The 55989-nt window shown below is 62.4% G+C and carries 58 protein-coding genes and 1 tRNA gene (1 of these 59 only partly in view); 35 read left to right on the top strand and 24 right to left on the bottom strand.

Features of this window, described 5'->3' with window-relative positions; translation table 11 throughout:
* Window positions 1-751, bottom strand: the 5' portion of a protein-coding gene (gene ccsA, locus ABT23_RS00295; RefSeq protein ID WP_296629596.1) for a cytochrome c biogenesis protein CcsA. Its footprint begins 5 nt before the window's first position; the window shows 751 of its 756 coding nt (coding positions 1-751); the start codon lies at window positions 749-751; its stop codon lies off the left edge, out of view.
* A gap of 99 nt (window positions 752-850) precedes the next feature.
* On the opposite strand from ccsA, the gene ffh reads away from it, so the two are divergent.
* The 8 genes from ffh to xerD all read left to right on the top strand — a co-directional run bounded on the left by ffh (window position 851) and on the right by xerD (window position 6659).
* Window positions 851-2194, top strand: coding sequence for a signal recognition particle protein (gene ffh, locus ABT23_RS00290; RefSeq protein ID WP_296629593.1), 1344 nt, complete (start codon window positions 851-853; stop codon window positions 2192-2194).
* A 70-nt stretch (window positions 2195-2264) separates the two neighbouring features.
* Window positions 2265-2516: a 30S ribosomal protein S16 gene (gene rpsP, locus ABT23_RS00285; RefSeq protein WP_296629591.1), complete on the top strand. Its 252-nt coding sequence runs from the start codon at window positions 2265-2267 to the stop codon at window positions 2514-2516.
* Between the two features lies 1 nt (window position 2517).
* A complete protein-coding gene (gene rimM, locus ABT23_RS00280; protein ID WP_296629589.1) occupies window positions 2518-3024 on the top strand; it encodes a ribosome maturation factor RimM in 507 nt (168 codons plus the stop codon).
* Entirely contained in the window at window positions 3024-3794 is a 771-nt protein-coding gene (gene trmD, locus ABT23_RS00275; RefSeq protein ID WP_296629587.1) for a tRNA (guanosine(37)-N1)-methyltransferase TrmD, read from the top strand. Before rimM ends, trmD begins: the two co-directional genes overlap by 1 nt.
* Window positions 3795-3883: 89 nt before the next feature.
* Window positions 3884-4267, top strand: a complete 384-nt coding sequence (rplS, locus tag ABT23_RS00270) for a 50S ribosomal protein L19 (protein ID WP_296629585.1) — start codon at window positions 3884-3886, stop codon at window positions 4265-4267.
* A 150-nt stretch (window positions 4268-4417) separates the two neighbouring features.
* The gene (locus tag ABT23_RS00265) at window positions 4418-5014 is read left to right on the top strand and encodes a TetR/AcrR family transcriptional regulator (RefSeq protein WP_296629582.1); all 597 of its coding nucleotides are present in this window, start codon (window positions 4418-4420) and stop codon (window positions 5012-5014) included.
* 303 nt (window positions 5015-5317) lie between these two features.
* Entirely contained in the window at window positions 5318-5788 is a 471-nt protein-coding gene (locus ABT23_RS00260; RefSeq protein WP_296629580.1) for a methylated-DNA--[protein]-cysteine S-methyltransferase, read from the top strand.
* Window positions 5769-6659, top strand: a complete 891-nt coding sequence (gene xerD / locus ABT23_RS00255) for a site-specific tyrosine recombinase XerD (RefSeq protein ID WP_296629577.1) — start codon at window positions 5769-5771, stop codon at window positions 6657-6659. The genes ABT23_RS00260 and xerD overlap by 20 nt, the downstream gene beginning before the upstream one ends.
* Before the next feature lie 3 nt (window positions 6660-6662).
* Here the strand turns inward: xerD and ABT23_RS00250 are convergent, their stop codons facing one another.
* The 3 genes from ABT23_RS00250 to ABT23_RS00240 are packed head-to-tail and all read right to left on the bottom strand — an operon-like array spanning window position 6663 to window position 8712.
* Complete coding sequence (locus ABT23_RS00250; RefSeq protein ID WP_296629714.1) at window positions 6663-7613, bottom strand: succinylglutamate desuccinylase/aspartoacylase family protein; 951 nt, start codon at window positions 7611-7613, stop codon at window positions 6663-6665.
* Between the two features lie 2 nt (window positions 7614-7615).
* On the bottom strand, window positions 7616-8353 hold the full coding sequence (locus ABT23_RS00245) for a sulfite exporter TauE/SafE family protein (protein WP_296629575.1): 738 nt from the start codon (window positions 8351-8353) through the stop codon (window positions 7616-7618).
* Complete coding sequence (locus ABT23_RS00240; RefSeq protein ID WP_018507077.1) at window positions 8350-8712, bottom strand: dihydroneopterin aldolase; 363 nt, start codon at window positions 8710-8712, stop codon at window positions 8350-8352. Before ABT23_RS00240 ends, ABT23_RS00245 begins: the two co-directional genes overlap by 4 nt.
* A 69-nt stretch (window positions 8713-8781) precedes the next feature.
* On the opposite strand from ABT23_RS00240, the gene plsY reads away from it, so the two are divergent.
* On the top strand, window positions 8782-9384 hold the full coding sequence (gene plsY, locus ABT23_RS00235; RefSeq protein ID WP_296629574.1) for a glycerol-3-phosphate 1-O-acyltransferase PlsY: 603 nt from the start codon (window positions 8782-8784) through the stop codon (window positions 9382-9384).
* A 16-nt stretch (window positions 9385-9400) separates the two neighbouring features.
* Window positions 9401-10201: a hypothetical protein gene (locus tag ABT23_RS00230; RefSeq protein WP_296629572.1), complete on the top strand. Its 801-nt coding sequence runs from the start codon at window positions 9401-9403 to the stop codon at window positions 10199-10201.
* A 3-nt stretch (window positions 10202-10204) separates the two neighbouring features.
* Here ABT23_RS00230 and tsaD read toward each other — a convergent pair whose 3' ends face one another.
* A complete protein-coding gene (gene tsaD, locus ABT23_RS00225; RefSeq protein WP_296629570.1) occupies window positions 10205-11215 on the bottom strand; it encodes a tRNA (adenosine(37)-N6)-threonylcarbamoyltransferase complex transferase subunit TsaD in 1011 nt (336 codons plus the stop codon).
* A gap of 81 nt (window positions 11216-11296) precedes the next feature.
* Here tsaD and rpsU point away from each other — a divergent pair, with 81 nt between their 5' ends.
* The 6 genes from rpsU (at window position 11297) to slmA (ending at window position 16507) form a co-directional block, all read left to right on the top strand.
* Window positions 11297-11509: a 30S ribosomal protein S21 gene (rpsU, locus tag ABT23_RS00220; protein WP_011312897.1), complete on the top strand. Its 213-nt coding sequence runs from the start codon at window positions 11297-11299 to the stop codon at window positions 11507-11509.
* Between the two features lie 28 nt (window positions 11510-11537).
* A complete protein-coding gene (locus ABT23_RS00215) occupies window positions 11538-11984 on the top strand; it encodes a GatB/YqeY domain-containing protein (protein ID WP_296629569.1) in 447 nt (148 codons plus the stop codon).
* 42 nt (window positions 11985-12026) lie between these two features.
* A complete protein-coding gene (gene dnaG, locus ABT23_RS00210; protein ID WP_296629567.1) occupies window positions 12027-13721 on the top strand; it encodes a DNA primase in 1695 nt (564 codons plus the stop codon).
* Between the two features lie 192 nt (window positions 13722-13913).
* Window positions 13914-15755, top strand: a complete 1842-nt coding sequence (gene rpoD / locus ABT23_RS00205; protein WP_296629712.1) for an RNA polymerase sigma factor RpoD — start codon at window positions 13914-13916, stop codon at window positions 15753-15755.
* Window positions 15756-15793: 38 nt separating this feature from the next.
* Window positions 15794-15870 (top strand) — tRNA-Ile (locus tag ABT23_RS00200).
* A gap of 52 nt (window positions 15871-15922) precedes the next feature.
* Complete coding sequence (gene slmA / locus ABT23_RS00195; RefSeq protein ID WP_026240603.1) at window positions 15923-16507, top strand: nucleoid occlusion factor SlmA; 585 nt, start codon at window positions 15923-15925, stop codon at window positions 16505-16507.
* Here the strand turns inward: slmA and moeB are convergent.
* The 5 genes from moeB to gpmI all read right to left on the bottom strand — a co-directional run bounded on the left by moeB (window position 16495) and on the right by gpmI (window position 21980).
* On the bottom strand, window positions 16495-17265 hold the full coding sequence (moeB, locus tag ABT23_RS00190) for a molybdopterin-synthase adenylyltransferase MoeB (protein ID WP_296629566.1): 771 nt from the start codon (window positions 17263-17265) through the stop codon (window positions 16495-16497). The two genes, slmA and moeB, sit on opposite strands and share 13 nt — an antisense overlap.
* Before the next feature lie 3 nt (window positions 17266-17268).
* Complete coding sequence (locus ABT23_RS00185; RefSeq protein ID WP_296629564.1) at window positions 17269-17664, bottom strand: hypothetical protein; 396 nt, start codon at window positions 17662-17664, stop codon at window positions 17269-17271.
* Between the two features lie 83 nt (window positions 17665-17747).
* Window positions 17748-19160 (bottom strand): S41 family peptidase, encoded by a 1413-nt coding sequence (locus ABT23_RS00180; protein WP_296629562.1) that lies wholly within the window; start codon window positions 19158-19160, stop codon window positions 17748-17750.
* Between the two features lies 1 nt (window position 19161).
* Window positions 19162-20409 (bottom strand): peptidoglycan DD-metalloendopeptidase family protein, encoded by a 1248-nt coding sequence (locus tag ABT23_RS00175; RefSeq protein WP_296629561.1) that lies wholly within the window; start codon window positions 20407-20409, stop codon window positions 19162-19164.
* Window positions 20410-20438: 29 nt separating this feature from the next.
* Window positions 20439-21980: a 2,3-bisphosphoglycerate-independent phosphoglycerate mutase gene (gpmI, locus tag ABT23_RS00170; RefSeq protein WP_296629559.1), complete on the bottom strand. Its 1542-nt coding sequence runs from the start codon at window positions 21978-21980 to the stop codon at window positions 20439-20441.
* A gap of 163 nt (window positions 21981-22143) precedes the next feature.
* Here gpmI and ABT23_RS00165 point away from each other — a divergent pair, with 163 nt between their 5' ends.
* A complete protein-coding gene (locus ABT23_RS00165) occupies window positions 22144-22467 on the top strand; it encodes a metalloregulator ArsR/SmtB family transcription factor (RefSeq protein WP_296629558.1) in 324 nt (107 codons plus the stop codon).
* A 67-nt stretch (window positions 22468-22534) separates the two neighbouring features.
* Here the strand turns inward: ABT23_RS00165 and ABT23_RS00160 are convergent, their stop codons facing one another.
* The 7 genes from ABT23_RS00160 to ABT23_RS00130 form a co-directional block, all read right to left on the bottom strand.
* Complete coding sequence (locus tag ABT23_RS00160; protein ID WP_296629555.1) at window positions 22535-25660, bottom strand: CusA/CzcA family heavy metal efflux RND transporter; 3126 nt, start codon at window positions 25658-25660, stop codon at window positions 22535-22537.
* A 2-nt stretch (window positions 25661-25662) separates the two neighbouring features.
* Window positions 25663-26979 carry an efflux RND transporter periplasmic adaptor subunit gene (locus ABT23_RS00155; RefSeq protein ID WP_296629554.1) on the bottom strand — a complete coding sequence of 439 codons (1317 nt, stop codon included), beginning with the start codon at window positions 26977-26979 and terminating at the stop codon, window positions 25663-25665.
* 57 nt (window positions 26980-27036) lie between these two features.
* The gene (locus ABT23_RS00150; protein ID WP_296629552.1) at window positions 27037-27330 is read right to left on the bottom strand and encodes a heavy metal-binding domain-containing protein; all 294 of its coding nucleotides are present in this window, start codon (window positions 27328-27330) and stop codon (window positions 27037-27039) included.
* 77 nt (window positions 27331-27407) lie between these two features.
* Window positions 27408-28343: a multicopper oxidase domain-containing protein gene (locus tag ABT23_RS00145; RefSeq protein ID WP_296629550.1), complete on the bottom strand. Its 936-nt coding sequence runs from the start codon at window positions 28341-28343 to the stop codon at window positions 27408-27410.
* 14 nt (window positions 28344-28357) lie between these two features.
* The gene (locus tag ABT23_RS00140; protein ID WP_296629547.1) at window positions 28358-28756 is read right to left on the bottom strand and encodes a cytochrome c; all 399 of its coding nucleotides are present in this window, start codon (window positions 28754-28756) and stop codon (window positions 28358-28360) included.
* Window positions 28753-29445, bottom strand: a complete 693-nt coding sequence (locus tag ABT23_RS00135) for a c-type cytochrome (protein WP_296629546.1) — start codon at window positions 29443-29445, stop codon at window positions 28753-28755. The genes ABT23_RS00140 and ABT23_RS00135 overlap by 4 nt, the downstream gene beginning before the upstream one ends.
* A 15-nt stretch (window positions 29446-29460) precedes the next feature.
* On the bottom strand, window positions 29461-30516 hold the full coding sequence (locus ABT23_RS00130; protein WP_296629545.1) for a multicopper oxidase domain-containing protein: 1056 nt from the start codon (window positions 30514-30516) through the stop codon (window positions 29461-29463).
* Window positions 30517-30714: 198 nt separating this feature from the next.
* Here ABT23_RS00130 and ABT23_RS00125 point away from each other — a divergent pair, with 198 nt between their 5' ends.
* The 11 genes from ABT23_RS00125 to ABT23_RS00075 all read left to right on the top strand — a co-directional run bounded on the left by ABT23_RS00125 (window position 30715) and on the right by ABT23_RS00075 (window position 42990).
* On the top strand, window positions 30715-31200 hold the full coding sequence (locus ABT23_RS00125) for an Rrf2 family transcriptional regulator (RefSeq protein ID WP_296629543.1): 486 nt from the start codon (window positions 30715-30717) through the stop codon (window positions 31198-31200).
* A gap of 203 nt (window positions 31201-31403) precedes the next feature.
* On the top strand, window positions 31404-32444 hold the full coding sequence (locus tag ABT23_RS00120; protein ID WP_296629542.1) for an efflux RND transporter periplasmic adaptor subunit: 1041 nt from the start codon (window positions 31404-31406) through the stop codon (window positions 32442-32444).
* Between the two features lie 12 nt (window positions 32445-32456).
* On the top strand, window positions 32457-35675 hold the full coding sequence (locus tag ABT23_RS00115; RefSeq protein WP_296629540.1) for an efflux RND transporter permease subunit: 3219 nt from the start codon (window positions 32457-32459) through the stop codon (window positions 35673-35675).
* A complete protein-coding gene (locus ABT23_RS00110) occupies window positions 35672-35890 on the top strand; it encodes a DUF2892 domain-containing protein (protein WP_018507106.1) in 219 nt (72 codons plus the stop codon). Before ABT23_RS00115 ends, ABT23_RS00110 begins: the two co-directional genes overlap by 4 nt.
* A gap of 9 nt (window positions 35891-35899) precedes the next feature.
* On the top strand, window positions 35900-36313 hold the full coding sequence (locus tag ABT23_RS00105; protein WP_296629539.1) for a rhodanese-like domain-containing protein: 414 nt from the start codon (window positions 35900-35902) through the stop codon (window positions 36311-36313).
* A 20-nt stretch (window positions 36314-36333) separates the two neighbouring features.
* On the top strand, window positions 36334-36597 hold the full coding sequence (gene grxC / locus ABT23_RS00100; protein ID WP_296629537.1) for a glutaredoxin 3: 264 nt from the start codon (window positions 36334-36336) through the stop codon (window positions 36595-36597).
* Between the two features lie 83 nt (window positions 36598-36680).
* Window positions 36681-37109 (top strand): thioredoxin TrxC, encoded by a 429-nt coding sequence (gene trxC / locus ABT23_RS00095; protein WP_296629536.1) that lies wholly within the window; start codon window positions 36681-36683, stop codon window positions 37107-37109.
* 116 nt (window positions 37110-37225) lie between these two features.
* The gene (gene secB, locus ABT23_RS00090) at window positions 37226-37681 is read left to right on the top strand and encodes a protein-export chaperone SecB (protein ID WP_296629534.1); all 456 of its coding nucleotides are present in this window, start codon (window positions 37226-37228) and stop codon (window positions 37679-37681) included.
* Window positions 37682-37688: 7 nt separating this feature from the next.
* Window positions 37689-38150: an SH3 domain-containing protein gene (locus ABT23_RS00085; protein WP_296629532.1), complete on the top strand. Its 462-nt coding sequence runs from the start codon at window positions 37689-37691 to the stop codon at window positions 38148-38150.
* Window positions 38147-39133: an NAD(P)H-dependent glycerol-3-phosphate dehydrogenase gene (locus ABT23_RS00080; protein WP_296629531.1), complete on the top strand. Its 987-nt coding sequence runs from the start codon at window positions 38147-38149 to the stop codon at window positions 39131-39133. The genes ABT23_RS00085 and ABT23_RS00080 overlap by 4 nt, the downstream gene beginning before the upstream one ends.
* Before the next feature lie 194 nt (window positions 39134-39327).
* The gene (locus tag ABT23_RS00075) at window positions 39328-42990 is read left to right on the top strand and encodes an EAL domain-containing protein (RefSeq protein ID WP_296629528.1); all 3663 of its coding nucleotides are present in this window, start codon (window positions 39328-39330) and stop codon (window positions 42988-42990) included.
* Window positions 42991-43009: 19 nt separating this feature from the next.
* Here ABT23_RS00075 and ABT23_RS00070 read toward each other — a convergent pair whose 3' ends face one another.
* On the bottom strand, window positions 43010-44722 hold the full coding sequence (locus ABT23_RS00070) for a methyl-accepting chemotaxis protein (protein WP_296629527.1): 1713 nt from the start codon (window positions 44720-44722) through the stop codon (window positions 43010-43012).
* A 239-nt stretch (window positions 44723-44961) separates the two neighbouring features.
* Entirely contained in the window at window positions 44962-45426 is a 465-nt protein-coding gene (locus tag ABT23_RS00065) for a tRNA (cytidine(34)-2'-O)-methyltransferase (RefSeq protein ID WP_296629525.1), read from the bottom strand.
* 43 nt (window positions 45427-45469) lie between these two features.
* Here ABT23_RS00065 and gshA point away from each other — a divergent pair, with 43 nt between their 5' ends.
* Genes gshA through ptsP form a run of 7 tightly spaced genes read left to right on the top strand, consistent with a single transcriptional unit; the run spans window position 45470 to window position 51657 of the window.
* Entirely contained in the window at window positions 45470-46777 is a 1308-nt protein-coding gene (gene gshA / locus ABT23_RS00060; RefSeq protein ID WP_296629522.1) for a glutamate--cysteine ligase, read from the top strand.
* Window positions 46774-47730: a glutathione synthase gene (gene gshB / locus ABT23_RS00055; protein ID WP_296629520.1), complete on the top strand. Its 957-nt coding sequence runs from the start codon at window positions 46774-46776 to the stop codon at window positions 47728-47730. The genes gshA and gshB overlap by 4 nt, the downstream gene beginning before the upstream one ends.
* On the top strand, window positions 47727-48206 hold the full coding sequence (locus tag ABT23_RS00050) for a GNAT family N-acetyltransferase (protein ID WP_296629519.1): 480 nt from the start codon (window positions 47727-47729) through the stop codon (window positions 48204-48206). The genes gshB and ABT23_RS00050 overlap by 4 nt, the downstream gene beginning before the upstream one ends.
* Window positions 48203-49240 (top strand): FAD:protein FMN transferase, encoded by a 1038-nt coding sequence (locus tag ABT23_RS00045; protein WP_296629517.1) that lies wholly within the window; start codon window positions 48203-48205, stop codon window positions 49238-49240. The genes ABT23_RS00050 and ABT23_RS00045 overlap by 4 nt, the downstream gene beginning before the upstream one ends.
* A 29-nt stretch (window positions 49241-49269) precedes the next feature.
* Entirely contained in the window at window positions 49270-49686 is a 417-nt protein-coding gene (locus tag ABT23_RS00040) for a PTS sugar transporter subunit IIA (protein ID WP_296629515.1), read from the top strand.
* Window positions 49667-49936 carry an HPr family phosphocarrier protein gene (locus ABT23_RS00035; protein ID WP_018507122.1) on the top strand — a complete coding sequence of 90 codons (270 nt, stop codon included), beginning with the start codon at window positions 49667-49669 and terminating at the stop codon, window positions 49934-49936. The genes ABT23_RS00040 and ABT23_RS00035 overlap by 20 nt, the downstream gene beginning before the upstream one ends.
* A complete protein-coding gene (gene ptsP / locus ABT23_RS00030; RefSeq protein ID WP_296629513.1) occupies window positions 49933-51657 on the top strand; it encodes a phosphoenolpyruvate--protein phosphotransferase in 1725 nt (574 codons plus the stop codon). Before ABT23_RS00035 ends, ptsP begins: the two co-directional genes overlap by 4 nt.
* Window positions 51658-51674: 17 nt before the next feature.
* Here the strand turns inward: ptsP and ABT23_RS00025 are convergent, their stop codons facing one another.
* From ABT23_RS00025 to ABT23_RS00005, 5 genes are read right to left on the bottom strand one after another with little or no spacing between them, the layout of a single operon-like run.
* On the bottom strand, window positions 51675-53579 hold the full coding sequence (locus tag ABT23_RS00025) for a dynamin family protein (protein ID WP_296629511.1): 1905 nt from the start codon (window positions 53577-53579) through the stop codon (window positions 51675-51677).
* Window positions 53576-53896 carry a DUF167 domain-containing protein gene (locus tag ABT23_RS00020; protein ID WP_296629509.1) on the bottom strand — a complete coding sequence of 107 codons (321 nt, stop codon included), beginning with the start codon at window positions 53894-53896 and terminating at the stop codon, window positions 53576-53578. Before ABT23_RS00020 ends, ABT23_RS00025 begins: the two co-directional genes overlap by 4 nt.
* Window positions 53883-54458 carry a YggT family protein gene (locus ABT23_RS00015; RefSeq protein ID WP_296629506.1) on the bottom strand — a complete coding sequence of 192 codons (576 nt, stop codon included), beginning with the start codon at window positions 54456-54458 and terminating at the stop codon, window positions 53883-53885. Before ABT23_RS00015 ends, ABT23_RS00020 begins: the two co-directional genes overlap by 14 nt.
* A complete protein-coding gene (proC, locus tag ABT23_RS00010; protein ID WP_296629503.1) occupies window positions 54455-55270 on the bottom strand; it encodes a pyrroline-5-carboxylate reductase in 816 nt (271 codons plus the stop codon). The genes ABT23_RS00015 and proC overlap by 4 nt, the downstream gene beginning before the upstream one ends.
* Window positions 55263-55934, bottom strand: a complete 672-nt coding sequence (locus ABT23_RS00005; RefSeq protein ID WP_296629710.1) for a YggS family pyridoxal phosphate-dependent enzyme — start codon at window positions 55932-55934, stop codon at window positions 55263-55265. The genes proC and ABT23_RS00005 overlap by 8 nt, the downstream gene beginning before the upstream one ends.
* Between the last annotated feature and the right edge of the window lie 55 nt (window positions 55935-55989).

The raw sequence follows: 55989 nt of genomic DNA, 5'->3' as shown, positions 1-55989 counted from the left end.
GCCTGAGTATCACTTCCAGCACAAACTGAGTGCCCAGGTAGGCCAGCAGCAGCAGGGTGAACCCGGTAATCGTCCAGATCAGCGCTGTACGCCCGCGCCAACCACGAAAATGCCTTCCCAGCAGCAGGCCACCGAACACCAGCCAGGACAGGATGGCGAACACGGTCTTGTGCGAAAACTGCAACGGCTTGCCGAAAAGTTCCTCAGAAAAGAACACCCCGCTGAACACCGCTAGGGTCAACAGCGCAAATCCCACGCCAATGGTCTTGAACAGCATGGCCTCCAATGTCAGCAAGGGCGGCGCGCCGCCTTGCAGCAATGCCCCGCGATGCAGCTGCTTTTCCAGCATGGTCATCATCACCGCATGCAGGGCCGCCACCGCCAGCAGACCATAGGCGAGAAAAGACACCACCAGGTGCGCACGCAGCGCCAGCGCCTGCGAATCCGGTATGGCATGGGTTTCGGTAAAAACTGCCATGACCAGGACCGATATCGCTGCCAGGCCACTGACCCATGACTGCAGGCGCGCCAGCGGCGCGCCCTGGCTGGCCAGCCAGTATGTGAGCGCAGTCAGCCAGAAAATCGTCGACAGGGAGTTGCCGAATCCCAGTCGGATATCGCCCTGGCCCAGCACTGAATTGAAGATCAATGCGCCATGCGCCAGCAGGGCCAACGGCGTCAATACGCGCACAGAGGACGCGGAGGGCGTGCGCTGCAGGCGCCAGGCGATCCAGCCATACAGCGCGCTCACACACAAAGTAACCAGCAATAGCGGGGACATTCGTTAAAATGGAATTTGGATTCAGCCAGCCCCATTATCCATGCCGCCCATAGCGGCAACAAGGAAGCCATGTTAGAAAATCTCAGCGGACGCCTTGCCGGCGTCGTCAAATCCCTGCGCGGACAGGCCCGCATCACCGAAGCCAACGTGCAGGACACCCTGCGCCAGGTGCGCCTCGCCCTGCTCGAAGCAGACGTCGCGCTGCCGGTGGTCAAGGACTTCATCGAAGCGGTCAAAATCCGCGCGCTGGGTCAGGAAGTGCTCGCCAGCCTGTCGCCAGGCCAAGCGCTGATCGGCATCGTCCACGAAGAACTCACCCGTCTGATGGGCGGAGAAAATGCCGAACTGAACCTGGCCGCCACGCCACCTGCGGTAATTTTGATGGCCGGCCTGCAGGGCTCGGGCAAGACGACGACCAGCGGCAAGCTGGCGCTGCTATTGAAGAACCGCAAGAAAAAGGTCCTGCTCGCCTCGGCCGACGTCTACCGCCCGGCGGCCATCGACCAGTTGCGCCAGCTCGGCAAGCAGCTTGATGTCGCTTTCTTCGAGGCAGGCAACGAACACGACCCGCTAAAAATCGCAAAGGCCGCCCAGGATCACGCGCGCAAGCAATTCTACGACGTGCTCATCGTCGACACCGCCGGCCGCCTAGCGATCGACGAAGCGATGATGGCCGAAATCAAGGCGTTGCACGCCGCGGTCAAGCCGGTCGAGACGCTGTTCGTCGTGGATGCCATGCAGGGCCAGGACGCCGTCAACGTCGCCAAGGCTTTCAATGAAGCGCTGCCCCTTACCGGCGTAGTGCTGACCAAGCTCGATGGCGATGCGCGCGGTGGGGCGGCGCTATCGGTGCGCCATATCACGGGCAAACCGCTCAAATTCATCGGTGTCGGCGAAAAACCCACCGGACTGGAAGCCTTCCACCCCGAACGCATGGCGCAGCGCATCCTCGGCATGGGCGACGTGCTTTCGCTGATCGAACAGGCGCAAGGCTCGGTCGATCTGGCCGAAGCCAAGAAACTCGCCGACAAGGTCAAGAAGGGCAAGGACTTCGACCTCGAGGACTTCAAGGCGCAAATCCAGCAGATGCGCAAAATGGGGGGCCTCTCCGCGCTCATGGACAAACTCCCCGGCGCCGGACAGATGGCCATGCCGGCAGGCGCCGACGACAAGGCGATCAACCGGGTCGAAGGCATCATCAACAGCATGACCCCGCTGGAGCGCCGCAAACCCGACATCATCAAGGCATCGCGCAAGCGCCGCATTGCTGCCGGTGCGGGCGTACAAGTGCAGGAAGTCAACAAACTGCTGAACCAGTTCGAACAAGCCCAGAAGATGATGAAGATGATGGGCAAGGGCGGACTGGGCAAGATGATGCGCGGCATGAAGGGCATGCTGCCCGGGATGCGGTAACGTCCCACTGGCAAGCCGGTGAATTTTGGGTATAATTCGCGGTTTTCTCCGTTTACCGGTGGGTTGAATCATGGTCGTTATTCGTCTTTCGCGCGGCGGCGCCAAAAACCGTCCTTTCTACAACGTGGTGGTCGCTGACTCGCGCTGCCGCCGCGACGGTCGCTTCATTGAGCGCGTCGGCTTCTACAACCCGGTCGCTGCTGAAGGCGCCGAAGCCGTGCGCCTGGATCAGGAGCGCATTGGCTATTGGGTAAGCAATGGTGCACAGATGTCCGACACCGTCGCCCGTCTGGTCAAACAGAACAAGCCCGCCGCCGCCTGAGTTGAATCAGGGCAGCGACTGGGTCGTGATGGGGCGCATCGCCGCCCCGTTCGGCATCAAGGGCTGGGTCAAGGTCCAGCCTTTTAGCGAAGACCCCGGGGCGCTGATGGATTTCGAATCCTGGCGTGTCGGGCGCGGCGAACAGCAGACGCATTACACCGTCGAGACTATCCAGGACCACGGCAAAGCCCTGGTCGCCAAGCTGGCCGGCATCGACGACCGCGACGCGGCCTATGCCCTGCGCGGACAGGAAATCTCGGTGGCGAAAAGCGCACTGCCGCCACCGGAGGAAAACGAGTTTTACTGGTCGGATCTGATCGGCCTCAAAGTCGTCAACCACGAAGGCATCGAACTGGGCGCCGTCGATAGCCTGATGGAAAGTGGCGCGAATGATCTGTTGGTCGTCAAAGGCGCTCGGGAATACCTGATTCCGTTCGTTGCGGCCTTCGTCGGCAAGGTGGATCTACCCGGCGGAACGATCGAGGTGGAGTGGGGCGAAGATTACTGATGCGTTTCGATGCCATCACGCTCTTCCCCGAGATGTTCGATGCCGTACTGGATTACGGCATCACGCGGCGGGCGTTGGACCGCGGGCTGTACCGATTTCGCGCATGGAATCCGCGCGATTTCACCGACGATCCGCATCGCACGGTGGACGACCGCCCTTACGGTGGCGGGCCTGGCATGTTGATGCTGGCCGAACCGCTGGATCGCGCATTGAATGCCGTGCAGCAGGATTTGGCCGACGAGAACTTGACGCCCTGGGTGGTGCATTTTTCCCCCCGCGGCCGCCCGTTGACACACCAGCGGGTGATGGAACTGAAGGAAAAGCCCGCGCTGGTATTGCTGTGCGGGCGTTACGAAGGCATCGACGAGCGGCTGCTGCAGCGCCGCGTAGACGAGGAATGTTCCCTCGGCGACTTTGTGCTCTCGGGCGGTGAGTTGCCCGCACTGGCGTTGATGGATGCCCTCATCCGGCAACTGCCGGGCGCGCTGAACGATGCGGATTCGGCGGTGGAGGATTCCTTCGCCAATGGCCTGCTCGACTGCCCGCATTACACCCGGCCCGAGGTGTGGCAGGGCATGGCGGTGCCGGAGGTACTGAAAAACGGCAACCACGCTGCGATCGCCCAGTGGCGACTGCAACAAAGCCTGACGATCACGGCAGTCCATCGCCCAGACCTGCTGGCCAGGCGTGGATTATCAAAGCAGGAACAGGAATTTCTTGCGAGGCACCCATCCGGTGCATTGCAGAACGAAGCGGCACGAGGCGAATAGCCTCTGGCCATGTGAAACGGCGTGATGTCCGCCCAATGGTCGGAAGACCGAGGACGCACCTCTCCCGCCAGATGTAAGGAAGCAACATCATGAATATCATCGAACAACTCGAACAGGAAGAAATCGCCCGTCTGGGTAAAACCCTCCCCGCCTTCGCCCCCGGCGACACCGTCGTCGTCCAAGTGAAAGTGAAGGAAGGCAACCGCGAGCGTCTGCAGGCCTACGAAGGCGTCGTCATCGCCAAACGTAACCGCGGCCTCAACTCCGCTTTTACCGTTCGCAAGATTTCGGCTGGCGAAGGTGTCGAGCGCACCTTCCAGACCTACTCGCCGCTGGTCGCCAGCGTCGAAGTCAAGCGCCGCGGCGACGTCCGCCGCGCCAAGCTGTACTACCTGCGCGAGCGCTCCGGCAAGTCCGCGCGTATCAAGGAAAAGTTGCCCGCCCGCAAGGCTGCGGCCACAGCTGCGGAATAAGCCCTTTCCGTTGCCCACACAACGCCCGCTTCATGCGGGCGTTGTTGTTTGGCCCCTTGCTGGATGGCCTGTTTCGCCCGACCGCAAACCGCGCTTGACTACCATCGTATATCGCACTAGATTAGAACGAACGTTCGTTCTAATTACACCATGCCCGCAGCCGACTTTCAGCAGGAAGACACCCGCACACTCGTGCTGGGTGCCGCGTTGCGCCTGTTCACCGAACAAGGGTATTTCAACACGTCAGTACACGACATCGGCCGCACGGCCGGCGTGAGCATCGGATCGATTTATCATCATTTCGGCGACAAGGAAGGGCTGGCACGCACGTTATACGCGGCACTCACTACCCGGATGCAACACCTCATCGAGGAAGTCGTACACATCGAAGGCAGTAGCCACGACCAAGCCCGAGAACTGGTGGCGCGTCTATTTGCCTGGGCCGAAGCCGAACCATGGGAAATGGCTTTCCTGCTATATGCCCGGCATCGTGAGTTTTTGCCGGACGAAGCTCCGATCTGCTCCTCCCGGCCGTTTGTCATGATGCGCGAGATGATCAGCCGCGGCATCGCACGCGGCGAAATCCGCCAGATGGATGTCATGGTCGCCTCCGCCAGTCTGTTCGGCGGCCCCATCCGCATGATTACCACACGCCTGGACGGGATATTGCCCCATCCCCTGCCAGGCTATCTGGATGAAGTGTGGGACTGCGCCTGGCGAGCAGTCGCAGCCCCCAGAACCACTTAAAAGGCCCCCTATGCCCCCCCTCTCAGACTGTACAACCGAAGAGTTTTGCGTCGGCTGCGTGTTCTACCCACCCAACCTGCCGGCGCAGGCTTATTCCGAAGCGGACTGGACCATGTTGCAGGCGCGTTCATGCGCATTTGAATATGTCCCGGGTACGCCGGATTGCCAGGTCACTCGCAAGACCAGCTGCAGCCTGGTCGACTTGGCTGCCCCCCGTCCATCCCCCTGAAGGTTGGGCACGAAAATCGTGCCGCACCGTGACGCTGTCCTGACAGGCTGCCTCACCCCGCTTAGAATGCGGACATGCCCACGCATGACGCCATCCTCCCCGCCCCGATGTGCCGCCTCGGTGCCTGCTTTATCGGCGAGGTGCTGACACGGCTGGATTTTCTGCCCATCGAGGCGCCCCTCTCCGGCCAACGGGATACCCGCGCCCGCCAACTAAGCCGCGAACTCGATGCCTACTGGCGCAATCCCGCTCATGCCTTCACTCTACCCTACACACTGTCGGGCACGCCATTTCAGTTGCGTGTTTGGCATGCGCTGACGGCGATTCCTCTCGGGCGACCGACAACCTACGGCGCCCTGGCCAAGCAACTCGGCACAGCCGCGCGTGCGGTGGGGCAGGCCTGCGGATCCAATCCCTTGCCCATCCTCATTCCCTGTCATCGCGTCGTGGCGGCCAGCGGACTTGGAGGGTTCATGCACGCGTCGAGCGGCACACCGCTCGACGTGAAAACCTGGTTGCTGGCCCATGAGCGACGCCCTGATTGACCGGTTTTGCGATCATCTGTGGCTGGAAGACGGGCTGGCCGACCTCACGCTGGCGGCTTATCGGCGCGACCTGAAAACGTTTGCCGCTTGGTTGGAAAAGGAACGGACACGCAACCTGGATACGGTCGCCCCGGGTGATCTTGAAGCTTACCTGGCGTGGCGCTTCGCCCATCGCAGCCAGCCCAGCAGTGCAGCACGCTACAGTTCGGCGCTGAAACGCTTTTACCGTTATCTGCTGCGTGAAAACCTGATCGCCTGCGATCCCACGCTCAATCTGGACCGCCCCAAACTGCCGCGCGCGCTGCCCAAGACATTGACCGAAATAGATGTCGAACGCCTGCTCAACAGCGCCGATTCCGACACGACCTTCGGCCTGCGCGACCGCGCGATGCTGGAAACGCTCTATGCCACCGGCTTGCGGGTCTCGGAACTCGTGGGACTGAAATTGACCGCGCTCAATCTCAACGACGGCGTGCTGCGTGTCACCGGAAAAGGCAACAAGGACCGGCTGGTGCCGCTGGGCGAAGAAGCGGTGCAGTGGCTACGCCGCTATATGGTGGAAGCGCGCCCGCAACTGCTGGAAAAGCGTCTTTCCGACGCCGTATTCGTCACTGCGCGCGGCGAAGGCATGACGCGCCAGGCGTTCTGGCATCTCATCAAACGCCGTGCACTGGCCGCCGGAATCACCCGCCCGCTGTCACCGCACACGCTGCGTCACGCCTTTGCCACCCACTTGCTGAACCATGGCGCCGACCTGCGGGTCGTGCAGATGCTGCTCGGGCACAGCGACATTTCCACTACGCAGATCTACACCCATGTCGCCCGCGAGCGGTTGAAGCAGTTGCACGCACAACACCACCCGCGCGGCTGAACGTCACACACGCGCACTCGGTTTGGCCAGATAGAACCATTCCTGCCCGGGCCGCGCATCGGGGTTGGGAAACACGATGTAGCCATCACGGTCGGCCACCACCGGCGCCCCGTCGCAACGCGTGCCGATGACTTCTCCGGCATGTACGCGATCGAAGCTGGCCCAGTCGCGAACGAATTGATCGTCTGCATGGCCGCGATCGACGACCTGATACAGGCGTAGCGCCTCGGTATCGGTCACGGCTGCCGGCCTGGCTGCAGCCGTCAGTCCCAGATGCGCCAGCGTATTGTGAATGGCGCGATAAGCCACCAGAGGCGCGGCAGGATCGTCGTGCTGCCCACATTCAAGGGTGAGCGCGATGCCGCCCTGCGCCCGCATGTATTCGGTGGTGCCCACGCCGTAATGCACGTCGGCCTCACGTGCCGACACGCCGGCCGCCAATCGGCGCGCGACACCTGCGGCATAGGTATCGAGCCAACCGTCGACGAAGCGGCGCACACCCAGCCGCAACGCCAGCGCGGTTTCCTCCTGCGAACGTGCAAACGGCTCCAGCAAGCCCTGGTTGTCTTCCGGGCCCAACATGGCGAAAGGCTCGCCCGCAGTGTGAAACGAATGCAGATCGAGCAGCGCGTCATGCTGTGCCAGCAACGGACACAGCCAGTTGGCAATGCGATCCTCAAACTCGACCGGGGTTTCAGTGGGCACGAGATTGCGGTTGAGATTGCGGTCTCCCATGCGTTGATGGCGTACATAGGCCAACGGGTTGGTGACCGGCACGAAGGTCACGCTTCCGGCCACGATGTCCAGTTTCCCGGACTCGATCTCGGCAATTACGCGGCGGATCGCCTGTGTCCCGCAGGTTTCGTTGCCGTGCACCGCACCCAGCACGATGAGGCGCGTTCCCGCCTCCAGACCGCTGAACGACACGGATTGGAAATGCAACGATTCAAGCATATTCATGCATGCAAGGCCTTGAATAAAAGCGACACGCTCGATATCAGCAGCAGTACGCCGACCAGGCGTGTCATCAGCGATGGGCTCAACCCGACATGCGCGCGCCCACCTAGATAGAGTCCGCCCAGCATGAGCGGCAGCGCGGCAAAATAAACGGTCCACACCTTGGCACTCATCAGCAGCCCGGCTATGAGGAAACTGACGATGCGGGACATGCCATCCACGAAGAATAGTGCGGAAAACGTCGCTCGCAGATCGCTTTTGTCGCGAATGCGATGGGTCAGGTAAATGACATAAGGAGGCCCGCCAGTGCCGAACAACGCGCCGACCGTCCCTCCCGTCAGCGCGGCCGGCACGGCCCAGCCGCGCGCGATCAGCTTGTCGCCACGGATATTGAATACACTGCGTACCGCAAAAACGAACACGAACCCGGCCAGCGCAATCATCACGGGGCCGGATGGCAAATTGACCAGGAGGCTGGTGCCCAGTGCCACGCCGAGGACGCTAAACGGAATCAGTACACCGATCTCACTCCATTTCACACGCCCGAAATTGAAACTACCCATTACCATCGATGCGGTGAAATCCAGCAGCAGGGCCAGTGGCACCACGAATCTCAGCGGAAAAATCAACGCCAGCAAAGGCACTGAGATCAGCGCCGACCCAAAACCGGTGATGCCACGGATGACATACGCCACCAGCAGGATGACCGCCATGAGGGCGATCTGCTCAACACTCACAGACGCGTGCCGCGCTCGATGGTGATGCCGAGCTCCTTGATGCCCGGCACGATGGCGAACTTGGTTACCGACACCTTTACCCACGGCGCGCCGAATTCGCCGCGGATAATCGCCGCCACATGCTCGGCGACCGACTCGACCAGCGTGATCGGCTGCGGCGCGTTGTGCAGGTAGTCTTTCACCCGCACGGCCACTGCACCATAGTCGATGGTGTCGGCCACATTGTCGGTCCCGCTGGCCTTGCTGTCGGGCAAGCCGATTTCCAGATCGAGTCGAACCGGTTGCGGCACTTTGCGTTCCCACTCGTATATGCCGATAATCAGTTCGAGACGGAAGTCCCGCAAAAATAGAATATCCATTGTCTTAATCATCCATGGCGGCGCTCACCCACAAGCCCGCCCAAAGCCCGCCATTTTACTGACTTGTTTATGACCACGCTGTTGTTTATTGCCGTCGCCTATTTGCTTGGTTCGCTGTCGTTCGCCGTGATCGTCAGCCGCGCCATGCGCCTGCCCGACCCGCGCAGCTTCGGATCGGGCAATCCCGGCGCCACCAACGTACTGCGCACCGGGCGCAAGGCCGCGGCCGCGCTGACGCTCCTTGGCGACGCGCTCAAGGGCTGGGTGGCCGTGGTGCTCGCGCGCATGCTGGCTCCGCAGTTCGATTTGTCAGAAGACATTGCGCTGCTGTGCGCGCTGGCCGTGTTCATCGGCCACCTGTTCCCGGTGTTTTTTCGTTTCAAGGGCGGGAAGGGCGTGGCCACGGCGCTCGGGCTGCTGCTCGGCCTCAACCCCTGGCTCGGCCTGGCATGCCTGGCAACCTGGCTGCTCATGGCCGGTCTATTCCGCATTTCCTCACTGGCCGCCTTGACCACCGCCGTGCTGGCCCCGGTCTATTCAGGTCTGCTGATGGGCTGGGGCAATACGGCCATGACCGTGTTGGTGGTCGCCCTGCTGCTGGTCTATCGTCACAAGAGCAATCTCATCAAACTGATATCCGGCCAGGAAGGACGCATCGGCGCCCGCTCCTGACCCCGTCTCACTGAACATGGCCTTCTTCGACAAAAGCATCGAGCACGCAAAGGAAAGTCTCGCCGAGGTGTCGCGCGAAGCGATCGACCACGCGGGTGAACGTCTGTCGGATGTCGTCAAGGAGGGCGTGTCGCAGGCTGGCACCGAACTGAAGGACGTCATCTGGCGCGCCAGCCAGGAGATCGACGCCAAGCTCGACAAGATTTCCGACGAACTGCATGAACAGCGTCAGTTCACCAAGGACGACGTACGCGAGCTGGTCGACTATGCCGGCGAACGGCTGGGTTCCCTGATGGATGCCCGCATCGTGCACGCCAAGGCGGAGTTTTCATCGCTGGTGCAGGAAAAAGTCGAATACTTCAAGCGCGAAGTCGACAGTTTCTTCATCGAACGACAGCGTGACCTCGCCCGTGAACGGCGGCGGCTGTTCATCAACGTGGCCATCGCCATCCTGGCGTCGCTGTCGCTGGGTTTTGTCTCCTGGCTGTATCACGAATACCTGGGCGGCGGGCTGGATGTGTTCTCCATCTTCCGTATCGTGTTCGCTTCGCTGGCCGGCGGCTACGCAGCCTACCTCGCGGTCAAATTGCTGCGCCGCTGGCTGTCGATGTCGGAACACAAGAAGGACACGCTGTTCCTGGTCAGCCGCTACTGGGGCGTGCTACGTCCGGAAAGCATTTTCAGCACGGTCATCCTGGTGTGCCTGATGGCCGTGCTGGTGGGGTTCTTGCTGTTCCCGGATCAGATTGCCCATTTCACAGGCGGTGAAAAATGGCTCAAGGCCTTGCGCGAGGCCTACCCGATGTTCCGCAGATAAGGCTTACACGGCATCGAGCGTCGCCAACTCCCAACGCGGTTTGACCGCAAACGTCAGGTCCGATGTCTTCCTTTGCGCCGCCAACCGCTGCGCGCCCGCGTAGGCGATCATCGCGCCGTTGTCTGTGCAGAACTCCAGCCTCGGATAGAACACGCTGATACCGCGTGCCGCCGCCTCGCGCGTCAGCCGTTCGCGCAGATGCGTGTTGGCGCCCACGCCGCCGGCAACCACCAGCCGCGTTACGCCACTGTGGACACAGGCTGCCAGACTCTTGCTTACCAGCACGTCCACCGCCGCCACCTGAAACGCCGCCGCGATGTCGGCTGCCTGATCCAGCCCTTGCTTGCGCACCAGCGTCAGCACCGCGGTTTTCAAGCCGCTGAAACTGAAATCGAAGTCGCCCGAATTGAGCATCGGGCGCGGTAGGGTAAAGCGGCTGGCATCACCCGCGGCCGCCAGCTTCGACAGTGCCGGCCCGCCCGGATAACCCAGGCCCAATAGCTGTGCGGTCTTGTCGAAGGCCTCACCGGCCGCATCGTCGAGGGTTTCGCCCAGCAGCGTGTAGCGGCCAACGCCTGACACCCGCATCAACTGCGTGTGCCCACCCGACACCAGCAAGGCGACGAAGGGGAATTCCGGTGGCGTATCGGAAATCAACGGCGACAGCATATGGCCTTCCAGATGATGCACGCCGACTGCCGGGATATTCAGCGAAAACGCCAGCGCGCGCGCCATCCCCGCTCCCACCAGCAGCGCGCCGGCAAGCCCTGGTCCTTGCGTATAGGCGATGCCGTCGAGCGCTTCCAGTGCGCACCCACTTTCAGCCAAAACCTGGCGTGTCAAGGGAAGAACCCGCCGGATATGGTCTCGCGACGCCAGTTCGGGCACCACGCCACCATAGTCGTTATGCATGGCGATCTGTGAATAGAGCGCGTGCGCCAGCAGGCCGCGCACGCTGTCATATAGCGCAACACCGGTTTCATCGCAGGACGACTCGATGCCAAGTACCAACATAGGGGAAACAGGGGGACTGGAAAAATCCGTTAGGGCTTGCTATTATTCTCGTTTTTCCCGTTTCCCGGAAGCCACTGTCACATGCCTCACGTCAAAGTCAAAGAAAATGAGCCGTTCGACGTCGCCTTGCGTCGTTTCAAGCGTTCCATCGAAAAAGTCGGCTTGTTGACCGAACTGCGCGCCCGCGAGTTCTACGAGAAGCCCACCGCCGAGCGCAAGCGCAAGCTCGCCGCCGCAGTCAAGCGCCAGAGCAAGCGCCTGCGCAGCCAGCAACTCCCCCCCAAGATGTATTGATTCCGCGCTGACGCGGAATCTCCCACGCATGTCGCTCAAGGCACGCATCACTGACGACATGAAAACCGCCATGCGCGCCAAAGAGATGGCGCGCCTCGGCACGATCCGTCTCCTGTTGGCTGCCATCAAGCAGAGAGAAGTCGACGAGCGTATCGAACTGGACGACGCTGCAGTCAGCAGCATCGTCGAAAAACTCATCAAGCAACGCAAGGACTCGATCAGCCAATTCCAGGTTGCCGGTCGTGACGACCTGGTGGCGGCCGAACAGGCCGAGCTCGTCGTGCTGCAGGCCTACCTGCCCGAACAACTCTCCGCTGCCGAAGTCGAAGCCGCCGTTGCCACGGCCATTGCCGAATCCGGCGCGTCCAGCGCCAAGGACATGGGCAAAGTCATGGGACTGCTGAAACCCCGCCTTGCCGGCCGTGCCGACATGGGGCAGGTCTCCGCGCTGATCAAGGCCCGTCTCACAAGCTAACCCCATCCGGCGCGACGCGCTCGGGTTTATCATGCGGTCATCATGATTCCGCGCGATTTCATCGACACCCTGCTCGCCCGCGTCGACGTCGTCGATGTCATCGACCGCCGCGTGCCGCTAAAGAAAGCCGGGCAGAATTACCAGGCCTGCTGTCCTTTCCACAGCGAAAAAACCCCCTCCTTCACCGTCAGCCCGACCAAGCAGTTCTACCATTGCTTCGGCTGCGGCGCACATGGCACTGCGCTCGGTTTCCTCATGGAATACGAGCACATGAGCTTCCCCGACGCCGTGGCGGCCCTGGCCCAGGACGTCGGCCTGCCCGTGCCCGAGTCCGGCGAGCCCGAGCGCCCCAAACCGCCGCCCGCGCTGTGGGATGCGCTCGAACAGGCGGCGCAGTTCTACAAGAAACAGCTCAAGCAGACCCCGCGCGCGATCGACTATCTGAAGCGCCGCGGCCTGACTGGCGCCATCGCTGCCCGCTACGGCATCGGCTACGCGCCGGAGGGCTCCCCCCTGAAGCAGGTCTACGCCGACTACGCGGCCGAGGCCCTCGCCGCCTCGGGCCTCGTCATCGACGGCGACCACGGGCGCTACGACCGCTTCCGCGATCGCATCATGTTTCCTATCAGGAACATCAAGGGCCAGATCGTCGGTTTCGGCGGGCGCGTGCTGGACCAGGGCGAACCGAAATACCTCAATTCGCCGGAAACCCCGCTGTTCCACAAGGGTTCGGAAATCTACGGCCTGTTCGAGGCGCGCGCCGCGATCAAGACGGCCGGGCGCGTCATTGTGGTCGAAGGCTACATGGACGTGGTCGCGCTGGCTCAACTCGGCGTGGCGTTCGCCGTCGCCACCCTCGGCACCGCCACCACGCCAATCCATGCGCGTACCCTGCTGCGCCACACCGACCGCCTGGTCTTTGCCTTCGACGGCGACAATGCCGGGCGCAAGGCCGCCTGGCGCGCGCTGGAAAACTCGCTGGAGGCGCTGCAGGACGGCAAGGAGGTCAGCTTCCTGTTCCTGCCGGAAGGCGAGGACCCTGACAGCTATATCCGAACCCACGGCCACGACGCATTCCTGCACCTGCTGGACACCGACACCCTGCCGCTGTCCGCCTTTCTGGTGCGCGAACTGGCGCGCAACCGCAAACTCGACAGCCAGGAAGGCCGGGCAGCCTTGATCAAGGACGCCAAACCCTTGCTGGAGAAAATTGCCGCGCCCCTGCTGGCCAGCTTGATCCAACGGCAGATTGCGGAACTTGCGCACCTCCAGGCTGACGAACTCAGCCGTCTCGGGCTCAAACCCATCGCAGCGCGCCGGCCTCTCCCGCGTCCGCAGCGCCGCCCGGCGCCATCGCGGGTGCGCAGCCTGGCCCGTACCCTGCTGATGAATCCACAGCGGGTGGCCGAGGTCGAGCCCTGCTGGCTCGATGTAAACGACCCGCTAAGCGGTCCTACCGGCGAACTGATGGCCTGGCTGCGCGAGGTTGGCCCGCTCAAGCCGCAGACCCTCAGCGAAACGGCCAAAGGCAGCGTGCTGGAGCCCTTGATCGATGAGCTAATGACCGATTTGCTCGACAAAGACGACACCTGGGACTGGAACGCGGAGTTCGATGGCGCCGTCAAACAGTTACGCGACGATTGGCGCAGGCGAAGGCAACAGGAACTGGCCATGCGCCCGCTCGGCAGTTTGAGCGCCAGCGAGCGCCAGGAATTGACTGAACTGGCACGTTCCTAGCTTTCCAGAAACGGCAAGACAAAGTGCCGGCTTGCGGTATAATTGCCGGTTTTTGAACGATTTTTTTCTGTCCGCGTGCGATGCGCGGGGCGGAACCTGAGCGGAGAATAACCTGTGGCTGTACGTGGAAGAAAACCAGGTGGTAGCGCCAAAAAACCCGAAGCGCTACTCCCTCTGAAGGAGCTGACGCCGGTGGAGGCGGAAGCGCGCCGCACCCAGCTGAAGAACCTCATCATCCTCGGCAAGGAACGGGGGTTCCTGACTTACGCCGAGATCAACGACCACCTGCCCGACGAGGTGCTGGACGCCGACCAGATCGAAGGCGTGATCAGCATGATCAACGACATGGGCATCCAGGTCTACGATGAAGCGCCGGACGCCGAAACCCTGCTGATGCAGGAAGCCGCCCCTGCCGTCGCCGACGAGGATGTCGTCGCGGAAGCCGAGCAGGCGCTGACCACGGTCGATTCCGAATTCGGCCGCACGACTGATCCGGTCCGTATGTACATGCGTGAAATGGGCTCGGTCGATCTGTTGACGCGCGAAGGCGAAATCGAGATCGCCAAGCGCATCGAGGAAGGCCTGCGCCACATGGTGCAGGCGATTTCGTCGTGCCCGCTCACCATCCAGCAAATCCTGGACATGGCGGCGCAGGTCGAAAAAGACGAGATGCGCATCGACGAGCTGATCGACGGCTTCGTCGAAATGGAAACCGAAGCCGCGGCTGAAGAGGAAGACACGTCCGCCGACGAAGAAGAGACGGACGAGGACGACGACGAAGAAGCCAGCGCCAAGCTCGCAGCCGCCAATCTGGCGCAGCTCAAAGCCGAAGCGCTTGTGCAGTTCGACTTCATCCGCAAGGCCTACAAAAAAGCACAGACAGCCCATGCCAAGTATGGCCTCGGCAGTCCGCAGCACATGAAAGCCCAGTCCGAAGTCACCGAGCTGCTGATGGCGATCCGCTTCTCGGTGCGCCAGGTGGACAACCTGTGCGAGCAGATCCGCAGTGCGGTGGAAGAGGTGCGCTCGCACGAACGCAAGATCATGGAGTTCTGTGTCACCCGTTCGGGCATGCCGCGTCCGCACTTCATCAAGGCTTTCCCCGGCAATGAAACCAACCTGACGTGGCTGGACCGGGAGATCGCTGCGAAGAAAGCCTACTGCTCGACGCTTTCCAAGGTGCAATACGAGGTCAAGGCACACCAGGAAGCCCTGATCGCGATGCAGGATCGTGTCGGTCTGCCGATCAAGAACCTGAAGGACATCAACAAGCAGATGTCGACCGGCGAGGCCAAAGCGCGCCGCGCCAAGCGCGAGATGATCGAGGCCAACCTGCGCCTGGTCATCTCGATCGCCAAGAAATACACCAACCGCGGCCTGCAGTTCCTCGACCTGATCCAGGAAGGCAACATCGGTCTGATGAAGGCGGTCGACAAGTTCGAATACCGTCGCGGCTACAAGTTCTCGACCTATGCGACCTGGTGGATCCGTCAGGCGATCACGCGTTCGATCGCCGACCAGGCGCGCACCATCCGCATCCCGGTGCACATGATCGAAACCATCAACAAGATGAACCGGATCAGCCGCCAGATCCTGCAGGAAACCGGCATCGAGCCCGATCCGGCGACGCTGGCGATCAAGATGGAAATGCCGGAAGACAAGATCCGCAAGATCATGAAAATCGCCAAGGAGCCGATTTCGATGGAGACACCGATCGGCGACGACGAGGATTCCCACCTCGGCGACTTCATCGAGGACTCCAGCACGCTGTCGCCCGACGACTCCGCGATCTACGCCAACCTGCGCGACGCCACCCGCGAAGTGCTGGACAGCCTGACCTCGCGCGAAGCCAAGGTATTGCGCATGCGCTTCGGCATCGAAATGAACACCGACCACACGCTGGAAGAAGTCGGCAAGCAATTCGACGTCACGCGTGAGCGGATCCGCCAGATCGAAGCCAAGGCCCTGCGTAAGCTGCGCCACCCGACCCGTTCCGAGAAGCTGAAAAGCTTTACCGGCAGCGGCGAAGTGTAAGCCTCCTGCCCCGCCCATCGCGGGGCAGCTACGTTTTCGGGTCTGTAGCTCAGTTGGTTAGAGCAGGGGACTCATAATCCCTTGGTCCACGGTTCAAGTCCGTGCAGACCCACCAATTACCCAACATCAGCGATAATCACCCCCTAATAAAAACTGGGGGGTGTCAGATGCAAGGGGAAGCCAGAAAACCCGGCGAGCGCCGGTTGCAGATTCTGCAAACACTCGCCGCGATGCTGCAGGAACCGCAGCCTGAGAAAATCACCACGGCGGCGTTGGCAGCCCGCATCGGGGTATCCGAAGCCGCGCTATACCGGCACTTTTCCAGCAAGGCGCAAATGTTCGAGGGGCTGATCGAGTTCATCGAACAGACCCTGTTTGGCCTGATTGCGCGCATCACCGCCGACACGCCCTCGCCGTCCGCTCAGATCGAAGCCATCCTCAGCATGCTGTTGAATTTTGCGGCGAAGAATCCAGGGATGACGCGCGTGCTGATCGGCGATGCACTGGTGCATGAAAACGAGCGCCTGCAAAAACGCATCAATCAACTTCACGACCGAATCGAAGCCCAGTTGCGGCAATGCCTGCGCTTTTGCGGCGACAAGCAGTCCGAACTGAGCGGACCGCTGGCCAATCTGCTGCAATGCATGGTGGTAGGACGCTGGCATCAGTTCGCCAAGAGCGGATTCAGCCGCCCGCCCGGCGGCGATATCGAGCTGCTGATGGCGCGTTTGCTCGACGTTCACCCCGCCTGACGCGCGGCCTGCGAGCAAACCGGGCAGGCCGGATCGTACGGCACGTTCATCACGCGAACCTCGGCCCGCAGTCCATCCCATAGCAGCAGCCGGCCGATCAGCAACTCTCCCACCTGAGCCAGATATTTCAGGGCTTCCATCGCCTGCATTGCGCCGATGACGCCGACCAGAGGAGAAAACACCCCCGCCTCGGCGCAGCGCATCTCCGGTTCGCCGGCCTGATCCGGAAACAGGCAGTGATAGCAGGGTGTGCGGGCACGGCGGGTATCGAACACCGCCAGTTGCCCCGAAAAACCGATCGCAGCCCCCGACACCAGCGGTTTGCCCAACTGAACGCAGGCCCGGTTGACCGCATGCCGGGTAGCGAAGTTGTCCGACGCATCGACGACCAGATCGACCGCCGCCACCGCTTCATGCAGCGCTTCGCCGCTCAGCGCTTCCCGAATGGATTGCACCTCGATCTCAGGATTGATGGCGCGTACGCTGCGCGCGAGCGAATCAGCCTTGTTCTCGCCGATGGCTGCCGTGGCATGGCCAATCTGCCGCTGCAGATTGGTCAGGTCGACCGTATCGCCGTCCGCCAGCCACAAGCGTCCGACGCCCGACGCTCCCAGATAAAGTGCGACCGGGCAGCCCAGTCCGCCGGCACCGATGATCAACACCGACGCGCCTGAGATACGTGCCTGCCCGTCCACACCGACATCGGGCAGCAGGATGTGTCTGCTGTAGCGCAGCAGCAGTGTGTCGTTCAACTCCATGGGCTATTTATAGCTCCGCCACTCTTCCGGCGTTTCGTCGCAATCGCCATGCAGGTGGCGCTCGTAGACTTTCATGAATGCCTGCTGGGATTTGATGTCCGGCTCGTTGGCTGCGACGTTGCGTCGCTGCACGCTCTCGCAGTAATACGCCAGTGCACGCCTGAGCTTGCAGAGGAGGCTGTTGTCGAGATGGAACCCCTGGCTCGCCAGCGCAGTCTCCAGCCCTTCCAGCGTGTACTCGCAGATGTGATACCGCACCTGCAGACGATAGACGTCTGCGCCGATGGCCACGTCCAGCCCCTCCAGACCAGCCAAAAGCGCCAAGGCGCGCTCGGCCTGGCCGGCAGGCAAGGCATGAAAGACGATTTCGCGGTTTTTCTCGAGGTCGCACGGACGCATGACGCCTCCCGGCAGGCTAGATCAACTCAGTATACCGCGCCGCTTGTGCTGTGGAACCCCTGCGGGCCACACAGCACAGCCGCTCAACGCCCCTGCAGGATCTGCAGCCCTTTAAGCAGGTTCAGCGCCTGGTTCACCTGGAAATCGTTCTTCGACACGATCTCGCCCGGTTCCAGCGTCGTCGGCTTTTTCTCGACGCCGCCCGGGGCGGCGCGGTCAGCCGGCGCGGCCTTGATGGCTTCGCTCGGTTTGCTGGGCGTCGAATCCCCGCCATTGGGGTTGCTCAGATGATGCTCGAGATCAGCCTCGCGAATGCCCAGACCTTGATCATCGGACGGCATGGTCGGATCTTCCACCACGATATCCGGCTCGATGCCCTTGGCCTGGATGGAGCGTCCGCTCGGCGTAAAGTAGCGCGCCGTGGTGAGTTTGATCGCCGTGCCGTTGCCGATCGGCAGGATGGTCTGCACCGATCCCTTGCCGAAGGTTTGGGTTCCCATGATGACGGCACGCTTGTCATCCTGCAGTGCCCCCGCCACGATTTCGGAAGCCGAGGCCGAGCCGCCGTTCACGAGCACCACCATCGGCACCTGCTTGACGCCCTCCGGCAAACCTTTCAGATAATCAAGCTGCATCGGGCGCAGGTAATTTTCCGGGCTGGCGGTCAACCGCATCTTCGCATCCTCCGTACGCCCGTCCGTGTACACCACCAGGCTGTCCGGCTTGACGAAAGCCGCCGCCACCGCCACCGCGCCATTCAGCAGGCCACCCGGGTCGTTGCGCAGATCCAGGATCAGGCCCTTGAGCGGCGTCTTGTTGTCCTTGTAGAGCTTGTCCAGGGCCTCGGCCAGCAGTTCGCCAGTATGTTCCTGGAATTGCGTCACGCGCACGTAACCGTACCCGTTTTCCAGCAATTTGGATTTGACGCTGCGGATCTTGATGACCGCGCGGGTCAGGGTCAGCACGATGGGTTTGTCGACGCCCTTGCGAACGATGGTGAGCTTGATCGGCGATCCGGGCTTCCCGCGCATGCGTTTCACCGCGTCGTTCAACGTCATGCCTTTCACCGGCGTATCGTCGAGCTTGATGATCAGGTCGCCTGGCTTGACCCCGGCCTTGAAGGCGGGCGTATCCTCGATCGGCGACACGACCTTGACGAAGCCGTCTTCCATCCCGACTTCGATGCCCAGGCCGCCGAATTCGCCTTGGGTACCCACCTGCAGATCCTTGAAGCCTTCAGCATCGAGGTAGGCCGAATGCGGGTCCAGCCCGCTCAACATGCCGTTGATCGCCGAAGAGATCAGCTTCTTGTCGTCGACTGGTTCGACATAATCGCTCTTGATTCGGGCAAATACATCGGTGAAGGCACGCAACTCCTCGATCGGCAGCGCAGTCTCCGCATCCTTGTCGGCGATCGCCGGCAGATTGAGTGTCAATGCGGCGCCAGCCAGTATGCCAGCCAGACCGACCAGTACGAGTTTTGCCTTTTGTGTCATCTCACTTCACCCAGTCCAGGGGGTTTACAGGACGGCTCTGATGCCGCATTTCAAAATACAGGCCCGTGTCGGGTTGGCCACCGCTGTTGCCAACCGCAGCGATCGCATCGCCGGGCTGAACCCGGTCGCCCACCTGCTTATACAGACTTTCATTATTGCTGTACAGGCTCATATAGCCGTCACCATGGTCAACAATAATGAGGTTTCCGAAGCCGCGCAGCCACTCGGCGAACACCACCTGTCCGGCTGCGATCGCCTTCACCGCCGTACCTTGGGCGGCCCGGATGAACAAGCCTTTCCAGCTCAACCCGCCGCCTTCTCTCGGAGCACCAAAGCGGTTCATCAGTTCCCCGGCAACCGGTAAATGCAACAAACCTTTCAGCCGAGAGAACGGCTGGCTCGACCGAAAAGCCACCGGCGTATCAGTATTGACCGCCACGGGACGGCGTTGCTGGCCGGTTGAGCCGCGCTCTGCCTCCCGCTGCTTCGTCTGCCGGGCGGCGCGCGCTCGTTCAGCCTCACGCGCAGCCTGCTCCGCCATCACCCGGTTGAGGCGCTCGACCAGCTGGGTCAGGCTGCGTTCATTGCGCTTCAAGGTGGAAATCTCGCGCCGCTGTTGCTGGATTTGCACGGAGAGTTTCTGCAGCACCTGCTCGCGGGCGTGCTTGTCGGCCAGCAGCTTTTGCTGCTCGGCTTCGTGCGCGGCCTGCAATTGCGCCAGGTCGTTTGTCTTCTGCGAGGCTTGCTGCTGCAAGGCGGACAGTTGCGCCAAGTCGGCACGCAGCGTGTCGATCATGGCTTGCTGCGCACGCGAGAGGTGGGCCAGATAGCGCAAATCGCGTGCGGTCTGGTTGGGGTCCGCACCATTCAGGATGAGCTTGAGCGCATCGCCCTGCCCGCGCTGGTAAGCGCCCTTGAGCGTCTGCGCCAGATGGGCCTGCTGTGTGCGAATACGCGCCGAGGTTGCGTCGACCTGTTGTGTCAGCGACTGCAGGTCGCTCTGCGTCCGCTGGCGCTCGCCATCCAGCTGCCGTAGCTGACGTACGGCGTTGCTGATCGCCCGTTCGGACTGGCGCAGTTCGTCGGCCGCTTCCTGGCGATGCGTCTGCGTGTCGCGAAAATCCTGCTGCAGGGTTTGCAGGCGCTGTTTGAGGGCGTCGAGTTCAGACTGCTTGCGGTCGGCTTGGTTGGCGCTGGCGCACAACGGCCCGGACAGTGCCAGCAGGACGAAGAGTTGTTTGAAGTTCACCCTGGCGAGCTTACCCGAACCGGACGGGCTTACTCAAACTGCACCAGGGCCTCGCCGGTCATTTCGGGCGGTTGCGCCACACCCATCATCTTCAGGAGGGTCGGGCTGACATCCTCGAGTGCGCCGGTTTCCGCCAGCGTGGCATGGCGCCGTCCAACGTAGATCAGCGGCACCAAGTTCATGGTATGCGCGGTATGCGGCTGACCGGTTACGGCGTCACGCATCAATTCGGCGTTGCCGTGGTCGGCAGTGATCAGCACCTCTCCCCCTCGTGCCTGCTGCGCGTCCACTACCCGGCCCAGACAGGTGTCGACCGTCTCGATCGCCTTGATCGCAGCCCGCAGGTCGCCGGTGTGGCCCACCATGTCGGGATTGGCAAAATTGCAGACGATAAGATCGTATTGCTGGCTGCCGATCGCGGCGACCAGCTTGTCGGTCACCTCGAAAGCGCTCATCTCGGGCTTGAGGTCATAGGTTGCCACGTCGGGGGACGGCACCAGCACGCGATCCTCGCCGGGAAAGGACACCTCTTCGCCGCCGTTGAAGAAAAAGGTGACGTGCGGATATTTCTCAGTTTCGGCGATGCGCAACTGGCGTAAGCCGAGGTTGGCGGCGTATTCGCCCAGGCCATTCTTGATCCGCTCGGGTGGAAAGGCGACCGACACCTGGAAATCGTCGCTGTAACCGGTCAATGTGCAGTAGGTCGCCAGCCGGGGGGTGACCTCGCGTTCGAACTCGCTGAAATCGGGCTCGATGAAGGGACGCGACAGCTGGCGCGCACGGTCGGAACGGAAATTGAGAAAAATGACCGAATCGCCGTCCTCCATCTTCACCGGTTTGCCGTCGGGCGGCAGGATGGCCGTGGCCTTGACGAATTCGTCGGTTTCGCCGCGTGCGTAGGCGGCTTCCAGTCCGCCCAGCGCATTCTCCGCCATGAACTCGGCGCGCCCCTGGGTCAGGAGATCGTAGGCGGATTTCACCCGCTGCCAGCGCCGGTCACGGTCCATCGCGTAGTAGCGGCCGATCATCGACGCGATGTGGCCGACGCCGCTCTGCTCGATTTTTTCGTTGAGGCGGCGCAAATAGATCTCGGCGCTTTTCGGTGGCGTGTCACGGCCATCCAGGAATACATGCAGACAGACCTTGTTCAGCCCCTCGCGCGCCGCCAGACCGAGCAGGGCATGGAAATGCGACTCGTGACTGTGCACACCGCCATCCGACAGCAGGCCCAACACATGCAGCGTCCTGCCATTGTCGCGTGCCAGATGCACGGCGTTCAGCAGGGCCGGATTGGTGTAGAAATAGCCCGATTCGATGGCGCGGTCGATGCGGGTGAATTCCTGGTACACCACCCGCCCCGCGCCGATGTTCAGATGCCCCACCTCGGAGTTGCCCATTTGCCCTTTGGGCAGCCCCACTTCTGATTCCGATGCATGAATGAGGGTATGGGGATTATTCTTCCATAACCGGTCCCAATTGGGCTTGGTAGCCTGGGCAATCGCGTTGTCCGCGCTTTCTTTGCGGCAACCAAAACCGTCGAGGATGATGAGGAGAACCGGCACGGTTTTCATGAAAAAATTTATATAACCTGACTCGTTTTCGTGGAAATATTTTAATATATGCGTGATTGCTAATCTATACGCAATCCAAAAAGTAAGATTATAAGTAGCGCACGGCTGTATTTTGACGAAGTTGGCCGTGCCGTTACGCGACCCGTAGGACCGAGGAATGAATATGGCAGCTGACTGGGATCAAGTGGACCTCATGGACAAGGACGAGCACATCGAGCAAGCCTCGCGTGCGATGAAAGCCATGTCACATCCTCTGCGCCTGAAAATTCTTTGCGTACTGGGCGACAAGGAGGTCAGCGTCCAGGATATCGTCGACCATGTCGGCACATCGCAAAGCAATATCTCGCAGCACCTTGCCATCCTGCGCGACAAAGGCGTGCTGCGCACCCGCAAGGATGCCAACCGCGTGTTTTATCGCGTGGGCGACACCCGCACCCTGAAACTTCTGGGCATGATGCGCGACGTCTTCTGCGGTTTCACCAAGTAAGTCAAGCCGCCGTATCCCAGGGCCCGGCCACGCACAGGCGTGCCGGGCCTTGTGTTTCGAATGCCACTCAATCATTTCCAGTTTGAGAATGCGCGCCACGCCCCTGCCAACTCCAGTACAGCGCCGGGATGACGAAAAGCGACAGCAGCGGTGCCGTCAGCATGCCACCCACCAACGGCGCGGCAATCCGCTTCATCGCTTCGGAGCCGGCACCATCGCTGAACATGACGGGCAGCAGGCCCGCCACGATCACCGCCACTGTCATCATCTTGGGCCGCACACGCATGAGCGCGCCCTGGACGACCGCCTGCCGGAGCACGACGCGATCAACCGACTGGCAGCCCAACTGCCGGGATTCCTCGACGGCCTTGTCGATATAGAGCAACATCACGACACCGAACTCCGCCGCTACGCCCGCCAACGCGATGAAGCCGACGCCCACCGCCACCGACAGGTTGTAGCCTAGCCAGTAGACCAGCCAGAATCCGCCCACCAGGGAAAACGGCAGGCAGACGGCGACCAATACCACCTTGCCTGGCTCGCGGAAGTGCAGGTAGAGCAGCAGCAGAACCAGCAGCACGGTGAGCGGAATCAGCCACAGCATTTTTTGCCTGGCATGCTGCAGATTCGCGTACTGGCCGGACCAGGCGATGGCGTAGCCAGGCGGCAGCTTGACCTGGGTGTCGACCGCCTGCCGGGCCGCTTCGACGTAGCCGCCCAAGTCCCGGCCTTCGATGTCGAGATAGACGTAGCCGGTCAGGCGTCCGTTTTCGCTCTTGATTTCGGCCGGCCCGTCGGCGATGCGCAGGCGGGCGACTGTCCCGAGCGGCACCTGGATTCCGGACGGGGTGGCAATCCGGCTTTCGGCAAGCGTCTCCATCGAGTCACGCAAGGCGCGCGGATAGCGCAGATTGATGGAAAACCGTTCGCGCCCGTCCACGACCGTACCGATGTTTTCCCCGCCGATGGCGCTTTGGACCAGGCGTTGCACCGCCGCGACGGTGACGCCGTAACGCGCAGCCTGAACGCGGTCGATATCGATATCCAGATACCGCCCACCGGTGACACGTTCGCCGAATACGGCGCGCGTTCCAGGGATTTTCTTCAGCGTGGCTTCGAGCGTTTCCGCCAGCGCGGCGATCCCGGCCAGATCGGGGCCGGTGATTTTGATGCCGACCGCTGTACGAATGCCGGTGGACAGCATGTCGATGCGAGTACGAATCGGGTAGCCCCAGGAATTGGTCAGCCCGGGCAACCGTACGGTGCGGTCGAGCTTCTGGATCAGTTCCTCTACCGTCTCACCCGGCGGCCACTCATTCCTCGGTTTGAGCAAGATGGTGGTTTCCAGCATGGACAACGGCGCAGGGTCGGTTGCACTGTCGGCGCGGCCGGCCTTGCCGAACACGCGCGCCACTTCCGGCATCTGGCGGATCAGGCGATCGGTGATCTGCAGGATATTGGCGGCCTCGTCGATGGATACGCCCGGCAGCGTAGTCGGCATGTACAGTAGGTCGCCTTCATACAGTGGCGGCATGAACTCGCTGCCCAAACGGGATACGGGCCATGCCGCGCTGGCCAGCAACAGAACGGCCAGCAGCAACACCCGTTTGGGGTGATTCAGTGATGCCAGCAGCGCCGGCCGGTAAAACGCCTGCAGCAAGCGGTTGAGCGGATTGCTGCGCTCATGGACGATGCGGCCGCGAATGAAATAGCCCATCAGCACCGGCGTCAACGTGATGGCCAGCGCCGCGCTCGCCGCCATGGCATAGGTCTTGGTGTAGGCAAGCGGCGCGAACAGTTTTCCTTCCTGGCCCGAGAGCGCAAAAACCGGCAGGAAGGACACCGTGATGATGAGCAGCGAGAAGAAGAGCGCGGGGCCGACTTCGACCGAACTGGCGCGTGCGACCGCCCAGTAGTCGCTGCCAGGCCCGGCCCGCTCAAGATGCTTGTGCATGTTCTCGATCATCACGATGGCCGCATCCACCATGGCGCCGATGGCGATGGCAATGCCGCCCAGAGACATGATGTTGGCGCTCACGCCCTGTTGCTTCATCACGATGAACGCAGTCAAGATGCCGACCGGCAGGGTGAGCGCGGCAACCAGGGACGAGCGCAAATGGAACAGGAACAGCAGACAGACCAGTGCCACCATCAAGGTCTCTTCCACCAGTTTGCTGCGTAGATTGTCGATGGCGCGCGTGATGAGGCCGGAACGATCATACGTGACCACCAACTCGACGCCGGGCGGCAGGCCCGCCTGCAGTTCCTTGAGACGGGTCTTGACGCGTGCCGCGGTTTCCAGCGCATTGTTGCCATAGCGCATGACCACGATGCCGCCGGTGACGTCGCCTTCGCCGTCGAGGTCAGCCACCCCTCGCCGCGCTTCCGGTCCTGTCTGGACATGTGCCACATCCTGTAGCCGGATGGGAACGCCCTCGGCATCCGTGCCCAGAGGGATCGTGCGGAAATCGTCCAGCGTCTTGAGGTAGCCATCGGCGCGGATCATGTATTCGGCGCGCGCCATCTCCATGACCGACCCGCCGCCCGAGAGATTGCTGTCGCGCACCGCCTGGCTGACCTGTTCCAGCGAAATCCCGTAGGCGGCCAGGCGGTTCGGATCCACCTCGATCTGGAACTGGCGCACCATGCCGCCGACACTGGCCACCTCGGCCACGCCGGGTAGGCCCTGCAACTCGTATTTCAGGTAGAAATCCTGGACTGCCCGCAACTGGTCCGCATCGTAGCGATGGTGGCGATCCACCAGCGCGTATTCGAATATCCAGCCTGTGCCGGATGCATCGGGTCCCAGTGTGGGCGTCACCCCCGCCGGCAGCCGTGACGCCGCCTGGCTCAGATATTCCAGCACGCGGGAACGCGCCCAGTACGGATCGACGCCGTCCTTGAAAATGACGTAGACATAGGACTCGCCGAACATGGAAAAACCGCGCACGGCCGTGGCGCCCGGCACCGACAACAGGCTCGACGTCAGCGGATAGGTCACCGAATCTTCAACGAGCTGCGGCGACTGGCCGGGATACGCCGTCTTGACGATGACCTGGGTATCGGACAGGTCCGGTATCGCATCCAGCGCAATAGTCTGCGCGGAGTACACGCCCCAGGCCGCCAGCAGCAGCGTGGCCAGCAGCACCAACAATCGGTTGGCGAGCGACCACTCGATGATTCGCCGGATCATGCTCAGCGGCTGTTCTGCATGCGCTGCATGGAATCATTCAAGGAGGCCGCCGCATCCAGCAGAAACTGCCCGCTCACGGCGACCCGCGCGCCCTCCTGCAATCCGTCGGTGATCTCGACGAGGTCGCCGCTCTCGATGCCTGTTTCCACGGGAACCGGCATGAAATGCCCGCCTTCCCGCGCCAGCATGACCCGGTCGCCCCGGCCGGTACGAATCACGGCCGAACGCGGTACCGCGAGCGCCGTTCGCGGATGCGTGGCAATGACGACATCCACGAATGCGCCCGGCCGAAGCTGGCGATCCGTGTTCTTCACCGTCAGGCGTGCCCGGGCGGTGCGCGTCGCGCCATCCACCGTAGGCAAGGCGAACGCGAGATGCCCGGTCAGCGGCGGTCGCCCGGAATGAGGAAACGTCACGGTCACGTCGTCGCCCTCCCTGACCCATTCGAGCTGGTCGGGGTACAGGACAATGTCGATCCAGACCGTGGCGACATCGGCCACGGTCAACAGCTTGGTCATCGGCGTCACGTAGTCCCCCTCCCGCGCGCCGATCTGGGTGACAAAGCCGGATCGGGCGGCATACACCGGTACCCGGTCAATCGTGCGGCGGGTGGACTCGATGGCGGCGAGCGTGGCGTCGCTGACATCGGCATAGGCGAACTTATCCCGCGTACGGATGCGTTCGCGTGCCAGGCTGGCGGCCATTTGGGCATTCTGGCCGGAATAATCCGTCATGTTTTCCAGCAGCTGATCCCGCCGTTGCAGCAGCTCAATATATTCGCGCTGGCGCTGCACCAGTTCGGGCGAATAGATCTCATACAGGATCTGCCCTGCGGTGACCCGCTGTCCCGGTGCGCTGACATGCAGTTTGCGAATCCAGCCGTCGATCTTGGGGCTGATGCTGTAAAGGGAAGTCTCGTCGATTCCGACGTTGCCGTAGGTATGCACCGCCCGGCTCATACGGTGCGTCGTCACATCCGCCAACCGCATGCCCATGCGCTGCTGCAACGCCGTGTCGACCTGTATGCCCGCTGTGCGATGATCATGTGCAGCGCCCGTCTCCACCAGATCCATTCCGCATATCGGGCAGGACCCGGGGTGGTCCTGGAGAATATTGGGGTGCATGGGGCAGACCCACATTTTCCGGATGCCCGCCGTTCCATCCAGCGGCTCAAGGCGATCCGAAGCCTGCGCGGACTGCACGATGCCATCCGACCTCACGCCCGGAAGCCGTTCTGCAAAATACGCGACGCCTGCCATGCAGACAGGAACGGCCAGCAGCACACCGTAATACAACGTACGAACAAACGACGAGGTCATGGGAGGATATCCAGCCTGTTACTGACGCGAATCAAAGGGCCATCCGGATCGCGGCGGCTAGACGTTCTTCGGCTTGGCCTTGACCAGTTTCATCTTGCACACGGGACACTTTCCGGGTTCGTGGCGATGAATCTCGGGATGCATGGGGCATGTCCAATTGTCCTCGGCATTGCGCGGTATGAGCGAATCCGGCCGGTCGTTGCCGGATATCCTGATATGTGTTGCAGGCACGCCTCCATCCTGGCTTGCCGCTTGAGCGGCGTATCCCGGTGCGACGCCGGCGAGTACGGCAAGGAACGATACATTCGCCAGCACGCGTACGACGGGGTTCGACTGTCGTTTGACATTCATGGGTGGATCTCCGTATGTTGAGTGGGCGCCGAGCACCCATCTCAGCCAGGTACTCGGCGCCCATCACTTTCCTGCCATCAGCGAACGAGGATCTGCTCGCCGTGGCCCATGTTGGGATCGGCATCATTGCTGAACATGATCACTGCAATGGCCCCCGTGAGGGCAGCCTTCAGCGAGTGGGTCACAATCGCATTGGCGCCTTCCTTGGGCGAGATCAGGTCGAATGTCGCTGCGTCGCCCGGTCCCACGACAAAACTTTGCAGGCCATGCTCCACGTTCTGCGGGTTGCCGCTGGGGTAGACCGCATCCCAGATTCCCGCGATCGGATGGAAGGATGAAAACTCGTTGGGACCCGCGTTGACGAAGTAGACGCGCACACGCTCGCCCGGCTTGGCCTGCAACCAACGGGTCGCTGCCGGATCGTGCACCGGGTCATACTTGAAGATACCGCCGTTGAACATGACGTTGCTCCACTTGTTCTGCATCATGTCTTCCTTGGCGTCCGGGTTCGGATAGAGCTCGGACTGGATCAGCACGTATTCGCGATCCGCATTCGGCATGGCATGGGCATCCTTCGGATCGACGATAATGGTCCCGAACATGCCGCGTGCGATGTGCTGGATCATCGGATCGGAGCCGCAGTGGTAGAAGAACACGCCTGGATAATTGGCGGTAAAAGTGTAGTGCTTCTCCTCGCCCGGCTTGATGGACCCGAAGTCCTTTACCACATCCAGTCGCGCCGCATGGAAATCCATGGAGTGTGAATTCTTGTTGGTTTTGTCGTTGATCAGCGTGAACTCGACCGTGTCGCCTTCGGTAACCCGAACCACTGGGCCCGGCACCTTGCCGTCGAAGGTCCAGGTTCGGTACATCGTCCCCTTGTTATCGATCGGCAAATCCACTTCCGTTGCGTGCAGCGTGACTTGCACCGTTTTCGCCTCGGCCTGGAATGACAGCATCGACAATGCCGTCACGCCTGCCAGCGCCATCCCCAGCATCTTGTTTTGTTTCATTTTGAAGCTCCTTGTTATTTACCCGAACCACAGTTGCAGACAAAGCGTAGATACGCCACCAACTCCTTGATTTCCTCGTCATTCATGACGTTGCCCCAGGCCGGCATGAGGACCGACTTGTTCACTGCCAGCCCGCCGTCCTTGATGACGTGAAATATTTCCTCGTTGGGAATGTCGCCCATCCCCTTCGCGTCGCTGTGATCCCGTGGCTGGACCGACATATCGCGACTGTTGATTCCTCTGCCATTGCGGTTGATGCCGTGGCACTGAACGCAGTAGGTGTTGTAGTTTCGCAGCGCACGCTGCGTGTACGGCTCATCTGCCGAGGCAGGGCCGCCGGACACGAAACAGGTGGCCACGAGGAGCCCTGCCCGCAGGAATGCGGGCATGCGTGGACCGAAATTCATTTTCATTTCCCCTCCGATGCGCTGAGTTGCAGGATGTAACCCGTCAGTCGTTGCAGATCCGGTTCGGCCAGGTTGAGCGTGGGCATCCAGATGTGCGGATCGATCGCCTGCGGGTTCTTGATGTAGCTGTAGATGTAATCGGGCTGCAGGCGCTCGCCTGCGGTGTAGAGCTCAGGCCCAGAGGAACCGCCGGTTCCGGGCTTGGCCTGATGGCAGGCGGCGCAGCCGCGGAGCTTGTTGAAGAACATCGCGCCCATGGACATGCTCACCTTGTTGCCCTTGAACGCGCCCTTGGTCACCCGATCTGCCGGGCCGGTCAGCGCCATGAGCGCATCGGCCACCGCCTCCGCATCCGCTTTCGACAGCTTTACATGCGGCGTCAGGGTGGATTCATCCACGACGTCCTCCTTGTCGCTGCCCTTGATATGCTTGGTGTAGAACTCACCCGCAGGCCGGATACGTGCGGGGTCCTGCAGCCATTTCACCAGCCATGGCTTGTTGAACTTGCTGCCTGCGTAGTACAGGTCCGGCCCCTTCCGCTCCCACAGGCGGTCGAGACTGGCGTTGTCCGGTTTTACAATGGCGTGGCAACTGATGCATTGCGATTTCAGGATGCCAGCCCCGACACTGTCTGCCGCGAATGCCGGAGCTGCGACCAGCCCCATGGCCAATGCGGCCAGAAGAGATAACTTCATCATCGATCCTTTCGCTTATTGAATGGCCTGGCCCTTGAAGGCCGGCGCGTCGTACATGCCGTACGGCTTTTTCAGGGACTCCTCGTAGTAGAAATCTGGCACGAACGCCTTGTCCTTCCAGGCGTAGAACGGGTCGTTGCGGTTGATTTCGTTGTATTCGATGACCGTCATCAGGCCGCCCATCGGCTTGTCGCCGTTCATCGTGTGGGAGTCGACGTGGTCATGCACCATCCAGCGACCCGGGTTGTCGGCGGTCAGGATGAGGTCGTAGCGTTCGCCCGGGCCGACCATGATGGTGTCTGCCTCGTAGGGCATGGGCAGCGGACGGCCATCCTTGAAGGCCACCTGGAAGACGTGGCCGTGGATATGGATGGAGTGGGTCAGCTCGCCCGCGCCGATCAGGCGGATCCGCACCACGTCGCCCTTGTTCACCCGAAGTGGTTGCGAATCGGGAAACGCCTTGCCGTTGAGCGTGAAGTAATCCCACACATCCCCGGGGACGCCGCCGTAACCCGGTTTGAAAGCCCATTTCGACGCCCAGTCGGACAACATCAGGATGTAGTCCTTCGTCACCTTCTTCTCGATCGGTTTGGGCGTTTTCGGATCGACGATAAAGGGGCCCCACATGCCGCGCATCGCCGCGTGCTCATTGACGTTGACATGGCAGTGGTACCACATGGTGCCGGACGGCTCGGCAATGAACTTGTAGGTAAAGGTGTCGCCAGGCTTGATCGCAGACTGGGTGGTGTCCGGCACGCCATCCATGCGCCAGGTTCCTTTTTGCAACATGCCGTGCCAGTGAATCGTGTGCGGCAACGTGGTCAGATTGTTGACGTTGACGGTGAGCTCGTCGCCTTCCTTGACATGAATCAAGGGGCCCGGCACCTGACCATTGAAGGCGAATGTGTGGAATTGCTGCTTGTCGACCAGCGTGATCTTGGTGTCCTCGATCGTCATCTCGAACGTGTGCTTGTCGGCATACCCGGGCATGGGATGACCCAAAGCCACCCCCAGACACAACAGGGCCGCGCCGCGGTTGATGCTGATTCGACGGTGAAATCCTTTTTTCATATGGCCTCCCTTTAAGATATATATGAAATATATCTTAACAAATGCCATATGACAAGGACCTGGGCTTCAATTTCCTAATGGTTATAAAGTGCCAATCCGAGGCCGGGCGCACGGCCAGACGCGGCCAGATATAATGACGTGTCAATCGGAGCATCCAGCACAACGCCACATGGCATAACGCAGACCGAAGGAGATGCCATGCGGCTGACCAAATTCACGGACTTTTCCTTGCGTGTGATGATTTATCTGGCTCGTCACCCAAACGGCTTGGCGACCATTGCCGACATTGCGCAGGAGTACGACATCCCCTCCACGCACCTGATGAAGGTGGTACATCGCCTGGCGCAATGCGGCTACATCGTGACGGTGCGTGGGAAGGGGGGTGGCATGCGGCTTGCCAGATCACCAGACATGATCAACGTAGGCGATCTGGTACGGGACACCGAAGACAACATGGACATCGCGGAATGCTTCAGCGCCGAGCACCAGAATTGCCCGATGCTGCCGGCATGCGCGCTGAAATCCATTCTGATCGAGGCACGCAAAAGCTTCTTGGCCACCCTGGATTTTTATCGCCTGTCAGATATCACGGGGAGCTCCATGCCTCCACTCGTGGCCCCCTTGCACCTAGTACACGACATTTCATCTCCGGCCGGCGGCCGCAAGAAGAAGCGTAGTGCCTGAGCGAATCGGATCTGCATGCCACGAGGTGAGACGGGCTAAGCTTATATTCCGTACAGCCCCCTCGCTGCCGGGGCGACCGAGGGGAAACCTCACTGAGCGAGTGCGCATGACAAGCCAGAACGAGTCACCACGTCCATCACAAGTTATTGAATTAAATAATATATTAGACTATACTAATGGACGATTTTTCGGGAGATGCGTCAGTGTCTAAGTTTGCCTGCCTGCTGGCCTGTGCCGTACTCGTTTCGCAACCCGCCTGGGCTGCCCTGCCATTTACCACCACCACGGTGAATTACCAGATGACGGATACAGGCTACAGCACCGAAGCCACCGTCGAGGCCGTCAAGCAGTCCACCGTCGCGGCCCAGGTATCGGGACGCGTGGCCGCGGTCAATTTCGATGCGGGAGATTACGTCAAGGCAGGATCGGTGATCGTACGGCTGTCTGCCCAGGAGTTGTCCTCGGCCGCGACGGGCAGCCAGGCACAAGTGGCCCAGGCTACCGCCACGCTGGAGAATGCACGCGCCAATTACGAACGCCAGCAGCAACTGTTCCAGCAGAAATTCATCAGTCAGGCCGCGCTCGATCGCGCCACGGCCGAGTACCGCTCAGCCGAGGCGGCCGCCCGCGCTGCCCGCGCCGGCGCGGGACAAACTGCAGCGGTCAGTGGTTACACCGTGATCACCGCGCCGTTTTCCGGAATTGTGGCCGCCCGCCATGTCGAAGTCGGCGAAACCGTTACGCCCGGCAAACCGCTGATGACCGGCTTCGACCCCAAGGACATGCGGGTCATTGCCAACATCCCGCAATATAAGCTCGCCGAGGTCAAGGCTGCACCGCGCGTCGCAGTCGAGATTCCCTCGCTCAACAAATGGATTGCCGCCACCGGCATCACCGTGCTGCCGTCCGCCGACGTGGCCACCCACACGGTCAAGGTGCGCATCGACCTGCCTGCCGACGTGGAAGGCGTCATTCCCGGGATGTTCGCGCGTGCGCATTTCTCCATGGCCAGCGCGCGCAAGCTCACCATCCCGCTCAGCGCCGTCGTCCGGCGTTCTGAAATCACCGCAGTCTATGTCGTCAATCAGGGCAAGGTAAGCCTGCGGCAGGTCCGACTGGGTACGCCGAACGCACGCGGGCAGGTGGAAGTGCTGGCCGGGCTGAACCCGGGCGACGTCATTGCGCTCGAGCCGGTCAAGGCGGGCATCTACGCCAAAAGCGCCGCCAACCAGCCAGCCAAGTAAACGGACAGACGCATGGGACTCTCCGGACGCATCGCCCGTTTCTTCCTCACGTCCCAGCTCACGCCGCTGATCGCATTGATCGCGGCCCTGCTGGGCCTGATTGCCATTCTGGTCACGCCGCGCGAGGAAGAGCCGCAGATCAACGTGACCATGGCCAACGTGTTCATCCCCTTCCCCGGCGCGTCGGCCAAGGACGTCGAAGCCCTGGTGGCAACGCCCGCCGAACAGGTGCTGTCGCAGATCGCCGGGATCGAGCACATCTACTCGGTCTCCAAGCCCGGCATGGCGATTCTGACCGTGCAGTATCTGGTCGGCCAGGACCGCACCCAGGCGCTGGTGCGGCTGTACGACACCATCCAGGCCAATCGTGACTGGGTCTCGCCCGAGCTTGGCGTCGGCGAGCCCATCATCAAACCGCTCGGCATCGACGACGTGCCGATCGTCACCGTCACCCTGTGGACGCGCGATCCGAACCGCGGCGCCTACGAACTGGAGCAGGCCGCCCACGCGGCCGAAATCGAACTCAAGCGCATTTCCGGCACCCGCGAAGTCACGACCATCGGCGGCCCCGGCCGCGCCGTGCGGGTGATGATGGATCCCGATCGCATGGCCGCATTCGGCATTACACCCAAGGACATCCGCGACGCGCTGCAGGTCTCCAACGCCGCCCAACCCTCCGGCACGCTGGTCTCGAACAACCAGGAAATTCTCGTCCAGACCGGAACCTTCCTCACCGGCGCCGACGACGTCCGTCAACTTGTCGTCGGCGTTGCACAGGGCCGCCCGGTCTACATCAGCGATGTGGCGAGCGTGACGGCCGGCCCCGACCAGCCCACCCGCTACGTCTGGCATGGCCCTGGCGCCGGCGGAAAAAACAAGGCCGACAATGGCCAGACCTACCCGGCGGTCACACTGGCGATTTCCAAGAAGCCCGGCGAGAACGCAGTCGACGTGGCCAGAAAGGTCATCGCACGCGTCAACAGCCTGCAAAACAGTGTCTTGCCAGAAGGCGTCGAGGTCAGCGTCACCCGCAACTACGGCGCCACCGCCGACGACAAGGCCAAGAAGCTGATCCAGAAGCTGATTTTCGCGACGGCCTCGGTCGTCTTGCTGGTGCTGTTCGCCATCGGCAAGCGCGAAGCATTGATCGTCGGTGCCGCAGTGCTGCTGACGCTCGCGGCCACGCTGTTCGCCTCGTGGGCCTGGGGATTCACGCTCAACCGGGTGTCGCTGTTCGCACTCATATTCTCGATCGGCATCCTGGTCGATGACGCCATCGTGGTGGTGGAAAACATTCACCGTCGCATGAATCTGGACCACGATGGCCTCGAAGCGATCATTCCGCGTGCAGTCGACGAAGTGGGCGGGCCGACCATCCTCGCCACCCTCACCGTGATCGCAGCCTTGCTGCCCATGGCTTTCGTCAGCGGCCTGATGGGCCCGTACATGAGCCCGATTCCGATCAATGCCTCGATCGGCATGGTGATCTCGCTCGCCATCGCCTTCATCGTCACGCCCTGGCTGGCGCTGAAACTGATCAAGCAAGAAGCGCACGGCGCACACGCGACAAGCGACAACAAGTTGCTCGCCCTGTTCCGCGCCCGCCTCACGCCTTTCCTGCGCGGCAGCGAGGGCAAGGGTGCGCGTCGCAAGCTGTGGCTGGGGATCGGCGTCGCCATTCTGCTGTCGGTCGCCTTGCCGATGGTCAAGCTCGTCATCCTGAAAATGCTGCCGTTCGACAACAAGTCCGAATTCCAGATCATCGTCGACATGCCGATTGGCACGCCCCTGGAAAAGACTGCCCAGGTGCTGAGCGAAATGGGCACGGCGGTTGCGCAAGTCCCTGAAGTCACCGACTATCAGGCCTATGCCGGCACCGCTGCACCGATCAATTTCAACGGCCTGGTGCGACAGTATTACCTGCGCTCAGGCCCCGAGGTCGGGGATTTGCAGGTCAACCTGCTCGACAAACACGACCGCGACCGCAAGAGCCACGAAATTGCACAGGCGATCCGTCCGGTGGTCGAAGCGATCGCCAGGAAGCACGGTGCCGACGTCAAAGTGGTCGAGGTGCCGCCCGGGCCGCCGGTAATGTCACCGATCGTGGCCGAAATATACGGCCCCGATTACGACGCACAGATCCAGGTTGCCAAGCAGGTACGCAGCGTTTTCGAGAAAACCAAGGGCATCGTCGCCATCGACGACACGGTCGAAGACGATGCCCAGCGCTTCGTGCTGCGCGTGCTGCAAAACAAGGCCGCGGTCGCCGGCGTGGCACAGAAGGACATCGTCGCGGCGATGAAGATGGGGCTGTCGGGCGAGAATGTCACGCCCATCCACGGCAGCGGCGCCAAGTACGAAATTCCGGTGCGCATCACCCTGCCGCCTGAACGTCAGAGCGGGCTCGACGATTTACTGAAACTGACGGTGCGCGGTAACGACGGCAACCTGGTGCCCCTGTCGGAGCTGATTGAAGTGATGCCGAGCGCACGCGAAAAAACCATCTACCACAAGGACCTGCTGCCCGTGGTCTTCGTGGTCGGCGACACGGGCGGCAAGCTGGATTCGCCGCTGTATGGCCTGTTCGAAATGCGCGGCGCACTGAAAGACAAACCGCTGGCGCAGGGCGGCACGCTGTCGGAGTACTTCATCCACCAGCCCGCCGATCCCTACACCGGATTCAGCCTGAAATGGGACGGCGAGTGGCAGGTCACCTATGAGACCTTCCGCGACATGGGGCTCGCCTATGCAGTCGGGCTGATGCTGATCTATATCCTGGTCGTCGCGCAATTCAAGAGCTACCTGACCCCGCTCGTCATCATGGCGCCGATCCCGCTCACGATCATCGGCGTGATGCCGGGCCATGCCCTGCTCGGCGCGCAGTTCACCGCCACGTCGATGATCGGGATGATTGCTCTGGCCGGCATCATCGTGCGCAACTCGATCCTGCTGGTCGATTTCATCAACGAGCAGGCGGCCGCGGGCATGGATTTCCAGGAAGCAGTGATCCAGGCCGGGGCCACCCGGGCCAAGCCCATCGTGCTGACTGGGCTGGCCGCCATGCTGGGCGCTTTCTTCATACTCGACGATCCGATTTTCTCTGGACTGGCGGTATCCTTGATTTTCGGCATTTTCGTCTCCACCTTGCTGACGCTGGTGGTGATTCCCGTGCTGTATTACGCTGCCAACTACCGTAAACATTCTTCACCGAAAGCAGGAGTTTCATCATGACCGTTGAACGTATGGTCCGCATCATCGCCGGATTTTTCATCATGCTGTCGCTGGCATTGGCACACTTTTCCGGCAGCGTCGACATGACCCGCCTGTCGTGGCTGTGGTTCACCGCCTTCGTCGGCTTCAACCTGTTCCAGTCCGGCATCACCCGTTTCTGCCCGATGGACATCATGCTGAAGAAGGCGGGCGTCAAACCGGGCTGCGGGCTGTAAGGAGGGGGCATGGACATTCAATTCCTGCAGCAGAACTGGATGCTGGTGGCCGTGGCCGGCGTATCCGGCGCCATGCTGGTGTGGTCCTTCATCGGCGGCAAGCTCTCCGGCATCGAGGAAGCCGACACGCTGAAAGCCACCCGCCTTTTCAACGACGACGCGCTGATCCTCGACGTGCGCGAGGACAAGGAATTTGCCACCGGCCACATTCCCAGGGCCAAGCACATTCCGCTCGGCCAGCTGTCCGGCCGTCTCCAGGAACTCGAGAAATTCAAGGCCAAACCCATCCTCGTCACCTGCCGTAGCGGCCAGCGCTCGGCGCGCGCCTGCAACCTGCTGAAAAAGGCCGGTTTCGAGACCGTGTACAACCAGGCGGGCGGCATCCTGGCGTGGGAACGCGCCAACCTGCCTGTCGCCAAGTAATCCCCAAACAAGGAGGCCCCATGGCCAAAGTCGTCATGTATTGCACCGCCGTCTGTCCATACTGCGTCGCCGCAGAGCGGCTGCTGAAGAGCCGCGGCGTCACCGAAATCGAAAAGATCCGCATCGATCTCGACCCGACCAAGCAGGAGGAAATGATGACGCGCACCGGCGGCCGTCGTACCGTCCCGCAGGTCTTCATCGGCGACACCCACGTCGGCGGCTTCGATGACACGTCCGCACTCGACGCCGCGGGCGAACTGGTGCCGCTGCTGAACCGCGCCTGATTGCGCCACCTGCCGGAACACGCTTGAATTTCCGGCATCGCGCCCCACCTTGAAGCGAAGATCATTCGCTTCAAGGAATCCCGATGGAACTTGCCTGCCCCCACTGCCTCGCCATCAACCGCGTGCCGGACGATCGGCTGTCCAACGGGCCCAAATGCGGCCAATGCGGCACGCCCTTGCTGCCGGGTAAACCCGTGGATCTCACCGCCGACACGTTCGACCGCTTCATCGCCAAGGCCGGACTGCCAGTTCTGGTCGATTTCTGGGCCGGCTGGTGCGGCCCCTGCAAGATGATGGCGCCGGTGTTCCAGCAGGTGGCCGCCGAGATGGGCACGCGTGCACGCTTCGCCAAGGTCGATACCGAAGCCCATCCGCAGGTGTCGATGCGCCACCACATCAAAGGCATCCCCAGCCTGATCCTGTTCCGGAATGGCGTCGAGGCCGCGCGCATCTCGGGTGCGATGGAAGCCCATGCGCTGAAACGCTGGCTGGCGTCGCAAGGCGTCCAATAAGGTTGCGAAGCAGGTCCCGTCATCGCGCGGCAGATTCATGGAGGCGACTTAAAGCCCGTGTAAAATAGGCCCATCCCCGGAGCGCAGGCTCCGGTTTTCTTATTCAGGGAGACATCATGGCCGACGCGCAACAACCCGTATTCAACATCGAAAAGCTCTACGTCAAGGATCTGTCGGTGGAAGTGCCCAACGCACCTGCCATCTACCTGGAGCGCGAAGCCCCGCAGATCGACGTCAACATGTCGACCGAAAGCCGCGCACTCGGCGAAGACCTGTACCACGCCAGCATCACCGTCACCGTCACCGCTAAAACCGGCGACAAGACCATGTTCCTGGTCGAATGCACCCAGGCCGGCATCTTCCGCATCGAACACGTGCCGCAGGACCAGCTGCCCATGGTCCTGGGCATCGGCTGCCCCAACATCGTCTTTCCCTATCTGCGCGAGACCGTGTCCGACGTGGTGATCCGCGCCGGCTTCCCGCCGCTGCTGCTCAATCCGGTCAACTTCGAAGCCCTGTTCCTGCAGCAACAGCAGGCGCAGCAGCAGGCCGCGCCTGCGCAAACCCATTGAAGCGGACGTGCTGACCGTGCGACGGTTTCGCCCCGGCCTGTTGCTCGCAGGCAGCCTGCTGTTTGCACTGGCGGATCCGGCCAGCGCACTGGAATACCGCAGCACCGGACATGCGACCGTGCTGTACGACGCCCCCTCGACCGCAGCCGGCAAGCTGGCTGTTGCGGGGAGCGGCCTGCCGCTCGAAGTCGTCGTCGACACCGCAGCCTGGGTCAAGGTGCGCGACTACACCGGCCGGCTGGCATGGATCGAGAAATCAGCCCTCGACGGTCCCCGGAGCGTGATCGTCAAGGCTGAAACCGGCACCGTCCGGCAACAGCCGCGGGCCGATGCCGCCCCTGTGTTTCGTGCCACACGCGGCGTGCTGCTCGACGTCACCGGCAAACCCGACGCCACCGGCTGGCTGCCGGTCAAACATGCCAACGGCCTGACCGGCTGGATATTGATGCAAGAGGTCTGGGGGCAATGAAGCTGTCGGTACTGGGTGCCGGCGCATGGGGCACCGCGCTGGCAGCCAGCTGGGCCCCCCACCATACCGTCACCCTGTGGGGACGCAATGCGGCCGAACTCGACGCCATGCGTACGACCCGCGTCAATGCACGCTATCTGGCTGACTGCCGATTACCGGACGCGCTGCACTTCAATCCCGATCTCGGCTCCGCCGTCGAGGCGGCCGACCTCATCGTCCTCGCCGTCCCCAGCGGCGGCCTGCGCCCGACCCTGGCCGCTCTGGCCACCCGTACCAGTCTGCCGCCGCTGATCTGGGTCAGCAAAGGCTTCGAGCCCGGCAGCCGGAAATTGCCTCATCAACTCGTCGCCGAGCTGCTCCCCACGCACGCTCAAACCGGCGTGCTGTCGGGCCCCAGCTTTGCCCAGGAAGTTGCGCAGGGCTATCCCACCGCACTTACGCTGGCCTGCCACGACACCGCCTTGGCACAACATCTGGCAGAGAGCCTGTCGGGCCAGCGCCTGCGCATCTATGCGCATGACGATGTCATCGGCGTCGAACTCGGCGGCGCGCTGAAAAATGTCATGGCGATTGCCGCCGGCATCTGCGATGGCCTGCAGCTTGGCCACAACGCCCGCGCCGCACTGATCACCCGCGGCCTCGCCGAAATGACCCGCCTCGGCGTCAAGCTCGGCGGCCACTTCGAAACCTTCATGGGCTTGTCGGGCCTCGGCGATCTGATTCTCACCACCACCGGCGATCTGTCGCGCAACCGCCAAGTCGGCCTGCGGCTTGCCCGCGGCCTGCCGCTCGATGCCATCCTCCGCGAACTTGGCCATGTGGCCGAAGGCGTCACCACCGCACGCGAAGTCGCCGCACTGGCCGACGAACTCGGCGTAGACATGCCGGTCGCCCATACGGTCTACCAGGTATTGTTCGATGGCATGCCTGCCGCTCATGCGGTCGACACCCTGCTGAACCGGGAAATCAAGACCGAGTTTTAAAGCGCCGGCCTCACGCCTTTCGAAAGCCACCTCGCCTATATCGCAGGCAGAATCGACCCGACGCCCACCTTAAAACGGCGCTTGTCGTAGTGCAGGCGCCCGGCTACAGTCCATTTAACAATGTCCGTTACACATCGGACAGGCTGCCTCACAACACAACGAACAAAGGATTCGCCCCCTAGGCCTCCATCAGCATGAGCAGCTCCGTCAAACCGCTATCCAAGAACGACCCCAGACCTCTGCGCGGCCTGTTCTATGCCTTGATCGGGTTCTTCGTGCTGGCTTATTTCATCGCCGTTACCCGGCATTGGTTCGATGCGAAACGGGATATCGAGGCGCAATTGCGTTATTTCAACAGCATCCTGGTGCAGAACACGCGCACCACGTTGAAAAACTATGAACTGGTCCTGCGCGGCCTGGGTAGCGAACTCATCGCCCAGGGCGCTTTGCAATCACCCTCCCGCGGGCGCGAACTCATCGAGCGCATGAAATCGATCGACCCGGGCATGGCCGGGTTGGGGCTGGCCAGGCCCGATGGACAACTCATCCTGGTCAGTGGCGTCCCGGATGGCAAACCCTTGCCCAACCTGCTGAACCAACCCGAAACCCGCGACAGTTTCCTCGCCTGTATCCGTTCCGGCCATATCCAGCTCGGCCGGCCGTACTACATGAAAGCCTTGAATCTCTGGGTAAACCCTGTGCGGGTGCCCATTCTCGATTCGCAGGGCCGGCTGGTCGCAGTCATGACGGCCGGGTATTCGATCGAGGGCGGTACCACCTTGTGGGCGCACACGACCCTGCCGCCCGAGATCCAGATGGGGCTGCTGCGCGACGACCATTACCTGCAATATTTCTATCCGCTGCCCGCGGGCGAACCACGCGCCACGATCCAACGTACATATGGCCAGCCGGTCTCGCCGGAAACCCTTCGCCAGCTTGCCGCAGCGAAGCGCGAACGCGGCGCGATGAGTATCAATCTTCCGCGTAATCAGGGACACCATTATCTCGTCTACGAACGCATAGACGAGTATGGCCTGCTGGCCGGCTCGCTGATTCCCTGGCATGCCATCGTATACAACTGGCTGCAGCGGCTGCTGTTGGCCAGCCTGCTGCTCATCGTCTTCCTGCTGGGCGGCACATGGATCTATCGGCGCTCACTGGCACGCCAGATCGAGTCCGACGCAGCCGTCGCGCATCTTTCCGCCTGGCAACAGGCCGTCTTGGACAGTGCCGATTACAGCATCATCTCCACCGATACCGCCGGCATCATTGTCAGCTTCAACGCGGCAGCCCAGCGCATGCTCGGGTATGCAGCGGACGAGGTGATCGGCAAGCAGACGCCGGCCCTCTTCCACGACACGGACGAAATACGTCAGCACGCGGCAGCGCTCACCCAGGAACTGGGCGAACCGATCCAGCCCGGGTTTGATGCCTTTGTCGCCAAGGCCAGGCGCGGCCAATCCGAGGAGCGCGAGTGGACCTATCTGCGCAGGGATGGAAGCCGTATTCCGGTGCGGCTGTCGGTCACCCCCTTGCATGGCCCGGATGGAAAAATCGAAGGTTTCCTGGGAGTCGCAGCGGATCTGTCTGCGCAAAAGCAGACCCAGGCCAGTCTGCGCGACAGCCAGGCGCGCTATCGCACCCTGTTCGAACGTGCGGGCGACAGCATCTTCCTGATGAAGGGGGAGTACTTCGTGGATTGCAACCCGGCCACGCTGGAGATGTTCGGCTGCACGCGCGAGCAGATCATCGGCACCACGCCTTATCGGTATTCCCCCGAGTTCCAGCCGGATGGCCGCCTGTCCAAGACCAAGGCGCAGGAAAAAATCACGGCGGCCTTCGGCGGTGAAACCCAGTTCTTCGAATGGCGCCACCAACGTTACGATGGCTCGCCCTTCGATGCGGAAGTGACCTTGAACATCGTCACGATCGGGGACGAACCGCACATCCTGGCGACCGTGCGCGACATCAGCGAACGCAAGAAAGCCGAGGCCGAATTGATGCTGTCGCGCCAGGCCCTGATCGAACGCAACGAACATCTACGTCTCATCAACCAGTTGTCCAATCGCCTGCACGCCTCCCTGAAACTGGATGCGATCCTCCAGGAAACCATGGAGGCCCTGCTCGGCCTGAGCCATGCGCCGAGTATCGCGATCTATCTGCTGTCTGCGGATGCCGCCCGGTTGGACCTGGTGGCCCATCGCGGCTTCGAGGAGCGGATATTGCGGCTGATCGTCAATCTGCCCGTAGCGGGAAGCCACAGCGGCCAGGCGGTGACTCAAAAGCGCTTGCTGGCCAGCAACGATCTTTCCCACGACGACCGTGTTCCGACTGATCTGAAGAATGTTTTGATAGCGGCGAATCTGAACTCGGCACTCATCATTCCCATGATTTATCACGAGCAGGCACTGGGCTGCATCAATTTGGCATACCGCGAGCAGCGGACCTTCAGCGATGTGGAACTGGAAACCTTGAACGCCTTCAGCAATACCGTCGCCTTGGCCATCGCCAATTCGCGCCATGTCGTCAGCCTGGGCTTCCAGGCCAAACACGACAGTCTCACCGCTTTGCCCAATCGCTCGGTCCTGCATGAGGAATTCGCCGCCCGGATCGAGCAGGCTCCCGACGGGCTGACCGCACTCCTGCTACTGGATCTGGACCACTTCAAGGAAATCAATGACACCCTGGGTCACCACGTTGGCGATCACCTGCTGACGCATATCGGCCCGCGGCTGCAAGACGCCCTGTCTGGCACGCATGCCCTGGTTTGTCGCCTGGGTGGAGATGAATTCGCCGTACTGCTCACGGGACTGCATGACAAAACCGATGCCGTCACGCTGGCCAAACATGTGACGACGGTGCTGCGCAGGCCTTTTATGGTGGATGGCATGGCCTTGCAGGTTGGCGTCAGCGTGGGCGTGGCGTACCACCCGGAACACGGCGAGAGTAGCCATGCGCTGTTGCGGGCGGCGGATGTGGCCATGTATCAGGCGAAGACACTGACGGCCGGTGTCGTGGTCTACGACCGCAGTTTCGACAATTACAGCCCGGACCGTCTCGCCCTCGCCAGCGAACTGGTGCAGGCGGTCCAAGGCGGGGAATTGGTGCTTCACTACCAACCCAAGCTGGACATTGCGAGCGGACAGGTTACCGGTTTCGAGGCGCTGGTGCGCTGGCAGAACCCCCGCCGCGGTCTGCTGTATCCCGGCGCCTTCATCCATCTGGTGGAAATGAACGACGTCATCCACCCCTTTACGACCGCCATCATGGACCTGGCGCTGGCGGACAAACGGCGCCTGCACGACCTGGGGTATACGCAACCCGTGGCCATCAATCTTTCCGTACGCAACCTGATGGACGCCCACTACGTGGCCCGGCTTGCGGATGCCATCACCCGGCATGGCATCCCAGAACAGGAAGTCGAGCTGGAACTGACCGAGACCGCCCTGATGCACGACCCGGACAGTTCGGTCGCGTTGCTGCAGGAAATCGCGGCCATGGGCGTGAACATCGCCGTCGACGATTTCGGCACAGGCTATTCCTCCCTGGCCTATCTGAGGCGCCTCCCGCTCAGCGCCCTGAAGATCGACCGTTCATTCGTCATGGGCATGAACGGCAACACCCAGGACGCGATCATCGTGCGGTCCACTGTCGCCCTGGCCCACAGCCTGGGACTGCGCGTCATCGCGGAAGGCGTGGAGGATGCGGAAGCCTTGGCCCTGCTGGCCAGCATGGGATGCGAGCAAGCCCAGGGCTACCACCTGAGCCGGCCTCTTCCTTTGAACGAACTGATCGCCTGGCTGCAGGCTCGCAGCGGGCAGGGCGCCACGATTATCGACCAAACCGCCTGCACCTGATAGCGGCAGGCGGCCTTGGCTAGCGCGCGGCCGCCCGCTTTTCCGGTATGGCCCTGGAGGCGTCCGGCATCCGGGTCGTCCGGGCCGACATGTGCAAAACCGGCCGCGCGGCACGCTCGGGTCGGACTGACGTTCCACCACGCTGCAGGCGGAACATGCTTACCGCCTGGGCAAGTTTGTCCGCCCGCTCATGCAGGCTCTCTGCCGCCGCTGCGGCCTGCTCCACCAGCGCGGCATTCTGCTGGGTCATTTCGTCCATCTGCCCGACTGCCTGATTGACCTGCTCGATGCCGGCGCTCTGCTGCTGGCTTGCCGTGGCAATCCCGCTCATGAGTTCGGCCACCAGTTCCACCGAAGTGACGATGTCCTCCATGGCCCCGCCCGCTTCGCCCACCAGTTTGCTGCCCAGATCGACCTTTTCCACCGAATCGCCAATGAGCGACTTGATCTCGCGGGCGGCGCCGGCGGAACGCTGCGCCAGGCTCCTGACTTCGCCCGCGACCACGGCGAAACCGCGCCCCTGTTCCCCGGCGCGCGCCGCCTCCACGGCGGCGTTCAGCGCCAGGATATTGGTCTGGAAGGCGATACCGTCGATCACGCCGATGATATCGGCAATTTTCTTCGAACTGGCACTGATCGAGGCCATGGTGTCGACCACCTGTCCAACCATCGCCCCGCCCTTGGCAGCAATCTCGGCAGTCGAGCCGACCAGCTGGTTGGCATGGCGCGCATGCTCGGCATTCTGCTTCACCGCGCTGGTGAGCTCTTCCATGGAACTGGCGGTTTCCTCAAGGCTCGATGCCTGCGATTCGGTACGCCCAGACAGGTCTGCGTTGCCGGAAGCGATCTCGCTGGCCGCAATCCTGATGCTCTCGACGTTCAAGCCGATATCGGACACCGCGCCGACCATGTTGGCCTTCATCTGGGTCAGCGCACGCATCAGCTGGCCGGTCTCGTCCCAGGCTGACACCTCGAACTGAAGTGACAGATCGCCGCCTGCGATCGCGTGTGCGACGCCCAACGCACGGTCCAGCGGACGCAGGATCGTGCGCGAGATGAAATAACCGAACGACAGCGTCAGGAGCGCACCGATTCCGCCTGCCGTCACCATCAATGCAGGTAACGCACTCTGCACGCCGGCCGCCTTGGCCAGGTCGCGGGTTTCCCACCCGCCGAACAGGCCGACCCCCAGCATCAAGGCCGCGCCGATCCCGGTGCTCAACGCAATGCGCTGATTGACCGGAATACGCCGGAAAGACATCAACCGGCCAAGCAGCCCTGTACGGACGACCATGCCATGCCGGATCGCCATATGGTCCGCCCGGCCCTCCTTGAATTGGCGATAAAGGTGCTCGGCTTCAGCTATCTGTGCCCGCGACAGCTTGGTTCGAACCGACAGGTAACCGTTCGTCGCGCCGTTTTCATGCACCGGCGTCACGTTGGCGAACACCCAGTAGAAATCCCCATTCTTGCGTCGGTTCTTCACCACGCCGCTCCAGGGCAAGCCGGCTTTCACGGTAGCCCAGAGATCCGAAAACGCTTCTTCCGGCATGTCCGGGTGGCGGACAAGATTATGGGGTTTCCCGAGCAATTCGGCTTCGCTAAAGCCGCTTGCCTCCATGAAGGCGAGGTTTGCGTAGATGATTCGCCCCTTCAGATCGGTCCTGGAGACCAGCGACACGCCGTCGCTCAATTCATATTCACTATTCGTAATGGGCAAATTGACGCGCATACCTTCCTCAACTATCTGTTATTTCTCGATACGTTATCCGGCGGACCATTCAAGATAAATGACATATATAGATAACGTTATCTTTAATATCGTCTTCCCCCACGTAAACTTTAGCGCCGCGACCTATCTGGAATTCACGCGCAGACAGGCAAGACCCGAACCATGGGACGCCAGGCGAGTCAATCGAGACAGGTGATGTCCAAGGTATGCGAGAGGATGCAGCCTTACGTGCTGCGGGCTTAGGCGCCGCCCGTAAAGCCGTTTTGGCGCCAGGCCTCGAACACGACCACGCTGACGGCATTGGACAGGTTCATGCTGCGCGAGCCAGGCAGCATCGGCAGGCGCAGGCGATGGCCCGCGTCGAACTGTCCCAGGATATCCGGAGGCAGGCCGCGCGACTCCGGGCCGAACAGCAGCACGTCGTCCGGCCGAAAGGCGATATCGGCATAGCGTGCGCTGCCCTTGGTGGTGAGCGCAAACCAGCGCCGGTCGGCCAGGGCCACCTGTACCGCGTCCCAGCCGGCATGCACCGTGACGCAGGCCATGTCGTGGTAATCCAGCCCGGCGCGCGCCACCTGCTTGTCCGACAGGTCGAAGCCCAGCGGCTCGACCAGATGCAGGCGGCAACCGGTGTTGGCCGCAAGGCGGATGAGGTTGCCGGTGTTGGGCGGAATCTCGGGCTGAAACAAAACGATGTCAAACATCCGGCTTGGCCTAAAATAAAACCTTCTTCGAAAGCCCTATTCTATGGTTCCTTACCTCACCACTGCACTCACTGGCCCGCTGCTGGAGTTGGAAAAACGCCTGCTCGATGCCCAGCCGACCATCGAGCACTGGTTTCGCCAGCAATGGAAGGAACAGTCGGCGCCGTTCTATACCTCGGTTGACATCCGCAATGCAGGCTTCAAGCTGGCCCCGGTCGACACCAATCTGTTTCCGGGCGGCTTCAACAACCTCAACCCGTCGTTCATGTCGCTGTCCATCCACGCGGCAATGGGCGCGGTGGAAAAGATCTGCCCCGACGCCCAGCGCCTGCTGCTGATCCCGGAGAACCACACGCGCAATACCTTCTACCTGCAGAACGTCGCGGTGCTCGCGCACATCCTGCGCCAGACCGGTCTGATCGTGCGCATCGGCACCCTGATTCCCGAGATCACCCAGCCGACCACGCTGGAACTGCCAGCCGGCGGGCGTCTCACGCTGGAGCCGCTCGTCCGCAAGGGCGACCGCGTCGGGCTGGAGGGCTTCGACCCCTGCGCAGTGCTGCTCAACAACGACCTTTCGGCGGGCGTGCCCGATATCCTCAAGGGCATCGAGCAGACCATCATGCCGCCGCTGCACGCCGGCTGGGCGACCCGCCGCAAGTCGAGCCATTTCGCGGCCTACCAGCACGTCGCCAGCGAATTCTCCCGGCTGGTCGGCATCGACCCCTGGCTGATCGACCCCTATTTCAACCACTGCGGCAAGATCGACTTCCAGGCGCGCCAGGGCGAAGAATGCCTGGCCGAGAAAGTGGGCGAGATGCTGGACAAGATTCAGCTCAAATACGACGAGTACCGCATCGACCAGCCGCCCTTCGTCATCGTCAAGGCCGACGCCGGCACCTATGGCATGGGGATCATGACGGTGAAATCGCCGGACGACGTGCGCGAACTCAACCGCAAGCAGCGCAACAAGATGGCGGTCGGCAAGGAAGGGCTCGCCTTCAGCGAGGTATTGATCCAGGAAGGGGTCTATACCTTCGAAAGCATCAACGGCGCGGTCGCCGAACCGGTGGTCTACATGCTCGACCATTTCGTCGTCGGCGGTTTCTACCGCGTGCACACCGGGCGCGGGTCGGACGAGAACCTCAACAGCCCCGGCATGCATTTCGTGCCCCTGGCGTTCGACGACACCTGCCTGACGCCCGACCGCAGCGCCAACCCCGACGCCGCGCCCAACCGCTTCTACGCCTACGGGGTGATTGCGCGGCTGGCGATGCTGGCCGCCAGCATCGAGCTCGACGAAGCGCTCAACGAGGCCGAGAACACCGAAAACGCGGTTGCCGCTGCATGAAACTGCTGTTCATCGTCGATCCCCTGGCCGGCCTCAAGCCTTACAAGGACAGTTCGGTGGCCATGATGCGCGCCGCCGTGGCGCGCGGCCATGCCGTGTTCGCTGCCGAGGCCAGCCAATTGCACATCGCAAGCGGCATCGCCTGTACGGCCAGCGTCGCGCTTGAAATATGCGCCGACGACGATTGGTACCGCGCCACGCAAAGCGATGTTCGCGCCCTGAAGGATTTCGACGCCGTGGTGATGCGCACCGACCCGCCGGTGGACACCGATTATCTGCTGGCCACCCATCTGCTCGGCATCGCCGAAGCCAATGGCGCGCACGTATTGAACCGGCCGGCCGCCCTGCGCGATTTCAACGAGAAACTGGCGATCCTCAATTTTCCGCAATTCGTCGCCCCCACCCTGGTTGCCGCCAATGCCACAAATATCGGGCGTTTCCTCGCCGAGCACCAGGACATCATCGTCAAGCCCCTCACCGAAATGGGCGGCAGCGGCATCTTCCGCCTGACGCAATCCGACCTCAATCGCAACGCCATTCTCGAAACACTGACGCAACGCGGTCGCCGCGCCATCATGGCGCAGCGCTATCTGCCGGCAATCAAGGACGGCGACAAACGCATCCTCCTGATCGACGGCGAGGTGGTGCCATGGGCGCTGGCGCGCATTCCCCTGGCGGGCGAAACGCGCGGCAACCTCGCCGCAGGCGGCACGGCCCGTGCGCAACCCCTGTCCGCGCGCGACCGCGAGATCGCCGAAACCATCGCGCCGTGGGCGAAACACCACGGCATCTTCCTCGCCGGGCTCGACGTGATCGGCGACTGCCTCACCGAAATCAACGTCACCAGTCCGACCGGTTTCCAGGAAATCGCCGCGCAGACCGGGCACGACGTTGCCGCACAATTCATCGCCGCGGTCGAGCACACCCGGCTCGCCGAACAGTCGCCGGGATGACCGCCGACATCCTGATCCGGCAGGCCCATACGAAGGATGCCCCCGCGATTGCCGTCCTGGTCGGCGAATTGCTCGTGGAAATCATGAACGCGATCGACACCCAGGCTTTCAACTTCAATCTCCAGGAAACGACCGCAAGACTGGAGGCATACCTGGCCAACGGGACCTATGTCGTCTTTGTGGTCCGGCCTGCCAATGGCGATCCGGTCGGCTTCGTGGCGCTCTGCGAATGCCACGCGCTGTATGCCGAAGGCGCTTTCGGCACGATCCCGGAACTGTACGTTCGCCCGGCATACCGCACCCGCAGTCTGGGAATGCGGCTGGTTTCCGAAGCCAGGGCATACGGCACGGCGCGAGGATGGAAACGGCTGGAAGTCACCACTCCGCCGCTTCCGCAATTCGACAGGACGCTGGCGTTTTATGAGCGTGAGGGGTTTTCCGTTGCCGGTGGCCGCAAGCTGAGAATGCTGTTGTGAACCCTGCCACGTCGAACGCCAGCGCCCTAAATGGACGCATCGCACGGCTCATTCTGTGGCTGCTGCTCATGCCCCTCGCCCTGGCCGCCTGCAGTTCGCCGCCACTGGTTCAGCAGCAATCCTACGTATTCGGCACATTGGTCGAAATCAGTGTCTACGACGCACCGGAAACGCAGGCCCAGCAGGCGATCGCCGCCGTACTGGCGCGTTTCGATGCACTGCATCACCAATTGCATGCCTGGCAACCGAGCGAACTGTCGCGGCTCAACGCCGGACTGGCCAAAGGGGCGCGCATTCCCGTCTCCCCCGAGCTCGCCGCCATGCTGCGTGACGCCCAAACGATTTCGGCCCGGTCGAACGACCTGTTCAACCCAACCATCGGCAACCTGATTGCATTGTGGGGATTCCATGCCGACACGCCGCAGGGGAACGTACCGGATGCCGCCGCCATTGCACGCTGGGTGAAGGCAGCGCCGCGCATGGAAGACCTGCATATCGAACACGACCAGGTCTGGAGCGACAATCCGGCCGTCCAGCTGGATCTCGGCGGCTACGCCAAAGGCTACGCACTGGATGAGGCCGTTCGCATCCTGACATCCCACGGCATCAAAAACGCACTGGTGAACATCGGCGGCAATGTCATCGCGCTGGGACAGCATGGCGACCGTCCATGGCGCGTCGGCATCCAGCACCCGCGCAAGCCCGGCACGCTGGCGACACTGGACCTGCACGACGGCGATGCAATCGGCACCTCGGGCGATTACCAGCGCTATTTCGAGGCCGGTGGGCATCGCTACTGCCACCTGATCGATCCACGCACCGGCTGGCCGGCATCCGGCATGCAATCGGTCACGATCCTGGTGTCGGGCGATCATGCCGGGACACGTTCGGACGCGCTGTCCAAACCGCTCTTCATCGACGGCGCCGCCCGGCTGGCCGACAACGCGTCCCGGCTGGGTATCGCCGACTATCTGGCGGTAGACGCCGCCGGGCAAATCCATGTCTCGCCAGCAATGAAAGCCCGGCTTCGCTAGAATGTCGTTTTTGGCCTGACATCCACCCCATGATAGGCATTCTCATCGTCGCCCACGGGTCGCTTGCCGACAGCCTGGTCGAGTGCGCCACCCACGTGCTGGGACAGCGCCCGCGCGGCCTCGCCACGATTGATTTCATCGGCCATGCCGACCCCGACGAGCGGCAGAAGGCCTTGCAGTCCCGCCTGTCCGAGCTGGACGAAGGCGACGGCATCCTGGTACTGACCGACGTGTACGGCGCCACGCCCAGCAATACGCTGTGCCGCCTGCTCGAACCCGCCCATATCGAAGGCGTTTCCGGCGTCAACCTGCCGATGCTGCTGAAGGCGCTGAACTACCGCGATACCCTGGCATTGCCGCAGCTCATCGAGCGCATCGTCGAAGGCGGCCGCAACAGCATCAACCATATTTCCGAGACCATGTGCCATGCAGCAACGGGACGTTGAAATCGTCAACAAACTGGGCCTGCATGCGCGCCCGTCGGCCCGGCTGACGCAGTTGGCGTCGAGCTTCAAGAGCAATGTGTTCATGTCGCGCAATGGCCGTCGCGTCAATGCCAAGAGCATCATGGGCGTCATGATGCTGGCCGCGGCCAAGGGGACGACCGTGTCCCTGGAGACCGACGGCGACGACGAGGTGGAAGCCATCGACGCACTGGCCGGCCTGATTTCCAGCGGTTTCGGGGAGGAACTGTGAGCTTCTCGCTGCACGGCATCGGCGTCTCGGGCGGCATCGCCATCGGCTATGCGCACCTCGCCTCCAACGCGCGCGTCGAAGTGCCGCAATACATGCTCGACCGCAAGTACATCAAGGACGAGCTGGCGCGCTTCGACGAGGCCATCTTCGCCACCCGCGCCGAGCTCGAGGTCCTGCGCAGCCACATCCCGCCCAATGCGCCGGCCGAACTGTCGGCCTTCCTCGACATGCACCTGATGTTCCTCGGCGACTCGATGATCGCCGAGGCGCCCAAGAAGCTGATCCGCGAAACCCAGTGCAACGCCGAGTGGGCGTTGGCGCAGCAGATGGAAGCGCTGGTGGCACGCTTCGAGGAAATCGACGACGCCTATCTGCGCAGCCGCCAGGAAGACGTGGTGCAGGTGGTTCAGCGCGTGCTGAAGGCATTGATGGGCCACCCCAGCCACCTGCCGCTGGACGTCGACTTCGACAGCGAACGCATCCTGGTCGCGCACGAGCTGTCGCCGGCCGACATGGTCATCTTCAAGAACGTGCATTTCGCCGCCTTCATCACCGATCTCGGCGGCACCACGTCGCATACGGCGATCCTGGCGCGCAGCATGGGCATGCCGTCGGTGATGGCGCTGCACAATGGGCGCGGCCTGATCCGCGACCACGACCTGCTGATCGTCGATGGCCGCGACGGCGTGGTGATCGTCAATCCGGACGAGTCGGTGCTGGCCGAATACCGGCTGCGGCAGAATCAATGGCGCATCGATACCGACAAGCTCAAGCGGTTGAAGACCAGCAAATCGGCCACCCTGGACGGCACGCCGGTCGAACTGATGGCCAACATCGAGTTGCTCTCCGACATCGACGCGGTGAAGGCCGCGGGTGCGCACGGCATCGGCCTGTTCCGCAGCGAGTTCCTCTTCCTCAACCGCAGCGACCTGCCGAGCGAGGAAGAACAATACGAATCCTACAAGGCGGTGGCCGAGGCGCTGGACGGCAAGCCGGTCACCATCCGCACGCTTGACCTGGGCGCCGACAAGCAAGCGCCGTGGGGCCACACCGTGGCCGACAACCCGGCACTGGGATTGCGCGCAATCCGCCTGTGCCTGGCCGAACCCGGCCTGTTCCATGCCCAGTTGCGCGCGATCCTGCGGGCATCGGTCCATGGCCAGGTACGCATCCTCATTCCCATGCTGGCAAGTTTCATGGAGTTGCGGCAGACCCTGCAACGCATCGACGAGGCCAAGGCCTCACTGCGCAAGGACGGGCTGAAATTCGACGAAGGCATCCTGCTCGGGGGCATGATCGAAGTTCCCGCCGCCGCGCTCTCGGCCAGCTTCTTCGCCGAGCAGCTCGACTTCCTGTCGATCGGCACCAATGACCTGATCCAGTACACGCTGGCGATCGACCGCGCCGACGACAGCGTCGCGCATCTGTACGATCCGCTGCATCCCGCGGTGCTCAACCTCATCCAGCTGACCATCCGAGCCGGCGACAAGGCCGGCAAACCGGTTTCGGTATGCGGGGAAATGGCGGGCGATCCGCTGCTGACGCGCTTGTTGCTGGGGCTGGGGCTGCGGACGTTTTCGATGCAGCCCGCCAGCCTGCTGCAGGTCAAGCAGCAGGTGCTGAAATCCCACCTGGATGAATTGACTTCGGCTACGCAGCGATTGCTGAAGAACACCGACCCGGACAAGACCTCGGTACTGCTGGAGCGCCTGAACGGCTAGTCAAGTCTGGCGGAACCCTAAGCCGCGAGTTGCTCGGCCATGCGGGCGAGTTCGAGCTTGTCGTGGCGTAGCGTGCTGATCTCCTGCTTGATCTGCGCCATGCGGCTGTGCAGCGTGCCCATGTTTTCCAGGATACGCTGCAGGCTGGCCAGCCGCGTGTCGAGATACTGTTTGTGCTCGCGGATGCGCGTCATGATGGGATCGAGCGCGATACGCAGCCAGCGCTCCGCCTCCAGCCGCGCGAGCTTGAATGCCTTGCGCGCCTCCTCGGCCAGGCCGGCATAAAAACGCCGGATCATGAAACGTTTTTCCAGCATCAGGTTGGCGGGATCCTTGCAGAAGGCGTCCGTCTCGCGGGTCAGCGCGTCCAGCCGGTTGCGGTAGGCGCCCAGATCGAGCCGCGGCACCTGCATCTTCGGCAGATTGTGCTTGCGGTGAAACCGCATATAGGCCTGATCGAGCGCATCGAGCATGTTGTCCGCCAGACGGGTCGCCTGCTGGAAGCGGCCGCCCATTTCTTCGCTCAGGTGGCGGATGCCGCTGGTCAGTCCGCGTGTAGTCCAGCTGTTTTCCATGGCGTCGCGGGCCGCTTTCAGGATCGTATCCAGCGTATCTTCAGACAGGTTCGACAGCAGATGTTCACCCTGTCCCTGCACCATTTTCCGGGTCGCGCGGAACTGGTCGGCGGTGGCGTCGTAACTGTCCTTCTCCTGTTGCAGGCTGGCGCGCGTCTGTTCGATCAGTTCGCGGTTCTTGCCCGACAACTGGGTCAGCTGGATCAGTTCGTCGCTGCTGCGTTTGAGTCGCGCGGCCAGATCGGTCCGGCTCTCGTCGAGCAGCGCCGCCACTTCGCGGCTGACCGCATGGTAGAGCATGTCGCGTCGCGCCGGGATCACCTGATGCGCCAGCAGATACTCCAGCGATTCGATACCGGAACGCACGCGCAGCGCCACATCTCCCCGAATCGTGGCCGCCAGCGCTTTTTGCGCCGACACGGTGAACACACGGCTGCGCGGCAGCTTCAGTACGCGCGCGGTTTCTTCGGCCTGGCGTTCGATGGTCGCCTGCACTTCGGCGTCGCTCTTGAGTTCGTCCCACAGCATGTCGATCTTGTTGAGGACCGCCACGTGGTAGTTGGAATGGCGGTGGACGTGTTTCTGCCAGATTTCGAGATCCGAGCGCGTCACGCCGGTATCGGTGGCCAGCAGGTACATCACCGCATGCGCATTCGGAATCACCGACAGGGTGAGCTCGGGTTCGGCGCCCAGCGCATTGAGTCCCGGGGTGTCCAGGATCGTCAGCCCGGCCTGTAACAGCGGATGGGGATAATTGACCATGGCGTAGCGCCAGGCCGGCACCTCCACGGTACCGTCGGCGCGCAGCAAGTGGCGCTCGCTGGCGTCCTCGCCGTTCCATAGTCCCATTTCGATGGCATCCACCGCCGGCATCGATTTGGTTTCAGTCAGTTTTTTCAGGCTTTCCTGCAACTGGCGCGGATCGGCAGGATCGAGCAAGACCCGGCACCACTCGATCGGCATGTGCTTGAAACGCGCCAGCGATTCGCCGCGGCGGCGCGTTTCGATCGGCAACAGGCAGAGGCTCGGCACCTCTTCCGGATTCGAGAACAGTTCAGTCGGGCACATGGTGGTGCGCCCGGCGTCGGACGGCAGCAGGCGCTGGCCGTGGTTGGCAAAGAACAGGGCATTGATGAGCTCGGTCTTGCCGCGCGAAAACTCGGCCACGAAGGCCACCACCAGCTTGTCCTGGCGCAGGCCTGCTGCGGTGTCGGCCAGGCGCAGGGTGCGTTCGGCATCGATGCCGTGCTGGCGGTCGAGCCAGTCGGCGTAGTCGGTGATCGCAGTCGCCAGCCGCAACCGCCGCTCGCTGTACTCGGCGACTTCCTGTTCCAGATGGATACTCATGTTCGACTGCTTGTCTCGATATCACGCCAGGGTGCGTCGGCGCCACACACCACCACGGTCTTCTGCCGCGAAGTCTCGCCCCGAACCAGGCGCACCGCGGATTTCGGCAGCCCCAGTCGCGCGGCCAGCCAGGCCAGCAGATGCGCATTCGCTTTGTTATCGACCGGCGGAGCGGCAATCTTTAGTTTCAGGCGGCCGCCATGCTCGCCGACGGCGGCGGTCACCTTCGCGCCTGGCTGCACGTGCAACTCCAGCAGCCAGTCCGCACCATTGCGGTGCGCCCAGACTGGAGGAGACTCCCGCTCAGAGTGCGCCAAGCAAAGCCCGTTCGATTGCCAATACCGGCACCATCAGGACCAGTTGGCACAGGATGAACAGCACCAGCGGCGTCAGGTCGACCTGGCCGACCATCGGAACGATGCGGCGCAGGGGACGCAGAAACGGTTCGGTCAACTCATAGACCACCGGCATCAGCGGGGTATTCGCATTCACCCAGGACAGCACCGCGCGCACCAGGGTCAGGCCGATGATCATGTACACCGTCAGGCTGACCAGCCGTATCGCCGCCAGACCGAGCATGACCGGCCACACTTTGCCTCCCGCCAGCGCGAATGGAAAGCCATCCAGCCAGTAGCTCGCTATCACCACCACCAGTTCGACCAGCCAGGCGAGCAGCAGGCACGCCCAGTCCAGGCCATACAGGCCCGGCACCACACGGCGCAGGGGCTTGACCGCAAAATCGGTGACGGCAACGATGAATTGCGAGAAGGGATTACGAAACGGCACCCGGTACAGCTGCATCATGAAACGCAGCAATACGGCAATCACGAACAGGTTGCCCAGCGTCTGGATCAGGAAGGTCAACGCACCTGCAATCATGCGAGTCGCCCCAGTTCATCGCCCAGTTCGGCGCTGCGCAGGCTGGCCGCCTCCACAGCCTGTCGAATGCCTGCCTTCACGGACGCCGCGTCCAGGGCCGCGAGGCCGCGTTCCGTGGTGCCGCCCTTGGACGTGACCCGCTGGCGCAGGACGGCCGGCTCCTCGCCCGATTCGAGCGCCAGCTTGGCCGCGCCAAAAAAGGTCTGCAGCGCCAGCTGGCGCGCCGTGGCGGCCGGCAGGCCCTGTGCCACGGCGGCGGCCTCCAGCGACTCGATGAAATAGAACACATAGGCGGGGCCGCTGCCCGATACCGCCGTCACGGCATCCAGCCAGGACTCGTCCTCGACCCACACCACGCCGCCCACGGCCCGCAAGACCGCTTCGGCCTGCGAGCGCGCGTCCTGGTCGACGTCCGGCGGCGCATACAGGCCGGTCACCCCTGCCTGGACCAGCGCCGGCGTATTGGGCATGGTGCGGACGATACGGCCATGCCCGCCCAGCCAGCGCGCAAGGTCAGCCACGCGAATCCCGGCGACGATCGAGATCACCAGATGGCCTGCGAGCCGGGACGCCAGGGAGGCCGCCACGTCCGGCAGGGTCTGCGGCTTGACCGCCAGCACGATCAGGCCATGCAGCCGCGCCTGCGACAAGTCCGTATGGGTCACGACGCCGAAGCGCGCGGACAGCTGTGCCCGGGCGTCGGCATTGATTTCCACCACCTCGATGTCGGTAGGCTGGGTGCCGCTGGCGATCAAACCGCCGATGATGGCGGCGGCCATGTTGCCGCCGCCGATGAAACTCACTTTATGCATACCTGGTCCTTTCACCAAAGAGAGCGGTTCCGACCCGAACGATGGTCGCGCCCTCCAGAATTGCCGCTTCGAGATCGCCCGACATGCCCATCGACAGGGTGTCGAGCGCATGGCCGCGCGTTTTCAGATCGTCAAACAGTTCACGTACCTGCCGGAATGCGGCACGCTGCGCCACTGAGTCGAGGGTCGGCGCGGGAATCGCCATGAGGCCGCGCAAGCGCAGGCCGGGGAGCGCCGCCACCGCCGCCCCCAGCGCGGGCAGCTCGGCCGGCGCCACCCCGCCCTTGCTCGCTTCGCCGCTGACATTCACCTCGATGCAGACCTGCAGCGGCGGCAAGCCGGCCGGACGCTGGGCGGACAGACGCTCGGCAATCTTCAGGCGGTCGATGCTGTGCACCCAGCTGAAGTGCTCGGCGATCGCCCGCGTCTTGTTGCTCTGGATCGGCCCGATGAAATGCCACACCAGCGGCAGATCGCGCAGGGCCGCCTGCTTTTCCAGCGCTTCCTGCACATAATTCTCGCCGAATTCGCGCTGGCCACAGGCGGCCAGATCGCGCACCGCCGCCGCGCCGAAGGTCTTGCTGACCGCCAGCAGGCCTATCTCCGCCGCACTGCGCCCGGCTTCGGCCGCAGCCTGCGCGAGACGCGCCTGCACGGCCTGCAAACGGGCGCCTGCGGGGCTGTGGTCCGGCGGCGTGCCAGGCTCAAGTTTGCGGGTT

Source organism: Thiobacillus sp. SCN 63-57 (genome assembly GCF_001725555.1).
GTDB lineage: Bacteria > Pseudomonadota > Gammaproteobacteria > Burkholderiales > Thiobacillaceae > Thiobacillus.
Note: the sequence above shows the minus strand (reverse complement) of the source record. Positions and strands in the feature narration are given on the sequence as shown.

Excerpts from the sequence above, each read along its gene's own strand:
- ffh (WP_296629593.1), top strand. The coding sequence starts at position 851 with ATGTTAGAAAATCTCAGCGGACGCCTTGCCGGCGTCGTCAAATCCCTG.
- rpsP (WP_296629591.1), top strand. The coding sequence starts at position 2,265 with ATGGTCGTTATTCGTCTTTCGCGCGGCGGCGCCAAAAACCGTCCTTTC.
- trmD (WP_296629587.1), top strand. The coding sequence starts at position 3,024 with ATGCGTTTCGATGCCATCACGCTCTTCCCCGAGATGTTCGATGCCGTA.
- rplS (WP_296629585.1), top strand. The coding sequence starts at position 3,884 with ATGAATATCATCGAACAACTCGAACAGGAAGAAATCGCCCGTCTGGGT.
- ABT23_RS00265 (WP_296629582.1), top strand. The coding sequence starts at position 4,418 with ATGCCCGCAGCCGACTTTCAGCAGGAAGACACCCGCACACTCGTGCTG.
- ABT23_RS00260 (WP_296629580.1), top strand. The coding sequence starts at position 5,318 with ATGCCCACGCATGACGCCATCCTCCCCGCCCCGATGTGCCGCCTCGGT.
- xerD (WP_296629577.1), top strand. The coding sequence starts at position 5,769 with ATGAGCGACGCCCTGATTGACCGGTTTTGCGATCATCTGTGGCTGGAA.
- ABT23_RS00250 (WP_296629714.1), bottom strand. The coding sequence starts at position 7,613 with ATGCTTGAATCGTTGCATTTCCAATCCGTGTCGTTCAGCGGTCTGGAG.
- ABT23_RS00240 (WP_018507077.1), bottom strand. The coding sequence starts at position 8,712 with ATGGATATTCTATTTTTGCGGGACTTCCGTCTCGAACTGATTATCGGC.
- plsY (WP_296629574.1), top strand. The coding sequence starts at position 8,782 with ATGACCACGCTGTTGTTTATTGCCGTCGCCTATTTGCTTGGTTCGCTG.
- ABT23_RS00230 (WP_296629572.1), top strand. The coding sequence starts at position 9,401 with ATGGCCTTCTTCGACAAAAGCATCGAGCACGCAAAGGAAAGTCTCGCC.
- tsaD (WP_296629570.1), bottom strand. The coding sequence starts at position 11,215 with ATGTTGGTACTTGGCATCGAGTCGTCCTGCGATGAAACCGGTGTTGCG.
- rpsU (WP_011312897.1), top strand. The coding sequence starts at position 11,297 with ATGCCTCACGTCAAAGTCAAAGAAAATGAGCCGTTCGACGTCGCCTTG.
- ABT23_RS00215 (WP_296629569.1), top strand. The coding sequence starts at position 11,538 with ATGTCGCTCAAGGCACGCATCACTGACGACATGAAAACCGCCATGCGC.
- dnaG (WP_296629567.1), top strand. The coding sequence starts at position 12,027 with ATGATTCCGCGCGATTTCATCGACACCCTGCTCGCCCGCGTCGACGTC.
- slmA (WP_026240603.1), top strand. The coding sequence starts at position 15,923 with ATGCAAGGGGAAGCCAGAAAACCCGGCGAGCGCCGGTTGCAGATTCTG.
- moeB (WP_296629566.1), bottom strand. The coding sequence starts at position 17,265 with ATGGAGTTGAACGACACACTGCTGCTGCGCTACAGCAGACACATCCTG.
- ABT23_RS00185 (WP_296629564.1), bottom strand. The coding sequence starts at position 17,664 with ATGCGTCCGTGCGACCTCGAGAAAAACCGCGAAATCGTCTTTCATGCC.
- ABT23_RS00180 (WP_296629562.1), bottom strand. The coding sequence starts at position 19,160 with ATGACACAAAAGGCAAAACTCGTACTGGTCGGTCTGGCTGGCATACTG.
- gpmI (WP_296629559.1), bottom strand. The coding sequence starts at position 21,980 with ATGAAAACCGTGCCGGTTCTCCTCATCATCCTCGACGGTTTTGGTTGC.
- ABT23_RS00165 (WP_296629558.1), top strand. The coding sequence starts at position 22,144 with ATGGCAGCTGACTGGGATCAAGTGGACCTCATGGACAAGGACGAGCAC.
- ABT23_RS00160 (WP_296629555.1), bottom strand. The coding sequence starts at position 25,660 with ATGATCCGGCGAATCATCGAGTGGTCGCTCGCCAACCGATTGTTGGTG.
- ABT23_RS00155 (WP_296629554.1), bottom strand. The coding sequence starts at position 26,979 with ATGACCTCGTCGTTTGTTCGTACGTTGTATTACGGTGTGCTGCTGGCC.
- ABT23_RS00150 (WP_296629552.1), bottom strand. The coding sequence starts at position 27,330 with ATGAATGTCAAACGACAGTCGAACCCCGTCGTACGCGTGCTGGCGAAT.
- ABT23_RS00145 (WP_296629550.1), bottom strand. The coding sequence starts at position 28,343 with ATGAAACAAAACAAGATGCTGGGGATGGCGCTGGCAGGCGTGACGGCA.
- ABT23_RS00140 (WP_296629547.1), bottom strand. The coding sequence starts at position 28,756 with ATGAAAATGAATTTCGGTCCACGCATGCCCGCATTCCTGCGGGCAGGG.
- ABT23_RS00135 (WP_296629546.1), bottom strand. The coding sequence starts at position 29,445 with ATGAAGTTATCTCTTCTGGCCGCATTGGCCATGGGGCTGGTCGCAGCT.
- ABT23_RS00130 (WP_296629545.1), bottom strand. The coding sequence starts at position 30,516 with ATGAAAAAAGGATTTCACCGTCGAATCAGCATCAACCGCGGCGCGGCC.
- ABT23_RS00125 (WP_296629543.1), top strand. The coding sequence starts at position 30,715 with ATGCGGCTGACCAAATTCACGGACTTTTCCTTGCGTGTGATGATTTAT.
- ABT23_RS00115 (WP_296629540.1), top strand. The coding sequence starts at position 32,457 with ATGGGACTCTCCGGACGCATCGCCCGTTTCTTCCTCACGTCCCAGCTC.
- ABT23_RS00110 (WP_018507106.1), top strand. The coding sequence starts at position 35,672 with ATGACCGTTGAACGTATGGTCCGCATCATCGCCGGATTTTTCATCATG.
- ABT23_RS00105 (WP_296629539.1), top strand. The coding sequence starts at position 35,900 with ATGGACATTCAATTCCTGCAGCAGAACTGGATGCTGGTGGCCGTGGCC.
- grxC (WP_296629537.1), top strand. The coding sequence starts at position 36,334 with ATGGCCAAAGTCGTCATGTATTGCACCGCCGTCTGTCCATACTGCGTC.
- trxC (WP_296629536.1), top strand. The coding sequence starts at position 36,681 with ATGGAACTTGCCTGCCCCCACTGCCTCGCCATCAACCGCGTGCCGGAC.
- secB (WP_296629534.1), top strand. The coding sequence starts at position 37,226 with ATGGCCGACGCGCAACAACCCGTATTCAACATCGAAAAGCTCTACGTC.
- ABT23_RS00080 (WP_296629531.1), top strand. The coding sequence starts at position 38,147 with ATGAAGCTGTCGGTACTGGGTGCCGGCGCATGGGGCACCGCGCTGGCA.
- ABT23_RS00075 (WP_296629528.1), top strand. The coding sequence starts at position 39,328 with ATGAGCAGCTCCGTCAAACCGCTATCCAAGAACGACCCCAGACCTCTG.
- ABT23_RS00070 (WP_296629527.1), bottom strand. The coding sequence starts at position 44,722 with ATGCGCGTCAATTTGCCCATTACGAATAGTGAATATGAATTGAGCGAC.
- ABT23_RS00065 (WP_296629525.1), bottom strand. The coding sequence starts at position 45,426 with ATGTTTGACATCGTTTTGTTTCAGCCCGAGATTCCGCCCAACACCGGC.
- gshA (WP_296629522.1), top strand. The coding sequence starts at position 45,470 with ATGGTTCCTTACCTCACCACTGCACTCACTGGCCCGCTGCTGGAGTTG.
- gshB (WP_296629520.1), top strand. The coding sequence starts at position 46,774 with ATGAAACTGCTGTTCATCGTCGATCCCCTGGCCGGCCTCAAGCCTTAC.
- ABT23_RS00050 (WP_296629519.1), top strand. The coding sequence starts at position 47,727 with ATGACCGCCGACATCCTGATCCGGCAGGCCCATACGAAGGATGCCCCC.
- ABT23_RS00040 (WP_296629515.1), top strand. The coding sequence starts at position 49,270 with ATGATAGGCATTCTCATCGTCGCCCACGGGTCGCTTGCCGACAGCCTG.
- ABT23_RS00035 (WP_018507122.1), top strand. The coding sequence starts at position 49,667 with ATGCAGCAACGGGACGTTGAAATCGTCAACAAACTGGGCCTGCATGCG.
- ABT23_RS00025 (WP_296629511.1), bottom strand. The coding sequence starts at position 53,579 with ATGAGTATCCATCTGGAACAGGAAGTCGCCGAGTACAGCGAGCGGCGG.
- ABT23_RS00015 (WP_296629506.1), bottom strand. The coding sequence starts at position 54,458 with ATGATTGCAGGTGCGTTGACCTTCCTGATCCAGACGCTGGGCAACCTG.
- proC (WP_296629503.1), bottom strand. The coding sequence starts at position 55,270 with ATGCATAAAGTGAGTTTCATCGGCGGCGGCAACATGGCCGCCGCCATC.